Here is a 57671-nt window from a genome sequence, read left to right on the forward strand (position 1 = left end):
TGACCGGGCTGACGACGTCGTTCAACACACTCAATAACGAAGCCGTCAAGTACGATACGACTGGCGGCGTCACGAACTTCAACAGCATTACGCTGAATCCCGGCGGTACGTCGACGCAAATCCATAATGTCGCAGCCGGCACGGCACCCACCGATGCGGTCAACGTTTCACAGCTGACGTCCGCCGTGGCCGCCAGCGCGACGCACTACTACAGCGTCAATGACGGCGGGACCCAGCAAGGCAACTTCTCAAATAACGGCGCGACCGGCACCGATTCGATCGCGGCCGGGCCGAACGCAACGGCTTCCGGGGCAAATGGCGTAGCGTTGGGCTCGGGGGCGACGTCGAGCAGCGCGAACGCCGTCGCACTCGGCAACAACGCGCAAGCGACGGCGGCCAATTCGGTCGCGCTCGGCGCCAACGCGACGACGACCGCTAACCTCGGTCAGGCGGCCTACAACCCGGGCACGGGCGTCTTGGCGGGTACTGCACCGATCGGCGAAGTCTCCGTCGGCTCCGCGGGCAATGAGCGTCGCATCACGAACGTGGCGGCAGGCGCCGCGGCGACCGATGCCGTCAACGTGAGCCAGCTGCAATCGGTCGAGTCGCAACTGACGCAGACGCAAAACAACGCCCTACAGTGGGACCCGACGGCCAACGGCGGCACCGGCGCCTATAACGCCGATCACGGTGGAACCGGGCCGAACGTCATTACCAACGTCGCGCCGGGCGCGTTGAGCCCCACGAGCACCGATGCGGTCAACGGCTCGCAGCTCTACACCACGAATCAGAACCTGTCGACCCTCTCGACAACGGTCAACAATATCCAGAACGGCGCGGGCATCAAGTACTTCCACGCGAATTCGACCGCGGTCGATAGTCAGGCGGTCGGCACCGACAGCGTCGCGATCGGTCCGCTCGCGGTCGCGACCGGAAACGACAGCCTCGCCGCGGGCAACGGGGCCCAGGCACAATTTTCCAATGCGCTCGCGCTAGGCTCTCGGTCGACTGTTTCGGTTGCGGACGGCGTTGCGATCGGTTCTGGCTCTGTGTCGGACCGCACCGGTTCGGTCGGCAGTGGCACGATTGCGGCCGGATCCCATGTGGTCAGCTACAACACCACAGACGAGAATCTGCTGGGCGCCGTTTCATTCGGCGTGAATGGGAGCACCTATCGCCAATTGACCAACGTCGCAGACGGCAGCCAGCCAAACGATGCGGTGACCGTCAGACAGCTTACCGGCGCGCTTGCATCCTTCTCCGTCACGCCGACGAAGTACTTCCATGCCAATTCCACGTTGGCCGACTCACTGGCGGTGGGCGCTCAGTCGATCGCCGTCGGGCCGACGACAGTTGTCAATGGCGATAACGGTATCGGCATCGGCAATGGCGCGATCGTCAGTCAGGTCGCGCCCGGGGGTGTCGCAATCGGTGAAGCCGCGAACTCGGGACAGCCGGACGCCATCGCACTGGGCAGCGGCTCGACCGCGAACGGCGCGCAATCGATCGCCCAAGGCGCAAATTCGAATGCGGGATTCACCGGCGGTATCGCTCTTGGCTCCGGCGCGACCAGCAGTGCCGTCGACGCTGTTGCCCTCGGAGCCGGCGCGCAGGCCACCTTCGCGAACAGCGTCGCATTGGGCGCCGGTTCGTTGACGACGATCGGGGCGCTCTCGAATTACATCGGATACGGCTTGAGCAGCCCCACTTCATCGGTGGGTGAAGTCAACGTCGGATTCCGCCAAATCACCGGTCTCGCACCGGGCAAGGCGGCCACCGATGCGGTCAACGTTTCGCAATTGCAGGCGGTTCAGCAACAGTTGACGACGCTGATCGCCAACGGCGGAAGCTTCTCGTCGACTTCGCCTAGCGGCGGCAGCAGCGGTACGACTTCCGCGACGCCGACGGGCCCGAACTCGTCCGCGGGCGGCTCAGGCGCGGTAGCCTCCGGGTCCAGCAGTACGGCGGTCGGCAACAACTCGCAGGCGTCCGGAAACGGCACGACTGCGGTGGGCATGGGCGCGACCGCCACCGGAAACAGCTCGACCGCGATTGGCGCGGGCAGTAACGACGGAGGCCGCTCGGACGTCGTAGCCGTGGGCTCGACCACCTCGACGCGTCAAGTCATCAACGTCGCGGCCGGTACAGCGCCGAACGACGCGGTCAACGTCCAGCAGTTGAGCAATGCACTGTCGCAAGCCAACAGCTACACGGACAACCAGATCGCGGGATTGCGCAACAGCCTCGACTCGTATCGGCGCGATGCCGATGGAGGCGTGGCTACGGCGATGGCGGTCGCCGGCCTGCCGCAGCCGACGGGCCCGGGCAAGAGCATGGTCGCGATCGCGGGCAGTGTCTACCGCGGCCAATCGGGACAGGCGCTCGGCGTCTCGACAATCTCCGAGAACAACCACTGGATCTACAAGGCGGCCGTCTCGACGAATACGCGCGGTACCTATGGCGCGGTGGTCGGCGCCGGATACCAATGGTGAGCGGGTTGAAATTGTCGCAGGACGCGGGGAGAGCGGCGCTATGAACGATGGCGACCGCTATCACCCCGCATACCGCAACGTCATTTATTTCGGATTCCTATCGGCTATGAACAAGAAAACTCTTTCAACGCTCATTGCGGCGCTCTCGTGCCTGCTCGGCCTTGCCGCATGCGTCGGCCCCACGACCGACACTTCTTTCCCGAAGCCGGATATGGCTACGACGCCCGACGGCACCTTTCCGAACGTCGAGAATCTGCGAATGGTCGACCTCGGCATGACCAAGAATCAGCTTTACGAATTGCTCGGGCCGCCGCACTTTCATGAGAGCGTTTTTCATGTGCGCGTCTGGAACTACCTGTTCCATTTCCGCACGGGAGATAAGACAGTCACATGCGAATATCAGATTCAGTTCGACAAGGACAGCCGAGTGAGCCAGACGCGATGGAAAGATGAGGAGTGCGAACAATTCGCGCCTGCCAAGGTCGCGAGCGGCGCAAACGCGGCAGCCCCCGAGCCTGCTGAGGCTACTCCGGTGCAATAGGCCCGGAAGGCGGCGTCCGACGCTGAGCCGAAATGTTCGTGAAGGCAGATGCCGAAGGATGGAGTCCACGGTTGTGCGGCGCGCTTGCGTTGTGCGACCCTGGTGCCGACGCTCGGCGAGGATTTCACGATAGCGCGCATCGCGGTTCCCCCGGGGTTCCCTCGTACCTCAGCGACGGGACCCTTTTAGCCGGCTCGTCCGGCTTTTTTTGATGTTGCGTCGTCGTGCTGGCAAAATCCTTCGTTGACTATTTGCGGTACGAATCGGAGAAGTTTTAATGAAAGGTATCACCGGGGTATCGAGAGTCGCGGGAGCATGCCTGCTCGCCGCACCGCGGCCGAATCAGGGCAGCGTGCCGCAGGCGAACGTTGGCGGCAAATGAGCACGATGAGCGATTCGCAGCGCGATAGCATGCGCGCGGAACAAACAAGACGACGCTTTTGCGGCAGCGCGGCGGAACGGACGCAATGATCGATGGGACTATGCGGTTGTCGAGAATCCATGACCACTTCGAGGCGGGAGAACTGATCGAGGCATCGGAGCTTATCTCCGACTGGTTGGCGCATGCGCCCGACGATGTCGGCGCGGCGACCGTGCAAGCTCAATTGTTGCGCCTCTGCGGACGCTACCGGGACGCTCAGGCCTGGCTCGATCGTATTTTTGCCGCGGCACCGGAACACGGTCCCGCTTGTGTCGAGGCCGCTCGCCTCTCGGCTCAGATCGGCGACCTGGACGGCGCGCTCGTTTGGTTCGATCGCGCCCACCGCGTAATGCCGGATGCCAAGGACTGGCTTGACGAATGGGCGGTGGCCGCGCAGCAGAGGCAGCGGCCGGATATCGGCGTCCCAGTGGCGAAGTTGTGGTGCGAAACTGAGCCGGAGAGCGCGAATGCATGGTTCACGCTCGGGCTTTTGCACCAGGAAGCCGGCGCGCATGACGCGTCGCTCGAGGCCTATCGACGAGCGACGGCGATCAACCCCGATTTCCCCATGCTGCGCAACAACCTCGCGGCGCTGCACTACAACCGCGATGAGCTCGAGGCTGCATTGAGCGTCGGCAAAGAGGCCATCCAAGCGGAGCCTGGGCATCATTTCGCTTGGACGAATCTCGCCAACACGTGGCTTCGATTGCGCGAGCCGGCTAAAGCATTGCTCGCTGCGCGACGGGCCGCAACGCTGGCGCCCAACTACGGGTTGGCCCAGCTGGCATTGAGCAACGCGGCCCGGGAATCGCAGCTTTGGGACGAAGCGTTCGAAGCCATCGTGCGCGCGGCGACCGTGTCCGGCGCCGATCCGAAAATTCAATTCTCGGTGGCGATGCTGCAGCTGATGCGCGGCGATTTCCAGAACGGCTGGATCAACTTCGAGGCCCGCTGGCACGGCTCGCCGGAGCTGAGCGGTTCGCCGGGGTTTTGTCCGGAGCGGCGCTGGCGTGGCGAGGCGCTCTCGGGCAAAACGCTGCTTGTATGGGGCGAGCAGGGGCACGGGGACGCCATCCAGTTTATTCGCTTCTTGCCGTTGCTCGTGAAGCAAGCGCGCGACGCAGGGGGGAGCGTTATCTGTTGCTGTTTTCCACCGCTCTTCGAGCTCTTCGAGCGGAGCCTGGCCGGCCATGACGTTACGGTCCTGCGGAGCGACGTGCCGCGGCTCCCCGCCTTCGATTATCAAATCCCGCTCGCCAGCTTGCCGCTCGCGCTCGGCATTACGCTCGAGACGCTTCCTGCGCCGGCCTCTTATCTCTCGGCGGATGCGGCGAGCGTCGCGCACTGGCGCGATCGAATGTCGGCGCACAACAAGTTGAAAGTCGGACTCGTCTGGACCGGCAGCCGGACCCATCAGCGCAATCCGCTTCGCGCGGTCGCTCCGGAGGTTTATGCCGAGTCCTTCTCGGGATTGCCTGGGATCCAGTTCTATAGCCTGCAGGTCGGAGAGGCGCAGGATGTGGCGCGGATGGCCGGCGCGGGATTGGATGTCATCGATCGAACAAGCGAGCTGCGGACTTTCGATGACACGGCGGCACTCATTTGCAATCTCGATCTCGTGATAACCGTCTGCACGTCTGTCGCGCATCTGGCAGCGGCGTTGGGCCGTCCGACATGGCTGCTGCTCGACGCCAATCCGCATTGGGTGTGGATGACGGAGCGCCGGGACAGTCCGTGGTATCCGACGGTAAGGCTTTATCGCCAGCGCCGCTATAGAGACTGGACGGCGCCCTTGAATGAAATACGTGCCGATCTCATGCGAGAGTTGGGCGATTGAGGGCTGGCATGCAGGTTGCTCACATCGGGTCGAGCCTTGCACAACCTAGTCCCGTCCGTTTTAACGCATGCCATGAACTCGCGCATTTCCAAAAGCAGCAGCGCCGCGACGACGGCCGAGGAGATGCCGCCCGGCCTGCGCCATAGCGACGACAGGCAGCCCGGCTTCACACGCAAAGCCATAGACGGCGGCTTCGCCTACTTCGATCTTCGGGGAAAACGGATCACCGATCCGGAGGAAATCCGGCGCATCAATGCGTTGGCGATTCCGCCTGCCTACAAGGACGTGTGGATTTGCCCCGATGCCCGGGGACACTTGCAGGCGACAGGCCGCGATGCGCGCGGGCGCAAGCAGTACCGCTATCACCCGCTTTGGCGCGAGGTGCGCGACGCGAACAAGTACCAGCGCATGGCGGCATTCGGCCGGGCGTTGCCACGCATTCGCGCGCGGGTGACGCGTGACCTCAAACGACCTGGTATGCCGCGCGAGAAAGTAGTGGCTGCGATCGTCAAGCTGCTCGACGCCACCCTCATTCGCGTGGGCAGCGAGGAATACGCGCGCGAAAACGGATCGTATGGCCTGACGACGTTGCGCAAGAAGCACGTGAAAGTGTCGTCCGGGCAAGTGCGCTTCCGCTTTCGCGGCAAAAGCGGAATCGAGCATGACGTCTCGATCGAAGATGCACGCGTGAAGCGAATCGTCCGCCGCTGCGCCGAGCTGCCCGGTCACGATCTCTTCAAGTACATCGACGAAACCGGTGAGCGTCGCTCCGTCGGCTCCGCTGACGTCAACGATTATCTACGCGAGGCCAGCGGGGCCGATTTCACGGCGAAGGACTACCGCACCTGGGCCGGGAGCGTCTACGCCCTGGCATCGTTACGCCGGCTCGACTCGGCGAGCGCCACGCAAGCGCGTCGTCACGTCGTCGAGACGATAAAGGAAGTGGCAACGCTTCTGCGCAATACGCCTGCAGTATGCCGCCGGTGCTATGTTCACCCGGCAGTGGTCGCTGCCTTCGAGGCGGGGGAACTGTCGACGCTCGATTGCGGAGCGGCGCGGCGAGGCTTGCGCCTTCACGAGGCCGAGCTTTGCCTGCTACTGGAGCAGGCGCAAAAGCGCGCGGCAAAGTTGGCGCGTCAATCGGCACGCAAGGGTGCTTCGCGAAACGGCGCGGCCGGGCCGGACGCCGATGTGTCATTGACCCAACTTCTCGGCAAATCGAGGGCGCTGCACAAGGCCCGCCGCAACAGGAGCCGCGCGGCTGATCGTTCGGCGCCCTCGGTCGCCGCAGATTCGCCGTCGATTCGTAGCGAGTCTGTCTGATCATACGAATGCGATCGCGTCACCCTGCTTCTCGACGACAGTATTTCGGCAAACTCCTCCCGCCGACGCGCAGCCGGCTTGGCTTACCGCGTTCTCTGTCTTGCAGGCCGCCACATCACCGCAGGTTATCGCTGGTTCAAATTATTTCACTAGGCGGTTATCGGTCCCCCTTCTACCATAGCGTCAATCGGAGGCCGCTTCCGAGGCCACAAGAACGAGTCGGAGACACCCATGACTTCCTCCCCCCAACCCGTTGTCGCACTCACGTTGGGCGATCCCGCCGGGATCGGTCCTGAGCTGATCGCGAAGCTGCTCGCCAGGCCGGCCGCTACGGAGCGCGCCAATATTGTCGTCGTCGGTGACCGCTGGCTATGGGAAGACGGTCAGCGCGTGGCCGGCACAGTCGTCGACACGGTCGACGTCACTTCATTCGGCGAAGTCCGAAGCCGGCCCGATACGTCCCGCCCGGCGTTTCTCGCCATCGATAGCGTAGCCGCGGCCGATGTCCACCGGGGCCGCGCCGAGGCGCCCGGCGGTCGATCGGTCCTGCGGATCCTGAACCTCTGCATGGACGCGACGCTCGAGGGCGTTATCGATGCGATTTGTTTCGCACCCCTGAACAAGCAGGCGATGAAGCTCGGCGGCTTGCGCCATGAGGACGAACTGCATCACTTCGCGGATTACCTCGGCGTAACCGGCTATTTCTGCGAGTTCAACACACTCGGCACGCTGTGGACCTCGCGCATCTCTTCGCACATCCCGCTGAAGGACGCCGCGAGCTACCTGAGCGTGGAGCGCATCGAGCAGGCCGCGGAACTCATCTATCGTTCGCTGCTCGCCAACGGCGTCGCGGCCCCGAAGATCGCCGTGGCAGCGTTTAATCCGCACGGCGGCGATGGTGGAACGTGCGGCCGCGAGGAGATCGACATTATCGAGCCGGCGGTCCGTGCGCTGCAGGCCCGTGACTGGCCGACCGGGTCGCCATTCCACGGGCCATTCCCCGCCGACACGATTTTTCTGAAGGCGCAGGCCGGCGAATATCAGGCGATCGTCACCATGTACCACGATCAAGGTCAAATCGCGATCAAGCTGATGGGTTTCTCTCGCGGCGTGACGGTGCAAGGTGGTTTGCCGATCCCGATCACGACGCCGGCTCACGGTACCGCCTATGACATCGCCGGCCTCGGCAAAGCCAATGTCGAAGCGACCTGGCAGGCCTTCGAGATTGCATGCCGGATGGGCGCGTCCTACCGCGCCGCTACGCGCACGACCGCTTGATCAACGAACGGCCTTGACCGGACCGCCGCGCGCGCTTGGCGCAGTGGGGGGTCATCGCTGACATTTCATTCCGACGTTAGCCCATGACCTCTCACACGAACCGGCGCTTTCAGGGCATCTTCCCTGTCGCCCCCACGACATTCCACCCGTCGGGTGAGCTGGATCTCGAAAGCCAGAAGCGCTGTATCGACTTCATGATCGACTCCGGCGCGGACGGCATTTGCATTCTCGCGAACTTCTCCGAGCAGTTCGCATTGTCGGACGATGAGCGCGATTTGCTCACGCGTACCGTTCTCGAGCACGTGGCTGGGCGCGTTCCCATCATCGTGACGACGACGCACTACAGCTCGGCCGTTTGCGCCGCGCGTAGCCGCCGTGCGCGGGAATTGGGCGCCGCGATGCTCATGGTGATGCCGCCGTATCACGGGGCGACCTTTCGTGTGCCCGAGCCGGGGATCTACGAGTTTTTTGCGGCCCTCTCGGACGCGGTCGACATTCCGATCATGATCCAGGACGCACCGGCCGCCGGCACGCCGATGTCCGCCGCGTTTCTTGCTCGCATGGCCCGGGAGATCGAGCATGTCGCGTACTTCAAGATCGAAACGGCGGGCGCGGCCACGAAGCTGCGCGAACTGATCCGCCTGGGCGGCGCGGCGGTGGAGGGGCCGTGGGACGGCGAGGAGGGCATCACACTGCTCCCCGATCTCGACGCGGGCGCCACTGGCTCGATGACGGGCGGTGCTTACGCGGACGGCATTCGCCCGATCATCGAAGCGCACCGGTCCGGAGATCGCGAAAAAGCATTTGCGCTATACGAGCGCTGGCTGCCGCTCATCAACTACGAAAACCGGCAGAGCGGCATCTTGAGCGCGAAGGTGCTGATGAAAGAGGGCGGCGTGATCGCCTGCGATGCCCCGCGCCATCCGATGCCGCCGTTGCCGCCGGAGGTGCGTGCCGGCCTGCTCGATACCGCTCGCCGCCTCGACCCGCTCGTGCTGCGCTGGGGACATTAGCGTTCGCCCCGTTTCAATCTGGAAAAGCCATGACATCCCGTCTCAAAGCCGTTCTCGTCGAGAAATTCAGCAACAGCTTCAGCGGCTATGACCTCGATACGGGCGAGCTGGCGTTGCGTGCGCAATTGCCCGCCTATCCGCATGAATTCGTCGTCGATTCGCGCGGCGCGTTTGCCTACGTCGGGCATTACGGCGTGCAGACCTTCGCTCACGAGGGCGAGGGTGGACACGAGGTTTTCATCGTCGACCTGGCGAGCGGCGAGCACGTCGCCTCGCTCGATTGCGCGCCCCATGGGCGCATTCACGGCATTCAGATCGATCGGCGCGACCGTGTCTACGCGCTCTCCGAGCAGGACAACGTGCTGCTCGTCTTCGATGAGCCGACGCAACGCCGGACGCCTGCGCGCGTCGTTCCGTCGGGGGGGGTGAAGAGCCACTTGTTCGTCGTGAGCAAAGACGGCGAGAGAGCGTATATCACGCATTTGCGATCGCACACGGTCACGCTCGTCCACCCGCACGCGCCCGATCGAGAGCCACTCGCGGCCCGTATCGGCGGACGTCCGGAAGGCTGCTGTCTGAGCCGCGACGAGACGATCCTTTACGCGGCGAGCCGAGACGATGCGACGCTCTCGATGCTCGACGCTCGAACGATGGAAGTCCTCAAAACCGTGGCGACAGGCGAAGACCCGACGCGCATCTATCTGGCGCGCGACAACCGCTTGTTCGTGACGAACTACGGCGAGCGCAGCATCGGCGTCTACGACGCGCAAACGCTGCAAGAACTGCAGCGAGTCCTGACGGTGCACAAGCCGATCGCGCTGGCTTTTCACCCCGAGGCGCCGCTTGCGTACATCCCGCTCAACGACAACAGCGTGGCCCGGCTCGATCTCGAGACCCTGACGTTGTCTCACGCATTCGCAACCGGCAAGGAGCCCGATGGGCTCGTGGTGCTGGCCGGATGACGCATCGCCGCCAAGCGGCCAGACCGAAAGATATCAATACAACGCGCGAATTCCGCGCGCATGGAGACGAAACATGACGACGTTCGAAGGTGTCGGCGCCGCGAGTGCCGCAGGCGATATCGCCGTACCGCGCAGCCGCTGGCTTCGAGTCATACCGCCGATTCTGCTGACCTGCATCATTTCCTATATGGATCGGGTGAACATCGCATTCGGGATGCCGGGCGGCATGAGTGCCGATCTTGCGCTTGCCGCGAGTACGGTGGGGCTGGCCGGGGGCATCTTCTTCATCGGCTATCTGTTTCTGCAGATCCCGGGCGGGCGGCTCGCGGCGCTGGGGAGCGGCAAGCGCTTCATCGCGTGGTCGCTTGTTGCATGGGCTCTGATTTCGGCGTTGACCGGCCTCGTCACGGAGGCGTGGCAGCTCTTGACGCTGCGCTTTGCACTCGGTGTTGCGGAGGGCGGGATGCTGCCCGTCGTGCTGACGATGGTCAGCCACTGGTTTCCCGATCATGAGCGTGGACGCGCCAATGCCGCCGTCATCATGTTCGTCCCGCTCGCCGGCATGATCACGGCGCCGTTGTCGGGCGCGGTTCTGGCGGCATTCAACTGGCACTACCTCTTCTTTACGACCGCGCTGTTGTCGGTGCTCGCGCTGGTGTTTTGGCTGGCATTCGCGAGCGACGGCCCCGAAACGGCGCAGTGGCTATCGGCGGCCGAGCGCGACTACATTCTGAATTCCAGGCTGGCCGAGCAAGAAGCGGCGCGCGGCAAGCATGGAGTTTCGGCCTCGTTCGCCGCGGTGCTCGGCGATCCGGCCATCTGGCGTCTCATCGCGCTCAACTTCTTCTATCAAATGGGTATCTATGGGTATACGCTCTGGCTGCCCACGATCCTGAAGAACCTGACGCATGGCGGCATGGGGCAGGTGGGCGCGCTCGCGATCCTTCCGTATCTGGGCACGATGGCCGGCATGTGGACGACTTCGCATCTGTCGGATCGGTTGGGTAAGCGCCGGGCCTTCGTGATCGGGCCGCTGCTGGGATTTGCGCTCTGTCTTTTCTTGTCGGTGCGCTTTCAGGCCAGTATCGGCTTGTCCTATGCCTTCCTGGTCGGCTGCGGCTTTTTCCTGCAGGCGGCGGCGGGCGTATTCTGGACGATTCCGCCGAAGCTCTGCAACGCCGAGCAGGCGGGCGGCGCCCGTGGCCTCATCAACGCCCTCGGGAATCTCGGCGGCTTCTGTGGTCCGTATGCCGTCGGCGTGCTCATCCAGCACTACAGCGCCAACGTGGGCGTCTACTGCCTTGCCGTGGCGCTCGTCGCAGCGGCGGCGATCGCGACCACGCTGCCTGCGCGCTGCGAGCATTGAACATTCATGATGCCGTGACAAGCAACCCATCCGATTCCGAAACAGCGCGCATCGACATCGTCGATGCGCATCACCATCTCTGGGATCTGTCGCGCGGCCATTACCCCTGGCTGCTGGAAGACTACGATCCCGATGCGTTCTTTCTAGGCGAGTATCAGTCGATTCGCCGCGATTTCCTTCCCGAAGACTATCGGGCTGCCGCGCGCGGTTGCCGCGTGGTAGCGACCGTCCACGTCGAGGCCGAGCGTTCGCGCGACCAGCAGGTCGCCGAGACTGCCTGGCTGCACGCGATGCATGAAAAGCACGGCTTTCCGAATGCCGTCGTCGCGCATGTTTGGTTCGATCGCCCGGATACCGAGGAGCGCTTACTCGAGCATTTCCGATACCCGCTCGTACGCGGAATACGCAGTAAGCCGGTGACGGCGTCTTCGCCAACGGACATTGACAGCGTACGTGGGCGACCTGGATCGATGCAGGACGATGCCTGGTTGCGCGGCTTCTCGCTGCTGGGCCGCCATGGCCTCAGCTGGGACCTCCGCGTTCCGGCATGGCATCTGCCGGAAGCGGCCGAGGTCGCACGTGTTTTTCCCGAGGTGCCCATCGTCCTCAATCATCATGGATTCGCCTGGGATCGCAGCGAAGAAGGGCTCGCGCGCTGGCGTGGCTGGATGGAAACGCTGGCACGTGAGCCGAACGTCCACGTCAAGCTATCGGAATTCGGACTGCGCGACCAAGCCTGGGACTGGCAGGCGAACGCGCGAATCGTGCGCGATACGCTTGCGATCTTCGGTTGGGAGCGCTGCATGTTCGCCAGCAACTTCCCGGTTGCTGGCTTGCGCATCGGCTATAGAGAGCTCGTCGACGGCATGCTGCGCATGCTTGCCGATTTGACGCCGTCGCAGCGTCGCGCGGTGATGGCCACTAACGCATTGCGCTTCTACAGGATCGATCTCGCGCCCCTCGCGACTCCGATTGTCGGCATCGGCGACGCCTGAAATGCAGGGGCGAAAGACGGGGCAACGCCCCGTCTCGGTCCCGCACGCCCTCATTCAGCGACCGCGCGGCGCGAGCCCCTCGAGCGGCGTCGCGACTGCGTCGGTGATCAAGGATTGTTCGGGGCGGATCCGCAACGCAGCGACGATTCCGATCAGCAGCATCGCGACGGAGCCCGCGAACGGGAGCGTCCAGCTTCCGGTCCGGTCCACGAGGAAGCCGAACAGGATCGGTGAGAGGATGCCTGCGACGGCTGAGCCCGCGTTCATCATGCCGCTCGCGATGCCGGCATGCGTGCGCGTGATGTCGCTCGGTACGGCCCAGATCGGTCCGATCGTCAACTCCAGAAACAGGAACGACCCGGACAAGCACAGCGCCACGCCGAATGTGGAATGGACGAACGCGAGCGGCACGAGAAACAGCAGCGCGCCGATGAAGCTCAGCACGATGACGCCCTGCCGGGCCAGGGCGAGACGCCCCGTCCTGCGATAGATCTGATCGCTCAACCAGCCGCCCAGCGTGTCTCCGACGACGCCGGCGAAAAAGACGCCGGATGCGAACAGCGCCGACGACTTGAGGTCGAGGCCTTTGCCGTGCAGAAAGAAGGTCGGCAGCCAGGTGAAGAAGAGCCACGCCGTCCAGCCATAGCAGAAGTAGACGAAGATGGTCGGCGCCATGCGCTTGACGAGCGGACCCCAAGGCGTCGGGCCTGACGGCGAGGCATCGTCGACGAGGGTCGTCGTCGACGCGTCTTGCGGATGCTCGCGAAACGAGAGACACCACCAGACGAGCCACACGGTCGTCACGGCGCCGAGCACATAGAAGGCCGCGCGCCACGAGAACCATGCCATCAGCGCGGCGACGATCGGCGGCGTGATGGCGTTGCCGAGTCGGGAAAACGAATGCGTGAACCCCTGCACGATGCCGCGCTGTTCGCGCGAAAACCAGCGTGTCACCGCGCGGGCCTGGGCAGGCAGCGTCGCGCCCTCGCCGATGCCGAGCAGCAGGCGCACCGCGAAGAGCAGGCCCAGTGTGTGGACGAGGCCCGTAGCGAATGTCGAGATCACCCAGATCAGGCCGCAGCCGATCAACGTCTTGCGCGCACCGAACCGGTCGGCGATCCATCCGCCCGCGACTTGGCAGATGGCGTACGAGTAGGCGAATGCGGAGAACGCAACGCCGAGCCCGGTATTGCTCAAACCGAGCTCAGCCTTGATGGCCCCCGCGGCAGTCGCGAGATTGACGCGGTCGACGTAGAGGATGAACGAAAGCGTGCAGAGTAGCAGCAGTGTGTGGCGCCGTTGTCGGCGATCGGTAGGCATGTCTCGCTCCATTGTTTTGCGGCGTCCCGGTGACGTCGCTCTTTTTGTCCACATGAGTCTCCAGGGTCTCGGCTCCGCTCGATCGGCGAAAAGCCGGAAATCGAGGAGTCGCATCCCAGGCGCTAGCGTCGCGCGATGACGGAGCGAGTGTCTATTGAATCTTTTGGATAGGGCGATAACTTGTGCTTTTCACGTGACGCTTCAAGCCAGCCCCTCGGCCGCCGCCGCTCGCAACGTATCGAACAGTAACGACATCGATGCCGACAGCGCCCGCCCGCGTCGCGTGACGATGCCGTAGGGACCGAGCTCGCGCGGCAGCCGCACGGGCAGCACCTTGAGGACGTCGAGTTGCGCGTAATACCCGGCGACCGAAGAGGGCAGCACGGCGATGAGGTCGCTCCCGGGCAACAGCGACGTGGTCATGAGGACGGCCGCTGTCTCTATGGTGCTCGGCGGCGGCGCGAGGCCCGCGTCGGCGAACGACAGATCGACGAGCGTGCGCATCGGGCTCGGCCGCGGTTGCAAGATCCACGGAAACGCCACCAACTCCTCGAGCGACAGTTTGCGGCGCTTCAAAAGCGGATGATCGTGGCCCACCACGATGGCAAGCCCTTCGTCGCTGAGATGCTCGAACTCGAGCAGGCCGTTGTCCCACCCCTCCGGCACGCGGCCGAGAACGACGTCGACCTGATCGCGCTCGAGCATCGGCACGAGCACGTCGCTCGTGTCGACCTGAATGCTGACGTCGAGCAGCGGATGATCGCGCTTGAGGCGGCGGATCACTTCGGCGAGCAGGACCGGCGTCGGGGCCATCACCGCACCGACCCTGACCTTGCCGACCTTGCCCGACTCGAGCGCAGCCAACTCGTCACGAAGTCCCGCCATGTCCGAGAAGACCAGCTTGGCGTAGCGCGTGGCGGCGGCGCCGAAGCGCGTCGGACGCAAGCCGCGCACGTGGCGCTCGAACAAGGTCACGCCGAGCAGCGTTTCCATGTCGCGCAGCATCTTCGTGACGGCAGGCTGAGTCAGCGCCAACACGTCGGCAGCCTGGCGCAGCGAGCCGCGTTCTTCGACCGCGATCAGCAGCCGGAGATGCTGCATTCTGAGGCGCCCTTGCAAGGTGCTGAATGGAGGAATCATGACGGTTCGAGCGGGGGACGCGCCAAAATGTAGGTATGAGAAAGAGTTATCGATAGATAGAAAAACGTCAATAGATTTGATCGCCTAGCTCACCCTATATTTCAACCGGCAATCACGAATCCACTCTGACGATTCCGAGGAGACATCGATCATGAAGATCACCAAAGTGCGCGCACGCGTTTTCGAATGGAAGGGCAAGACGGTGCCGCCGCAGGCGCACTTTTGCTCCAATGCGATGGATCAGCTCTACGATCGCGGCGATTCGATGGGCACGTTCCGCTTTCACGGCTGGACCGTCGTGGAAGTCGAGACCGATACGGGGCTCGTCGGCCTCGGTAACGTCGCGCTCGCTCCGCGCATCGCGAAGGCGATCGTCGATCAATACCTCGCTCCGCTCGTCATCGGCCAAGACCCATTCGACTACGAATACCTGTGGCAGCGCATGTATCGGTCGACGTTGGCCTGGGGCCGCAAGGGCATTGGCATGGCGGCCATCTCGGGCGTCGACATCGCGCTATGGGACTTGATGGGCAAGGCGACGGGCAAGCCCGTGTTCAAGCTGCTCGGCGGGCGCACAAAGGAAAAGATTCCTTGCTATGCGTCGAAGCTCTACCGCACCGATCTCGGCGAAATGCAAAAGGAAGCCGCGAGCTATCTCGAGCAGGGCTTCAAGGCGTTCAAGATGCGCTTCGGCTACGGCCCGCGCGACGGCGTTGCCGGCGTGCGTGAGAACTTGAAGTCGGTGGAGGCCATTCGCGAGGTCGTAGGCTACGAGAATGACCTGATGCTCGAATGCTATATGGGCTGGAATCTGGAATACGCGAAGCGGATTCTGCCGAAGCTCGAAAAGTTCGAGCCACGTTGGCTCGAAGAGCCGGTGATCGCCGATGACATCGACGGCTACGCCGAACTCAACCAGCTCACGTCGATCCCGATTTCGGGCGGCGAGCACGAATTCACGCTGCACGGCTTCAAGCAGTTGCTCGACAAGAAAGCCGTCAGCGTCGTTCAATACGACACGAACCGTGTCGGCGGAATCACGGCGGCACACAAGATCAATGCGTTGTGCGAAGCGTACAGCGTGCCTGTCATTCCGCATGCGGGCCAGATGCACAACTATCACCTGACGATGTCGACGCTCGCATCCCCAATGTCGGAATACTTCCCGGTCCATGATGTGGAGGTCGGCAACGAGCTGTTCTACTATATCTTCAAGGGCGATCCGCAACCGCAAAACGGCTTCCTCGATCTCGACGACAACGTCCCGGGATTGGGGCTTTCCATCGACGAGCGCTACCTCGATCAGTTTCAGATCATCGAGTAGGGGGCATCGGACGTCGACTTGCGCCGGGTGGCGCGGAGCTCAAAGCGCACGGGAGTGAAGATGGCGTGACGGTGCCGCGTCACGCCTGATATCTGCCACGCTGCGGTGCTCATATCCCGTCATTGCGGGAATGCTCGTTGGCAGTTCTGCCTGCCACCTTGTCTCTTTCTGCATATATTCAGCGGCACAAATCTGATTACAAGTTACTAACATTTCGCCTAGTTGTATTGATTTAGGGGGCAGTAGGGACGCGAGCTTGGCAAGGGATGCACGGGACGATAGCTACTTGATTACATAATTGATGCTGAATGCCAACGTCTTGCGTTTTGGCCGGGGAAACCGTTGTCCATCCTGGAGATAGCCATGCCAACATTGCAGACGCAAGAATTGAAAAATGCCCCTTCAGCTCCACCCCCAAGTGAACTTGGAGTATCCCCCATAGGAGCATCGCAAACCCTTAAAAGCCCAGTAGCAACAGCTGCGACTATTGCGAATCTTGCTGGAAAGATCGCCCTATCTCCGGCGGTAATCGCCGAGATGGCGATAGAAGCAAAATATTCTCAATTGGGTGGTGCAAAGGGCCTACTTGGTTCGTCAATTGCCAGTATGCAGGCCTCTTCCGACGGACTAGGCTATTTCAATCAATACAGAAATGGAGCAATCTACTGGTCACCGCTGACGGATGCTCATGAAGTCCAGGGTTTGATTCGCGACAAATGGAATTCGCTTGGCGCCGAACGTAGCTTTCTTGGCTACCCACTTACTGATGAGACCAGTACTCCTGACGGTGTCGGACGATACAATCATTTCCAGGGCGGATCCATCTATTGGACCGCGGCCACCGGCGCATTCGAGGTACATGGGCTGATTCGAGATAAGTGGGCGTCCATGGGATGGGAGCGCAGTTTTCTCGGCTACCCGTTGACAGATGAAAGCGGAACGCCGGACGGGGTTGGCCGCTTTAACCACTTCCAAGGTGGGTCGATCTACTGGACACCTGCGACGGGTGCGTGGGAGGTGCACGGCGCGATTCGGGATAAATGGGCGTCGATGGGCTGGGAGCGCAGTTTCCTCGGGTACCCGGTAAGCGATGAAATGGCTACGCCCGACGGACGGGGGCGGGTAAGCAACTTCCAACGCGGCTCCATCACCTGGACGGCCGATTCGGGAGCGCTCCCCACGCCGCTAACTCTGCACTTTCACGACGTATTGACTAGCGGGCTGCCGCTGGGTGGTTGGGTCGATATTCTGCTCAATAGTCAGGGCAACATTACGTTCAGTGGTCATTTGCACGACAGCGGTTTCGATAACATCGATTACACGCTCTCGGCCGTTATTGTGTGCGCGTCGGGTTTGGCCATTGGGTTTCAACGGACTGGCCATACCGAGGGAACTGTCGCAGGACTGCCTTTCGGGACGCCTAATCGAGATGACGATTGGGTAAAACCAGACAGTAATCAGCAGCTTATCGCAAACTGGGATCAGTTCTCTGGGGCTAGCTTGACCTGGCGCCTTGATGCCACAGATACGCTCGCTCAAGGCGCATTGCAGATGCTTGGAGATCTGGCAAATCAAGGGCTGAAAGCGCTGGGGTCGGCAGCTACCGCGGCGTTGATCGCATTGATATTCGCTTAGTAAGTCACTGGAAAGGGGTGCCCCTGTCGGCGACATAACGCGCGCGAGGGGCTCGCCCTATCAATTCAACGAAAGCAGTTCGGCAAACTTTTGGATATCGACGTTGCCGCCGCTGACGAGTACGCCTACCCGCTTTCCTTCGAGTTGGGCTCTCATTCGGCGGGCCGCTGCAAGCCCCAGGCATCCGGTGGGCTCGACCACGATCTTCATGCGCGAGGCCAACAAACGCATGCATTCGACCAGTTCGCTGTCGTTTGCTGTAAGCACATCGTTGACACCGCGCTGAATGATCGGGAACGTGTGTTCGCCTAAATGCTGGGTCTGTGCTCCATCGGCGATGGTCTTCGGCGTATCGATGTGGACGATCTTTCCGGACCGAAAGGATTGTTGTCCGTCATTGCCTGCTTCCGGCTCGACGCCATAAAGCATGCAGTCGGGTGAAAGCGCGCGTGTCGAAAGCGCCGATCCCGACAGCAAGCCTCCACCGCCGAGCGGCACGAAGAATGCATCGAGCCGCCCCACTTCTTCGAACAGTTCCCTCGCAGCCGTGCCTTGCCCTGCGATGACGTCAGGATGGTCATAAGGCGGAATCAGCGTTAGACCGTACTTGCCGGCCAGATCCCGGCCAATCTGCTCTCTGTCGTCCGTGTAGCGATCGTAGATGACGACATTGCCGCCATAGCCCTTTGTCGCCGCCACTTTGACGGCTGGCGCATCATGCGGCATGACAATGGTCGCGGGCATATCGAGCAGCCGCGCGGAGAGGGCGACGGCCTGCGCGTGATTGCCCGAAGAAAACGCGACAACGCCGCGGCGACGCTGATCTTCATTGAATTTCGACAGCGCATTGAATGCGCCGCGGAATTTGAAGGCTCCCATGCGCTGGAAGTTTTCGCACTTGAAGAACACTTGCGCACCGAGCTCCTCGTTGACTGTTCGGGAAGTAAGGACTGGAGTGCGGTGAGCAAAACCGTCGATTCGCTTGGCGGCAGCGACGACGTCCTCGAAGGTTGGCAGGGAAAGCAGGGTCATGGCAAGTATGTCGTTTCTGGACGAGATGCGGGTCTGCGCGCGGAGTAGTCGCGCATCATTCTAGACCTTCGTCACACTCCTTACGCTTTGTCACCAGTTCGAGGTCAACACGTGTCTTCGGACACGCGTTAAACCGGCAGCGCTGAACTTTTTCAGCCGCCCAAAGAAAAGGAGTCACTCATGAAGACGATTTTCGCTGCTCTCGCTTCCGCATTGCTCGTGTCGACCGCTTTCGCGCAGACCGCCGCACCGACACCGTCGAGCGCGGCACCCGCCGCTACGCAAGCCGGTCAGACAGACACGAAGGCCAGCACCGAAGCGCAAGCGGGTACCACGAAGACCGATGCGTCGACCAATGAAGGCGGCACCGTGCCGAAGAAGGCGATTCACGGCGTGCACAGCAAGAAGAAATCGGCCGAGCATGGCGCGAAGACTCAAGGGCACAAGCTGCAAAAGAAAAAGGAGCAAAGCGCTGAGAACGGCGCCGACAAGGCAACGAAGTCCGACGCCGGCAAGGAAACCGGCACGGCGCCCGTGAAGGCCGACGTCAAGACGGATGCTGCTGTAAAAGCGCAATAACATCGTTGGCCTTCGGCACGAACCAGCCCTTTGGCCACAAGAGCTGGGCGTGCCTCGTTCGGGGCGAGTCCGGGACTCGCCCTTTTTTGCCATTGACCGTCGACGGGAGTGAGCAACAACGTAGGAGAAACGGTGTTTGAGCTACTTTACGGCTCGGGCTGGCCGCCTCGGTCCCTTCATTGATATGCGAGGGCGGCGACTCACGCCAGCGAGCTACCGCCGCACACCATGATCTGTTGCCCCGTGATGGCGCCGGCATCGTCCGCAACTAGAAACGCCACGAGCGCAGCGACTTCTTCCGGTCGAACATAGCGGCCGATAGGCGGCATCTTCGGAGCGCTCGACGCCCGTTGCGGGTCGTTGAGCATCGGCGTTTCCGTTGCGGCGGGCGATACCACGTTGACGGTGATTCCGCGCGGCGCAAGTTCGATGGCCCACGAGCGCGCCATTCCCACCAGCCCCGCTTTGGCCGCGGCGTATTCGCTGCGGCCCGCCGCTCCGCCCGAGACACGGCTGCCGATCAACACGATACGTCCGCCATCGCGCATCGAGGGCACGAGAACGTTCGCAAGCGCGGACGCCGCGCCGACGTGGAGACGCCACATCGCTTCGCCGCTATCGAGATCCAGTTCACCGAGCTTTGCCGTTTTCATGAAGCCGGCCGCGTGAACGAGACCGTAGACGTCCCGTAGTCGTCGCAGTTCGGTCGCAATCGCTTCGACATCGTTCAAGTCCGCGCAAATGTGGCTAAACCGGTCGTCCGCGATATCGGGCTTGGTTCGGCTAAGCCCGATGACCTCGTGACCGCCCTTCAAGAGCCGCAGTGCAATTGCGAGCCCGATACCGGAACTCGCGCCGGTTACGACAGTTCGCTTGATCATGGTTATTCCGATAGTCTCGGCTCAGTGCGCATCGGATGCTGTCACTCTATTTCGTCCGCTTCGCCACCGCGCAGCGATACGCTCTCGATCGTCACGCCGGCGATGCCATCGAAGGCCTGCAATCCCGCGTCGGGCGACGAAGCGTCGGTAATGAGCGTCCATGGCTTTTCGATGGGTGCCCAATGCTGCTGGCTGTCGCGATTCAGCTTGTCGGAGGTGGCCAGCACGTAGACAACCGCTGCCTGCCGCATGACGCATTCCTTCAGATAGGCCTGATCCGCCGTCGCTTCACAAAGGCCTCGGCCCGGCACGACACCGTCCGCGCCGAGAAACGCCTTGTCGACGGTGATGCGCGTGAGCGCGAGCTGCGCGATCGCGCCAAACGTGCTCATGCTCGACGCTCGCACGTCGCCACCGAGCAACGTGAGTTGCACCTTGCTTCCCGCGAGTATCTGAACGACGAGCAGGTTGTTCGTCACCACGTGAACGTCTTGCCTGCTCGCCAGCGCGCGCGCCAGCGCCGCAGTCGTCGTACCGCTATCGAGAAAGATCGTATCGCCCTCGGCAACATGCGTCGCGGCCGCTCGGCCTATTGCATCCTTCTCGGCCTGAAAGCTCTGCGTGCGCTGCTCGAGCGGCTCTTCCGGCGCGTGCATGCTGACCGATGCCGCGCCTCCGTAGGTGCGCAGAATCAAGCCCTCGTCCGCCAGTGCGCGCAGATCGCGGCGGACAGTGGCTTCGGACATGCCGAAGTGTTCGCACAACTCGGCGACTTCCGTCATACCGGACAGGACTGCCTTCAGCATGGCCTCGCGGCGGCGGGCTACTTTCATGGAGTAATCGGTAACGGGTTCCGGGCGCGGCCGCGCTACGGCGGGCTGCGGCGCCGAGCGGGCGGCGCGGGCGTAGTTTATCGATTTCCCGCGCGCGATGTCTCAGAGCCCGGGTCGGACGCTCTCCTTCCGGGGCCCATTCACGCTGCCGCTTGCTGCTTTGCCGATGCCCAGTCTTCGGTGACGCTGACGTATTTGATGCGCTGCCGGAAGTACGTGTACGCGATATGCAGCCTGCCGTCCGGCGATTGCGCGATCGACGGATAGGAAAACTCGCGGTTCAGCTTCTCGGCGGAATTGTTCGTCATGCAATAGCCGTCACCCGTTTCGAGGTTGCGCGCGATCGGCCAGGTGCGCCCGCCATCGGTCGAAATGGCCAGCGTCATCGGCGCGCGTGGCGCTCCCCAGAATGCCGTACCGCGCGACGACGCTGCTTGAGCGACGAGCGTGCCGCTATCTTCCGCGTCCTCGATGTCGTCATAGAGCGACGCGCGACGTTCCACGCTTTCTTTCGCGCTGCTGTTGTTGAAAACAAGCCCCAGATGCCCGTTCGCCAGCGCGACGAACTGGATCGACGAATTGTTGTTCGGCAGCTCCAGCGGCTCGGGCGCGCTCCAGCCACGGCCATCGTTCGAGCGGCTGACGTAGATGTGATCAGCCCAGCGGCTGCGGAAAAGCGCGATCAACGATCCGTCGGCGAGCGGCTGAATGTTCATGTGCACACAGCCGACGCTGCCCGGCACTCCGTGCGCCGTCCAACTCGCGCCGTCGTCGGTCGAGCGCATCACGACGCTGATGTCGTCGTTGCCCGACCAACGCTCGCCGGGCGCGACGCGACACATGAAGACAGGACACAACCAGGCTCCATCGGCCGCGATCACGATCGGTTGACGGACGAAGGTGCCCGGCTCGTCGAAGAGCGTGTCGATCGGCCCCCACGTCCGGCCGCGGTCGCTGGAGATCCGGCGACGCACGATCGATGTGTTCTGGTGGCCGGACAATTGCGCCGTGTAGAGCAACCAGAGCTTGCCGTTGGGCGCTTGAAAGAGCACGGGATTCTGTTCGGAGCGGCTAGGATCGTCTGAGAGGCGGACCGGCTCGCTCCAGACCGAACTGCCCTTGGCGAGTCTCGACGTGTAGACCGAAATGTCGGGGACACCCTCCTGGGTGCCGCCGAACCACGCGCAGAGCAGATCGCCGTTGTCGAGCACGGCGAGATTCGCGGCGTGGTTTTGCACGGTTGCCGTTGGCAGATATGCGTCGATGCGAGCCGCATCATCGCTGGCCGCATGCAATCGGCCCGGCATCGTCGTGGCTGGAGAAGGCAAGGTGGACTGACTGGTCATGGTGAAATCGTGAGGCGTCGATGCTCGAGGGCGGGTTTATACGGTTTTCTATACCGTCAGGCTGCAGGCTGCCTAGGAATCACGAATCGGTGTTGTGCGCGATGCCTCGCCGCTCGGCTTGGCGGCCATTGCTGCCGGCCGGACGGAACAGCAGTCTTTCGACCAACATGACGATCGCCGGCGTGATGAGCGCGACGTACATGTTGTCGATGCCGAGCGGATTGCCGAACAGATACCAGACAGTGGTCGCGATGGTCGCAACCACGAGTGCTGAAATCACACCGCGATTGCTGTTGAAGAAAGGCAGGTAGATGCCGATCAACGCGACGACGGTCACCGTGAGCCGCAACGCGCGAGTAAAGAACGACAGCGCGAGGATCTGCGGCACGAACAGGACAAAGATGAGCGGCACGAAGCCGACGACGAACGAGATCGTGCGCGTCGCGCGCAGTTCTTGTTCCGGGGACGGCCGATATCGCGGAACGTAGAAATCCTTGACGATCAGCGACGCGATCGCGAGGGCCACCGTACTGACGCTGACGAAGATCGAAGCGACGAGCGATACGGTCACCACCCCTGACAGCAGGGGATTCATGTGCTGCAGGAAGATCGGCAGCGCGTAGAGACTTTTGATTCCGGGAAACAGGTACTTCGCGGCGACACCGAGAAACCCGAGCGCGAGCGCGATCGGCACACAGAGCACCCCGGCGATCAGCGTCGCGTTGCGTGCCTCGTTCGCGGACTTCGCGCCCGAGATTGCCTGGATGATGAACTGCGTCGAGAAAATCGCGCCCGCCGTCCCGATGATCCATGCACCGATGGTGCTGCCGCTCAAAGCGCCATTCCAGGTGAAGTATTTCGCCGGCATGCTGTGCATCATCGGCGCGATGCCGCCCGTCATCGAAAATGCGATCCAAACCAGGATGCCGATGCCGAGCAGTTTCACGGCGCTATGCAGAATCGTGACATACGCGACGCTCTTCAGGCCACCCCACGCGAAGTAAACCGTACTGACGATGGCGGTGATGAACGCGGCCGTCGGCAGGTTGACACGCAAAACGGTTGAGATCGCCGCCGCGCCGCTGACGTAGTTGCCGACGTTCACGATGAAAAGCGCGTAAATCATGATGGCCGACACGACGAGCTTCGCGGTCTTGCCATACTTCTGCGCAATGAAGCCGGAGATCGTGAACTCGCCGGACTTGTAGAGGCGCTTCGCCATGAAGAGGCCGAACAAGACGAAGCCGATCGACGCCGAGATCACGGACCACGACGCGGCGATACCGGCGTTGAAGGCCTCTTGCGAGGTGCCGATCGTCGACTTCGCGCCGATGTATTCCGACATCAGCAAAATGGCGATCACGACCGCCGGCGCAGAGCGGCCCGCCACCATGAATTGTTCGGTCGTCTTGCTTCGCAGGCGAATGCTGATCCAGGCCGTGACGACGATATAGACGACGACCATCGCGACGATGATGGCGCTGTCCCATACGCTGAAGTGATTCATAGCTGTCTCCGATGTTGTTCGCTGCGGGCGGGCTTTTTGTCTGCCGCCTCGTCATGCAAGCCGGGCGCGAACCCGGGCACGCGAAAAGTGAAACGGCTCAGGCGGCCTCGACGGCGCGCCGCGTCGCCAGGTCCTGTGCCTGCTTGAGCGCTTCGAGCAAGCTGCGCTCATCGGCGATTCCCTTGCCGGCGATGTCGAACGCCGTGCCGTGATCGACCGATGTGCGGATCACCGGCAAGCCGACCGTGACGTTGACGCCTGCTTCGAGGCCCATCACCTTCACGGGGCCGTGGCCCTGGTCGTGATACATCGCCACGACGACATCGAAGTCGCCCCGGCCCGCGCGGAAGAACAGCGTGTCGGCGGGCAGCGGTCCTTCCACGTCCCAACCGCGTTCGCGCAGCACTTCGACGGCCGGCACGATCTTTTCCTCTTCCTCGCCATAGCCGAACAGGCCGTTTTCGCCCGCGTGCGGGTTGATCCCGCACACGCCGATGCGCGGTTGCTCGATGCCGGCGCGAATCAGCGTTTCGTGCGCGCGCTCGATCGTGCGCTGTACGAGGCCCGGTTCGATTCGGCGAATCGCATCGATGAGGCCGATATGCGTGGTGACGTGAATGACGCGCAGCCTCGGCGCGACCAGCATCATCGAGACTTCGGGAATCCCAGTGAGGTGGGCAAGCAATTCCGTATGACCCGGAAAGATATGCCCGCCCGCATGCAACGCTTCTTTGTTGAGCGGTGCGGTGCATATCGCGTCGAGCTCGCCCGCCGACGTCAGCTCCACCGTGCGCGCGATGTACTGATAGGCGGCGTCGCCGGCGATAGCGGACAGCTTGCCGTACGGCAGGTCGGTGGGAATCAGGCCGAGGTCGATGCAATCGACCTCGCCGTAGCGAAAGCGTGCATCGGCGGGCGCGGCAATGGGACGGACCGTCAGCGTGACGCCGGTGCGTCGGCCTGCGTCGGCGAGCCGCTTCGCGTCGCCGATGACGAGCGGACGGCAGCCGTCGTACACCGATTCGTGCGCGAGGCTTTTCATGATGATTTCCGGCCCCACGCCGGCGGCATCGCCCATTGTGATTCCGATTACGGGTCGATATGTCATTGCTTCCCCTTCCGAAGGCTGGCGCGGTGTTGGCGCATCCGCTGGTTGAGCGGCGGCGAGCCGCCGCCACGCGCGATACAGTGTTTCCGATTGCCCGAAGCCACCCGCTTTAGTGACGACGGGCAAGATCCGTCCGTCGAACGGGGCGGTGAGCAACGGAACACCGCGTTCGATTTCCTCGACGACCGTGAGCGCCGTGACGCCCATCGAGGACAACAGCGCGCGCGCCGTTTCTCCCCCCGTCGCGATCAGCGCCGCGGCGTGCCGAGCGGCAGGGGCGAGCTTGTCAGCGAGCAGTCGCGCAAGCAGCGGGCCATCGGCGACTTTCATCCGTTCGGCCTGGCTCAGTGCGACGACTACGTGGCGGCCGCGCATCAGCGCATTCGTCACGCGAGTGGACAACGTGAGCGTGGCCTGGCCAACCGGGTCGAGCAGCGCTCGCGTGTCCAGCTCGAATACGTCGAGCGAGTCCCCCGCCTTGGCCCGCAGCGCGGCGACTTGATTGTGCGAGACGCTCGACATGCTGCCGACCACTACCAGGATCCCGCGCGGATGCGGTGCGCCTGCCGTCGATGGCAGTGGTGCGTGCGAGCGGGCGGGCGTCGATTTCGGGCGAGCGTTCGCGACGAACGCTGCGATCTGCGGCGCGGCCAGTCCCGCGGAGCCGACCCAGAACACGCGCTCCATCGTTGCCGATGCCTGGGCGATGATCGCGAGGTCGTCATCGGTTTCGCTATCGCAGACGACCGCTTCCCATTGCTCGCGCTCGCAGGCGACGAGCCGTGCATGCAGCGCGGCCGCGCCTTCACGAATCTCGTCCAGCTCGATGTGCGCCACGCGCAGCCCTTCGCCGGCAAGCATCGAACGAATATCGGCTCGACCGGAAATGCGTTCGTTACGCCAGAGCTCGGATTGTTCGACCGGTACGCCGAACACGAACTGATGAGCGTCTCGCGTCGTTCTGCCGGCTTGCGGAAATGCCGGTGCGACGACGGCCATGCCCGCGAAGCGCGCGAGCGCCGCGACTTCCGCCGCGAAGTTTCCGCGCAGCGTCGAGTCGATTTTCTTGTAGATGAGACGGCCGGCGGCATGAGCGCGCCATACCTGCTCGTTGATTCGCGCCGCATCGGCGGCGGCGAGTCGACGCGTGTCGGCATCGATGGCGAGCACGTCGACATCGCGCTCCAAGGCTTGCCCTACGTCGAGACTGACGATGCTCGCGAGCCCGTGGTGCGTGCAAGTCACGGCGCAATCAGCAGCGCCCGACAGGTCGTCGCCGATGATCAACACGCGAATGCTGTTTGCCGATGAGGAGTTCATGGGAGGAGCCGTTGGTAGATCGCCTTGATGTCGTCAAGACTCAGCGGCTTCGGATTGTTGCCGAGCAGGCGCTTCACTTTTGATGCCGCGATGGCGAGCGCGTCCAGATGTGCTTCGGAGACACCGAACGCACGGAGGTCCTGCGGGATCGCGAGTGCCCGCGTCCATTCACGAAGACGACCCAGCAGCTTATTCGCTGCCGCGGCGTCGCTATCGTCGTGCCGTGCGATACCGAGCGCGTATGCGACGTTCGCGAGACGGCCGATCGTCGCATCGAGGTTGAACGCCATCACGTGCGGCAGCAGCATCGAATTCGCGACGCCATGGGTGATATTGAACATTCCGCCGAGCGGATAGGCGAGCGCATGAACGGCCGCGGTCCCGGCGGCCGTCAACGCGAGCCCCCCATACATCGAGCCGAGCAGCATCGCCTCGCGTGCTTTCAGCGAGTGGCCGTTTTCGTATGCCTCGAGCAGGTTCGCACCGATGAGCCGCATCGATTCCATCGCGAACATGTCGCTGATCGGATTCGCTTTCGTCGAAATGTACGACTCGAGCGCGTGAATGAACGCATCCATGCCCGTCGCGGCCGTGATCGGCTTGGGCAGATCGAGCGTCAGCGTGGCATCGAGAATCACGAGCTGCGGCAGCAGATGGCGGCTCACGATGCCGACTTTCAGCTGTTCGTCGGGCAGCGTCACGATCGCATTCGGGGTCACTTCAGAACCCGTGCCCGAGGTCGTCGGGACGAGTATCAGCGGTACGCCGGGCGATGCGATCAGATCGATGCCGAGCCATTCGCGCAGCGGCTGTCGATTGGTGAGGCGCGCCGCGAAAAGCTTCGCCGCATCGAGCACGCTGCCGCCACCGATCGAAAGAACGGCGTCGGGCGCAAACGGCTCGATCTGCTCGCGATAGACGGTTTCGACGTTTTCGATGGTCGGCTCCGGCTGTACGTCGCGGACGATCAGCGCCTGAATGTCCCGCTGTTCGAGCGCGGCGACGACACGGCCCGCCACGCCATTGCGTTCCATCACTTCCTGCGTGATGAAGGCGATGCGACGGATCGGGCGATCGAGCAGTGCGAGTTTTTCCGGCAACTGATCGAGGCTGTTCGCGCCATGCACGATGTGCTTGACGGTCTGGAAGTGGTAAACGGAGGTCATATCGGGAGTCGGAATCTGTCGGCCGAAGCGTTGCACCGGTGTCGTGTTGCGATCAGCTCACGCGCGGATAGATGGCGAGCGCTTTCGCGAGTCGTTCGCGCGCGGCGTCATCGAGCGGTTGCGCCGGCGCGCGCGCGGGGCCCGCAGGCATGCCGAGCATCGCGGCCGCGGTCTTCAGGACGACAGGCATCGTGCCGAGGGCGAATGCGTCGCGCAGTGCACGCAGCGATTCTTGCGCGCGCCGGGCCGCATCGATTTCACCGGCTTGGAAGTGATTCCAGATCGACATGACGACACTGGGTACCGCATTGGTCGTTGCCGCGACGGCGCCGTCGCCGCCCGCGATCAACGTCCAGAGGATCATCGAATCGGTGCCCGTAAAGACGGCAAAATCGCCGCGGCGCAAGTTGATCAGTTGCAGCAGTCGATCGAAATCGCCGCCGCTATCCTTGATGCCGCGAATGTTCGGTATCTCCGCGAGCCGGCGCACGGTGTCGATGTTCAGCGTAACCCCCGCTTTGGCGGGGATCGTATAGAGCATGACGGGCAGCGACGTGCCGCGTGCGATGCGTTCATAGTGGACGAACAATTCCTGTTGCGTCGCTCCGTTGAAGTACGGCGTGATCACCGAAACAGCGTCGACGCCGACACCTTTCATCTTTTGATTCAACTCAATGACGTCGCGCGTGGCGTAGGCGCCCGTTCCCGCGATGACGGGGACACGCGAGCGGGCCTGATCGACGGCGATGCGCGCGATGCGCAGCTTTTCGGCCTCCGACAACGCGATGAATTCACCATTCGTGCCAAGCACGAAGAGACCGTGGACGCCCGCATCGATGAGACGGTCGACGAGCAAGCGCAAAGCGCCTTCGTCGACCTCTTCGTCTGCGGTCATCGGGGTGATGAGGGCAGGGATGATTCCCTTGAACGTGATTGACACTCGCAAGTCTCCACAATGCCTGTCGGACGGCTAGGAGCCGGTCGGTTACTTCACAGTTTGATTGAATCGATCATTTCCGGCGGAGGTTTCGCCTGACAGCTTAGTCAGCGCCTCGCGAAATGACCGTTTCAGGCATTGTATGTGATCGATTTGATCGAATCAACCGCGTGTAAACCCGCCGTTTGATCGGAACGAGCATTTTGTGGCGTCCCCTTCCCCACGCGTCCGCGTTATGGCGAAGTCGTAGCTTCCATCGCCTCAAGTTTCGCGGCCGAGTCGCTCAGTCCTTTGAAGATGCGAGCCGCCACGCGCTCCGGGAAGCCGCGCGGCAGCGAGGAAGATACGGAGTGGATGACCCCAGGAGTCTGGTCAAGAATGCTCGTAATGAGCGGTTCAGCGTCCCGTCCGTAATGACATAGCTCCGCAGTAACGTTGAAATGGCTTCGCTTGATGTCTCGCATCCGGTAGTGCCGGCTGCGCCCCCACAAGGCCATGGCCAGTGACGCCTTGTGCCACGACCACTGGTTCCCTCCGTCGCCTTCCACGGGCCAGATCGACATGACATCGTAGAGGGGCGTCATCTGAAACTGACCGCCTGCGAGCAGCCTGATGCTGAAGTTCTTGGCATGACCGTCCGGTGCTGCAAGCAGCCAGAAGATAATTTGAGCGCGCATGAAGTTCGCGATGTCCTCGTTCGCACGCTGCGACTGTCGCAAGATACCGGCGATTTCTTTCACGCCCGGCCCGCCATGCGCCTCATACTTGAGATGCGGGGAGACGCCGAGCGCCTGGCAAAAGTCTTCCTGCGGGAGGCGCAGCAGTGACCCGCTGCGCGAGTAGGCGCGATCGAACCGCTCGACGCAAAGCACTTTCTGGCCGCCGAAGGTGATGATTTCGGCCTTCGGTACAGGCAAGCCATACGCGCGGAGGATGGCCAGGCATAGCCATTCGTTTTCGACGGATGTGTGGAAGTCGACCTTCTTCTGCCCGATTAGTCCAAGCGGCAATTTCAGAATGTGCGAAGTAGGCGTGGCGCCGTGCGGAAGCAGCCACTGATCGCCGACGCGCAACAACGCGGTTTTCTCCTGGGCACCGGCAAGCGAAATGCGGAACGTGTCTCCGTCGTCGTCTGGCCAGACAGGCTCGGCGCCCAGCATCCGTTGCAGCATGAGCTCGATGTCTCCGTCCGAGAGCGCCGTGCCTTCGATCCTGTCGGCGCTTGCGGGCGTCTCATCTTCACCGAGCAACTGGACGGCGCCGATACAATCGCGTCCGATGGCTTGCAGCAGGTCGAAGGCGTCGGTGGTCCTGGTCTTGAAGCGTGTTGCGAGCCGCTTGCGAATCTGGGCGCTGTCCGGAAGCAAATTGTCGAAGAAGTTTTCGACACGTTCGCCCCTCAGAGGCAGATTGCCTATGCCAAATGGCAACGACAATGAGAGCGGACGGCCCGCGGGCGATTGTTTCCAGCTCTCGGCGTAGCGCAACTCTGCCTCACCGGTCGACGGGATGATCCAGGTGCCGATGCGTTCGCCATTGCCCCAGATAGATAACGCGCGCGAGTGCGATCTGCGGCCCATGCTGACTACCACTCCGGCTCTTCGGACGAGGCACCCGACGGCTTGCCATCCCGCGATTGCACACATAGATCGAGGTCGTACAGCGCGAGGAGCGCTAGGATCTGATCGAGGGAGATGCTCCCTGTGGCCACCGTTTCGAGTGCAGACAGCCGGGGCTGCCCGGTGCCGAGCCGCGCCGCCGCTTCGGCCTGTGTCAGGCCTTTTATCTTCCTGGCCGACAGCAGGATCTCGGCCATCTGCGCCGGGGTCTTCACGATGATCTTCATCAATATTCCTTACGCGAATAAACGCAGTTTATGCCTATGAGGCATAAACTGCAAATATCGCTGTTAGGAATAAACGTCAGATATTCGTATGGGAGATAACGCAGCGGCGGCGCCTAAACCGCCTCGCCGCTGGGGCCCATGACGCGTTCACGTTCCAGTTGTGCCAGATGCCGCAGCAGCTTCGTCACCATCGCGACGACGGTGAGGGCGAGAATCACGAAGAACACCGCGAGCGGAGTGAGGATATGCACGGACACGAATCCCGCGAGCCCCATCATGGCCGACGACACCAGGAGCAGCGCGCACCCGAGGATCGCGCTCGTCAGGCCGGCGATGTGCGGAAACAGTGAATTGCCCTTGGCCATCAGCGTCGGATACATCGCGCCGGCACAGAAGCCCATGACGAGAACCGGCGCCGAGAGCGTCCAGACGCGCAGGCCGACGGTCAGCGCAAGCACCAGCATCGCAATCGCCGCGGCCGTCATCACGCGAACACCGATATGCAGCCGCTGCTCCGCGCTCGGCAGGCGTGGCCCGTGCACGCGGTTCGACAGCCCGCCCAGGAAGTACATCATCCCGATGCCGAGCGCGAGGTAGCCGAAAAAGGTCGGCGGCTTTCTCAGCGTGTTCTGCACCATGAACGGTCCGACGATGTTGAACACGAGCAGAATGCTGTAGCAAAGCCCCTGCGCGAGGAAGCAGCTTTGGAACACGGGGCTCGAGAGCACTTTGCGCGTATTCCTCGCCAGCGTGCGTAGCTCCAGGTGCACCGGTCGAGGCAGCGTCTCGCGATAGCGCCACACGATTGCCCACATGACGAGCGAATAGACGAGCAGAAACACGAGGCAGGCCTTCCAGCCAAACCACGTTTGCAGGTGCGCGCCGATCACGGGCGCGATGATCGGTGCGAGCCCCCATGCGATCCCCATGTAGGTGAACGCATGCATCAGTGCCTGTCCGGAAAACGAATCGGTGATGATCGCCTTCGCGAGCAGATTCGTCGCGGCGATGCCGAACCCTTGCAGGCAGCGCGCAAGGACGAAGGTTTCCAGATTGGGGGCGGCCAGCGACAACAGGCAGCCCATCGTGAAGACGACGAGCCCGAATGCGAGCACGCGCTTGCGTCCGTAGGCATCGGCGACTGGCCCGAAGACCAGCTGGCCGAACGCGTAAGCCGCCATGTAGCCCGAAACGCTCGACTGGATCGCCTGGGGCGAGGTCGCGAAAAAACGCGCCATTGCGGGTAGCGCCGGCACATAGATGTCGATTGCGAGCTGCCCGGCGGAGGCGAACAGGCAGATCATGAAGAGAAGAAAGCCCGGCGAGTTCGGCGTGCGCAAGGCAGTGACGGAGCAATCGGCGTTGTTTTGGCTCATGACGGCGTCTAAGGCTGCGATCCCGACCGGTCAGATTCCGCCGAGAAAGTCGAGCTTGCCGAGCTCGACGCCGTTATGCCGGAGGATGGCGTACGCGGTCGTCACATGGAAAAAGAAATTCGGCAGCGCGAAGTGGAGCAGGTAGGACTGCCCGTCGAACTCGATCGAGCGGCTTGGCGTTTTGAGCGTAACGGTGCGTGCTTCGCTGCCGTCGATTTTCGTCGCGTCGGCTTCTTTCAGGTAAGCGATCGTTTTATCGATGCGCGCCACCAGCTCTTCGAACGTCGTTTCGGTGTCCTCGAACTTCGGCGGCTCTACGCCGGCAAGGCGCGCCGTGCAGAACTTGGCGGCGTCCGACGCAGATTGCACCTGGCGCGTCAAAGGAAACATGTCCGGGTAAAGCCTGCTCGACAGCAGGACGGCCAGATCGATTTTGCGGGCTTCGGCGTGATCGCGGCTCTTGTGCAGAATCGCTCGAAGGTTCGTCAACCCGCGCACGAACACGGGTACTGATGCCTGATACATGGAGAGAGACATGTTCGGTTCCTTTGTCGTCCCGAAGGGCAGTTCCGCCCGGGGAGGGTTATTTTCTCGGTAGCGGCAACGGCGTCGCACCGGAGCGCGCGCCGAGACGTGAATGATATGCCGCTTGCTTGCCGCTTGCCGGCGGGTGCTCCTGGCGCGGGATTGCCACCCATGTCGGGTCGGCGGGGCATGGACTACACTTTGTCAGTCATCCGACGATTGCCTCGTCCGCCAACGGTCCTATGCGCCATGCAGATCGGCCAAAAGGCCGGGAGCCAAGGAACTGCGCGAAGGCGGTTGTGTCGGAGCTTCGACGTAATCCTCATACGGGAGCGTCAAATGACCAAAGCAAGAGAGCGGCTGGCAGGCAGCGATCGCGAGCCGGTAAAGGATGCCAGGCGCGTCGGGCCGACCGACCCGGGCGAGACGCTGCGCGTCGTCGTGACGCTGCGCCGGCCTTCCCAACAAGCAATCGACGAAGCCGCGCAAAAGATCGCTCGCGGCGAGCCGGCCGAGCCCCTCACGCGCGAGGCTTTCGCCGCCCGTTTTTCGGCCGCCCCCGAGGACCTCGCCAAGGTCGAGGCGTTCGCGAAGGAATACGACCTCAGCGTGCAGCGTACCGACGCGGCGGCGTGCACGGTGATGCTCGAGGGCACGGTCGAGCGTTTTCAGCGGGCGTTCGGCGTCGAGCTTTCGCATTACGAGCATCCGAAGCTCGGCCGATTCAGAGGCCGCACCGGTTGCATTCTGATTCCTCAGGAACTCGTCGGCATCGTGACATCCGTGCTCGGGCTCGACGATCGCCCGCAGGCTCGGCCACATTTCCGCATTCGCTCCGGCTATGAGCCGCGCCGCGCGGCGGCTCGGACGGAAACGTTTACGCCGCTGCAGATGGCGTCTCTTTACGATTTCCCCCCTGGCGACGGTAGCGGTCAATGCATCGGCATCGTCGAGCTCGGCGGTGGGTACACGGAATCGGATCTTCGCCAATATTTCAGCGAACTCGGCATGGCCGAGCCGCGGGTCGTCGCCGTCGGCGTCGACGGCGGCTCGAACGCCCCGAGCGGCAACCCGAGCGGGGCGGACGGGGAAGTCACGCTCGATATCGAGATCGCCGGCGCCGTCGCTCCCGGCGCGACGATCGCGGTCTACTTCGCGCCCAACAGCGACGCGGGCTTCGTCGACGCGGTCAAGCAAGCCGTGCACGACAGCACGAACAAGCCATCCGTCATTTCGATCAGTTGGGGGGCGCCCGAATCGTCATGGACGGCTCAGGCACTGACGGCATTCAATCAAGCGCTGCAGGAGGCCGCGACGCTCGGCGTCACCGTATGTGCGGCGGCCGGGGACAGCGGCTCGAACGACAGCTCGGCCGGTGGGGACTCGGTCGACTTCCCGGCGTCGAGCCCGTATGTGCTCGCATGCGGCGGCACGCGCGTCACGGCATCGGGGTCGGCGTCTTCGCTCTCGATCCAAAGCGAAGTGGTCTGGAACGACGGCGCTTCCGGCGGCGCGACGGGCGGCGGCATCAGCGCCGAGTTCGGCTTGCCTCCGTGGCAGGAGGGGCTGAAGGCGACTTACGCCGACGGTACGACCGCCGCGTTGACGAAGCGCGGCGTGCCCGACGTGGCCGCCGACGCGTCGCCCGCCTCGGGCTATGAAGTGCTCGTCGGCGGCCAACTGACGGCGGTCGGCGGCACGAGCGCGGTCGCGCCGTTGTTCGCGGGGCTGATCGCGCGCATCAATGCCACGCAGGGTAAGCCGGTGGGCTTCGTCAACGCGAAACTCTATGCGGCGGCGGGGGCGTTTCACGATATCACGCAGGGCAACAATGGCAGCTTCGCCGCGGCGCCCGGCTGGGACGCCTGTACCGGGCTCGGGAGTCCCGACGGGCGCAAGATCGCCGCGGCCCTCGGCGGATCGGCTACGCAGGGTCCGTCCGCTTCGCACGGTGTCGCGGGCGGCACGTAGTGGCGGCAATGTGTTTCTCGCTTCGGTCGACGCGAAACGCGCGGCGAAGACCGAGCAGGTGCTTGTCAGCAGCAGTTCGTCAAAGTTCGTCAACATAGTCGGCGCATGGCGCGGGTGCGCCGCGCCGACCCAACGACATGGAGCGATCACGATGAGCCACGATATCGGTTCCGGCAATCCGCAACCGGCGCACCACAATTCGCAGGCCCATACGCCGGGGAGGGCGTCGATGCCGCGATCTGTCGCCGCGGCAGGCGAGAACGGCGACGAGTCGTACTTCGATCCCGTCGCCTACGGCAACGGCCCGGGCGATTCCGTCACGGACGCGACCGAGGCAGCCGCCGTCACCCACCATTCGATCACGATCGGCGGGCGCGAGATCGCCTACACGGCGACGGCCGGGCATCTCGTCACGGTCGACGAGAGCACATCGCAGCCGAACGCGAAGATGTTCTACGTCGCTTTCACCGAGGACGGACAATCGGAAGAGTCGCGACCCGTGACGTTCTTTTATAACGGCGGTCCCGGATCGTCGTCGGTCTTCGTGCTGCTCGGCTCGTTCGCGCCGAAGCGAATCAAGACATCGATGCCGAACTTCACGCCGCCGGCTCCCTATCAGATCGAGGACAACCCGGACAGCCTGCTCGACAAGAGCGACCTCGTCTTCATCAATCCGGTCGGCACCGGCTACTCGGCCGCCGTGGCACCGCATACGAACAAGGAGTTCTGGGGCGTCGACCAGGATGCGCGCTCGATCAAGCAGTTCATCAAGCGCTTTCTGACCAAGAATCAGCGCTGGAACTCGCCGAAGTATCTGTTCGGCGAATCGTATGGAACGGCGCGCAGCTGCGTGCTGGCTTATCTGCTCCATGAGGACGGCATCGATCTGAACGGGATCACGCTCCAATCGTCGATTCTCGACTACGGCCAGGCCGGCAATCCGGTCGGCGCGTTGCCGACGGCGGCGGCCGATGCCTGGTACCACAAGCGCCTCGGCGTGACGCCGACGCCGACGAACCTCATCGATTTCCTCGACGAAGTCGCAAGCTTCGCCCGTACCGACTATCTCGCCTCCTTGCGCAAGTTTCCCCAGACCGACGACGCGACCGTCGAAAAGCTCTCGCAGTACACCGGCATCGACAAGACGACGCTGCTTGCCTGGGGGCTCGATGTGGCCGGCTACGACAGCCGCGGCAATTCGCTGTTCCTGACGACGCTGCTCAAGTCGAAAGGCTTGGCGCTCGGCGCCTATGACGGACGCGTGACGGCGATCGACACGGGCATTGCCGGGCAGATCGACCCGAACTCGGGAGGCAACGATCCGACGATGACGGCGGTCTCCGGCGTCTATACGACGATGTGGAACACCTATCTCAACGAGCAGTTGAAGTACACGTCGAACTCGTCGTTCACCGATCTCAACGATCAGACGTTCAAGAACTGGGATTTCCATCACACCGATCCGACGGGGGCGCAAAAGGGCATCGACGACAAAGGCAACGTCATCCTCTATACGGCCGGCGACCTCGCGGCGGTGATGGCGCTCAATATCGACCTGAAGGTGCTGTCGGCGAACGGCCTTTACGATTTCGTGACGCCGTTCTATCAGACCGTCATCGACTTGCAGAGGATGCCGCTCGTCGAGCACAAGGTGCGCGAGAATCTGTCGGCGAAGTTTTATCCGTCCGGGCACATGGTTTATCTCGACGGGGGATCGCGTACCGCGCTGAAGGCCGACCTTGCAACGATGTATGACGCGACGACCGCTGACAAGCCGGCTCTCGCGCGCATCCGCAGCTTGCAGGAGCTGCATCGGGTCTGATTGCGTCGGCGGGCGTCAATGCGCAAGCAGCGTCATCGCGGCGCCTAGCAGCGTGCCGACGATGGCGCAGGCCCAGAGAAGCTGCCTCGTGCGCCGCTGCTCGTGCTGCAGCGCCCGAAGCAGGACGGCCGAATCGAAGCCCTCGCGCTGCTGCTGTATCCGTTGGAGCCGCTGGACGAAGAGCAGCGGCAAGCGTGGGGCAATGGGCGCCAGGTGCGGCAGCTCCCGCGCAAGACGCTTGATGAAGCCGCGATGGTCGAGGTCCTTGCGCGCGAGCGCCGCGAACGATGCTTCGACGATTCGCCACGTGTCGAGGCGCGGCGCGAGTGCACGGGCGAGCGATTCGGCGCGCGCTAGCGACTCGCGCGCCAGCACGAGGGCTGTAGGGACGGCGCCGCCGAACGGCTGCACGGCCTCGGTCAGATGGCTGAGCAGGGCGCCCGCTCTTCGCTCGCTGCTCGGTGACGCAAAATGGGCTTCACTGCGTCGGCGCAGCTCCGCCTCGAGCATTTCGGGACGCGTGCCGGGCGCGACATGGCCGACCTCATGGTGCATGTCCGCCAGCCTGCCGTAATCCTGCCCGAATAGCGCCGTCGCGCCGTGGACGAAGAATTCGCGTTCGGGCTCGGTCAGGCTCGACATCACGGCGCAGTCGGCAAGCACGAGGCACCCGAGCGTGTCCGCGTCGATGCTGACGCGCACGCGCCGCGCGTCGAGCGCCGCATGAAAGAATCCATGCTCGAAGGCCTGTTCGACGAACACCTCCACGACGTGCACCGCGAGGCGCTCGACGTCGACGCCGTGCCGGCGCAGCCCCTCGATGTCCGTGAGCGATAGCGTCTCGATGCGCTCGGCGACGAGCGCGTGGTCGGTCGAGAAATCCCAGATGACGGCGGGTACGACGACCCGAGCGTTACCCGAGAAGTGGCGGCCCGTTTGCGAAAGATTGGCCGCTTCGGTGCGCAGATCGAAGCGGTGCCGAAGCTCGGCGCCGAACGATTCGGCCAGGCCGCGCAGCCCGAGCTCGCGCGCGGCGGGGAAAGCGCGCTCGAGCAGCTTCGCGAGCCAGAGCAGCACGGCGATGTCGTCCTCGATTCGCTGGACCTGTCGCACGCGCAAAAGCTTGACCGTGACATCGACGCGCCCGCGGTCTTCGATTCGCAGCCGCGCCGCGTGGACCTGCTCGGCGATGCCGTTTTCGAGCGGCGTCGGATCGACCCAGGCGAATGCCTCCTCCGGTGGGCGGCCGAGCGCGGCGCGCAGCGCGGGGGCGAGTTCCGGCGCGTCGAGCGGCTTCGTGAGCGCGGTTTCGGCGCGGCCGAGCGCGTCGAGAACGTCGTGCAGCGTACGCCCCGCATGGTCCGGGTCGGTCGCCAGCGCCTCCCCGAACGCGCTGGCCAGCGGGCCGAGCTGGGGCAGTGCGCGATGCAATGCCGTGCGCGTGTTGGGCGCCGAATGCAGGCGTGCAATCAATGTCGCGATCCAGCGGGCTCGGTCATGCCGAGGCGCGGCTTGCCAAAGCAGCCGGGCACCATAGCGAAGCACGCAGAAGAGGAGCAATAGTCGGCGAATCGTGGTGCGCATGAGCGATGCGGCGAAGGGGGCTTTTGGAATCCCGACAAGGATGCCATGCCACGCGCCGCATGGGGACTGTCGAGAGCGCTTTGCTATCGGGAAGGCAACTTTGGCCGGTTCGTGCAGCGCACAACGAAAAAACTGCCGATCCGCTCTAAAGTTCCGCGAACGTCCTGCCGTCAATCGGTTATCGGGCCGACCGACCTTTCCCCACGCGCTGCCACCGGGCGCGAATCGTTGTCGCCGTCCATGAGAGAGCCCATGATGTCGCATCAACTCTTGAGCCGCCTGTTGTCGCGCAGCGTCGCCGTCGATCTCGGCACGGCGAACACCCTCATCTACATGCGCGAGAAGGGGATCGTGCTCAATCAGCCCTCGGTCGTCTGCTTTCAGAAAAACGGTGACACCGGCGCGGCGCGCGTCGCCGCCGTCGGCGAGGAAGCCAGGCAACTGCTCGGCCGCTCGCCGGCGAATCTGCGCGCCGTTCGTCCGATGCGGCACGGCGTCATCGCCGATTTCTCGGCAGCCGAGCGCATGTTTCGCGAATTCGTCGATATGGCTCGCCTGAGGTCGCTGTTCGGCCGCCGCGCGGAGTTCACGATCTGTGTCCCTTGCGCGGCAACCGAGGTCGAGCGGCGCGCGATCCGCGAGGCCGCGCTCGCGGCGGGCGCCGCGAAGGTCAACCTCATCGGCGAATCGCTCGCCGCGGCCATTGGCGCCGGCTTGCCGGTCGGCGAAGCGCGTGGGTCGATGGTCGTCGACATCGGTGGCGGAACGACCGAAGTCGGCGTCGTTTCGCTCGGCGGTATTGCTTACCAGGGCCTCGTGCGGGTCGGCGGCGACCAGTTCGATGCCGCGATCGTCAGCCACGTTCGCACCCTTTACGGCGTGGTGCTCGGCGATCAGACGGCCGAGCATGTGAAAAAGACGATCGGCACCGCCACGCCGAATGTGCCGGCCGAGCGGATCTGCGCCGTCGGGCGCAGCCTGGGCGACGGCCTGCCGCGCACGATCGAGCTCACCAATCATGACGTCGCCGATGCGCTTTCCGTCCCGCTTCGGACCGTCATCGACGCGATCAAGGCCGCGCTCGAGTCGGCGCCGCCGGAGCTCGTCACTGACATTGCCGATAGCGGCATCGTACTCACGGGCGGCGGCGCGTTGCTCGCCAACCTCGACAAACGCATTGCCGAGGAAACGGGTCTCGCGGTGCGGATTGCCGACGAGCCGCTGACCTGCGCCGTGCGCGGCGCCGGGGCAGCGGCGGGGTGCGTCGACGCGGCCGCGTTCAGTTAAGACCAATACGGGGCGGCCGGCCGGCGCGCGACGCGTGCGGCATCGCCACCTTCGGCCCCCTTGTGATGATCGTGTGATCGTCGCGGGCGAATTCGGGATGTGAGTCCGTCAACTCGGTGCGGTCGGGGTGATCGGCCGGATCCGTGCGACGCACCCATCATGCGGCGGTGTTACCATCGCCGGTTTCGAACCGGCCCCCACCCACCGCTCTCACGTCATGGCCACGATCAGCCAGCTCAACGTCTATCCGATCAAGTCGTGCGCGGGCATCGCGCTCGACTCGGCGCGTCTTTTCTCTCACGGGCTGGCGTATGACCGGCACTGGATGCTTGTCGACGGCGACGGCGGCTTCGTCACGCAGCGGCAATTGCCGCGGCTCGCCCTCGTGACGACGGAGCTCTCCGGCGACGCCCTGATCGTGCGTGCGCCCGGCCGTGCCGCGCTTCAGACGCCGCTCGATGCGGCCGCCCTGGACGGCGCGCGGCGCGTGCAGGCGACCGTTTGGAGGGACACGGTGACAGCGCTCGATACGGGTCACGAAGCCGCGCAGTGGTTCTCCGATTTCGTCGGAGTGCCGCTTCGGCTCGTCCGTTTCGATCCCGCGGCCGAGCGCATCTCGAGCCGCCAGTGGACCGGCGAAACGATTGCGCCGATGCGTTTCGCGGACGGCTACCCCGTGCTCGTCATCGGCCAAGCGTCGCTCGACGACCTCAATGGACGGCTCGCGAGCAAGGGTGTCGAGGCGATTGCGATGAATCGCTTTCGCCCGAACCTCGTGCTTGCGGGGCTCGAGCCCTATGAAGAAGACTACGTCGACACCGTGCGTATCGAGGCCGACGGCGGCGAAGTCCTGCTGCGTGTGGTGAAACCGTGCGCGCGCTGCCCCATTCCGACGATCGATCAGGCGACGGGCGCTCCCGATCCTCGCTGGCCGAACGAGCCGACCGATACGCTCGCCGCCTATCGGGCCGACCGTCGCCTCGACGGCGCCGTGACGTTCGGGCAGAACGCCGTCGTCATGGCGGGGGCGGACAGCCTGCTGACTGTCGGTCGCGAAGTGGAAGTCGAGCTGCGCTTCGAAGATTGAGTCGAGCGACCATGCCAAGCTCCCCCCGACCCTTCCCGGGCGAAGCGGGCGGTGCGCCCGACCTGCGTTTCATCGAGCTCGCGAGCGGCTTGCGGATGCCTTACGTCGAACGCGGCAGCGGGCCGCTGCTCGTGTTCGTGCACGGGTCGCTTTGCGATTATCGGTATTGGCAGCCGCAGGTCGACGGCTTGTCGGCTCATTACCGCTGCGTCGCCTTGAGCCTGACCCATTACTGGCCGATCGCCGGATTGGCGCGTACGGTGCCGTTCAGCTGGAGCCGCCACGCGGACGAGCTCGCCGAATTCATCGACAGGCTCGGGCACGGCGCAGCGCATGTGATCGGCCATTCGCGCGGGGGATCTGTCGCCTATCACTTCGCGCTACGGCACCGCGAACGCGTGCGCACGTTGACGCTCGCCGACCCGGGCGGCCCAGTCGAAACGCCGGGGCAAACCCTGCACGTACTGCCCGAGACGGTCAATGCATTGCGCGCCCGGGCCGCGGGGCTCATCGAAGCGGGCGAAGTGGACGCGGGTCTCGAGCTCTTCGTCGATTCGGTGAGCCGCGTCGGCTCCTGGGCGAAGAGCACGGCGGCGTTCCGCACGATGGCGATCGACAATGCCGACACGTTGCCGCGCCAGTTCGCCGATCCGTTGCCGGCGTACAAGCACGACGATGCGCGACGGATTGCATGCCCCGTCCTCTTGATCGACGGCGAGAAGAGTCCCGACATCTTTCGCCGCTGCGTCGCGGCGCTCGCGGATTGGGTTCCCGATGCCCGGCGTCACACGATCCGCGGTGCATCGCATGGAATGAACCTCGCACACCCTACCGCGTTCAATCGACATATCGATGAATTCGTTCGAGCGACGAACGGCGAAAGCTGATCGATACTGAAAGCGCCCAGTTCGTCGGCGAGCCGCGTCGGTGCCCATGCGGGCACCGGTCTTGCGGTCTCGGTGCCCGATGCCGCGGGCCTCATCGCCTTTTTTCGCGGATTTACTTTTCCTTCTCGGATCGATATCTACAATCGAGGGAAGCCAACGCCAGGAGCAGGAGCGACACGATGCTGGATACCGACACACTCGGTGCACGAACGCGGGCCGACGAACCGGAAGATCGCGAACCCGGCGAGGTCTTCATCGCGCCCGAGAATCCCTACATCGCCCGTTCGAGTCAATATGTGCTGAAGTCGGGCGATACGTTCGTCGTCAACGATCCGCTCGGCGACATCGTCGGGCATGACGACGGACTGTTCGTCAACGATACGCGCACACTCTCGCAGCTGCGCCTGACATTCGGCGGCCGCGCGCCATCGCTGCTTTCGGGCAACGTCAGCAACGACAACGCCGCGTTCACGGCCCACCTGACGAATCACCCGCTGCCGCCCGTCGGCGGCGAAGGAACGCCGCAAGGGGTTATCCACGTCGAGCGCATGCGCGTGCTGTCGGGTACGGTCCTTTACGAAGCGATCACGCTGACGAACTACGGCTCGAACGATGCCGTCGTACCCCTATCGATTTCGTTCGCTTGCGATTTCAAGGACATGTTCGAGGTGCGCGGTCTGAGCCGGCCGAAGCGCGGCATGCTCGAGCCGCCCAACGTCGGCAAATGCGACGTGCAACTGCGCTATACGGGCCTCGATCGGATCCAGCGCGACGTGCGAATCGCCTTTGCTCCCGAGCCGGACAACCTGGACTCCGGTCGCGCCGATTACTCGATCGAGCTCTCGGCGCAGGCGTGCGTGTCGATCTACCTGTCGGTGGCCGTCGAGGCGCGCGCGCTCGCGCTTGCCCCGGGGGACGTCGAAGCGCCCGGCGCGCAGGTCGCGCAGCCGCCGCACAGCACGCACCCGGCTCATATCACGCAAGTGGACACCGTGCGCCCGCGCGTGGGCCGCGCGGCGGTCCGCACGGCGCTCGCGAGTGCACACCTCGCGATGCGCGAGCGCCGCCGCGTGACGGCGCGTATACGCACGAGCAATCCGCTTTTCAATGCGTGGCTCGAGCGTTCGTTCGCCGATCTCGGCCTGCTGACGACCGATCTGTCGACGGGGCCGTATCCTTATGCCGGCATCCCATGGTTCTCGACGCCGTTCGGCCGCGATGCCGTCATCACTTCGCTGCAGACCTTGTGGCTGCAGCCGTGGCTCGCGCGCGGCGTGCTGTGCTTTCTCGCCGATCATCAGGCGCGCGAGGATTCGGCTTTCCGCGATGCATCGGCGGGCAAGATCATGCACGAGATGCGCAAGAGCGAGATGGCGGGGACCGGTGAAGTGCCGTTCGCGCTCTACTACGGCGGGGTCGACACGACGCCGCTCTTCATCGTGCTGGCGGGCGCTTATTTCACACGGACAGGCGACGAGGCGCTGATTTCCGAGCTTTGGCCCGCGTTGGAGCGAGCCGCGCAGTGGGTGGCGGGCGTCTGCGACAAGAATCCGCACGGGTTCGTCGACTACCAGTGCGCGTCAGAGCGGGGTCTTGCCAATCAGGGCTGGAAGGACAGCCACGATTCGGTGTTTCATGCGGATGGCCGCATGCCGGATGGGCCGATTGCGCTCGTCGAAGTGCAGGCTTATGCGAGCGCCGCATTCGACGCGATGGCGCATTTCGCGGCGCGCCGAGGCCTCGCCGACGACGCCGCGGGCTATGCGGCGCGCTCGCAGTCGTTGCGCGAACGCGTCGAGGAATTGTTCTGGATGCCGGATCTCGACTTTTATGGAATTGCGCTCGACGGGCACGGCGAACTATGCCGCGTGCTCGCCTCGAATGCGGGGCACTTGCTCGCGTTCGGACTGCCGTCGCGCGAGCGTGGCGAAGCCGTGGCGCGCAAGCTCGAGTCGACGCTCTTTCATACGGGCTGGGGCGTGCGCACGCTCGGCGCCAATCAGCCGCGCTTCAATCCGATGTCGTACCACAACGGATCAGTGTGGCCGCACGATACGGCGCTTTGCGCACGAGGCCTCGCTCGCTACGGCGAGAAAGAGGCAGCCGTCGCGTTGTTGCAGGCACTCTTCGAAGCAGCCGTCAACTTCGACATGCGATTACCCGAGCTGTTTTGCGGCTTCATGCGCCAGCGCGGCGAACCGCCGACGGCCTATCCGGTCGCCTGCCTGCCGCAGGCCTGGGCGGCAGGCTCCCCGTTCATGATCCTCGAGGCTTGCCTGGGCATCAAGATCGATGCGGCTCGCGAGGAGGTCCTGATCGAGCAGCCCGCGCTGCCCGAAGGCATCGACTGGCTCGAGGTCCGCAACCTGAAAATCGGCGCGAAGACCGTATCGATCGTGTTCAGTCGCGTCGGCGGCAAGGTCGTGGCATCGGCCGACAATCGGGACGTGCGCGTGGCGACCGTGCTCTAGTGCCCGCGGCCATCGCCGGATTTCACCGGTTTTCACGGCCGCCAGGCAGCCCGTGCAGCCGTGCAGCAGGTGCGGAACTGGCGGCCTTCGCGATCGACATCAGCGTTGCCAAGGCGCCGCATCGCCCGACAGGTGTCTCCCGTACTTGTCGAGCGCGGCGCGAACGATGCCGCGCTCGATGGCGCCATCGTCCGCGAGCGCCTTCAACGCGGCGATGACGATGGACGCGCGATCGACCTCGAAAAACTCGCGCAACGCGCGGCGCGTGTCGCTGCGGCCAAACCCATCCGTCCCGAGCGTGACATAGCGGCGGGGCACGAATGCGCGAATCAGCTCGGGCACCGCGCGCACGTAATCCGTCGCGGCAACGACGGGCCCTTGCGATTCGCGCAGCATCGTCTCGACATAGGACCGAGCGGACCCCTCATCCAGATCCAAGCGGGCCTTGCGCTCGGCCGCCGTTCCATCACGATGGAGTTCCGAGAAACTCGTCACGCTCCAGACGGCCGCCTCGATGTCCCAGTCGCCCTCGAGCATGTGCGCCGCGGCGATGACTTCGCCGAGGATGGCGCCGCAGCCGAGCAGCTGAACCTGCGCAGACGGCAGGACCCGCGGCGTCAGCAAATACATTCCCTTCACGATGCCTTCTCGCAATGCGGCGACAGCGGCCACGTCCGTTGGCTCCGACACCGGCATCGATGGCTGAGGATAATTCTCGTTCGTGACCGTGAGGTAATGGAACGTATCGTTTTGCCGCTCGAGCATCTCGCGCATCCCCTCATCGAGAATCACGGCGATCTCGTAGGCGAATGCGGGATCCCATGCGCGGCAGTTCGGAATCGTCGAGGCGACGAGGTGACTCGTGCCGTCCTGGTGCTGAAGGCCCTCGCCGCCGAGCGTCGTCTTGCCCGACGTCGCACCGATGAGAAAGCCGCGTGCGCGCTGATCGGCCGCGGCCCAGATGAGATCGCCGATCCGTTGAAAGCCGAACATCGAGTAATAGATGTAGAACGGCAGCATCGGCAGATCGTGCGTGCTGTATGACGTCGCCGCGGCGATCCACGACGAGATGGCGCCGGCTTCCGAAATGCCTTCCTCGAGTATCTGCCCACCCGTCTCTTCGCGGTAGTACAGCATCGAGCCGAGGTCTTCCGGCTCGTATTGCTGACCGAGCGGCGAATAGATGCCGACCTGCCGGAACAGGTTCGCCATCCCGAACGTGCGCGCCTCGTCGGCCACGACGGGCACCACGCGCGGGCCGAGCGTGGGGTCCTTCATCAGGTTGCCGAACATGCGGACGATGGCCGTCGTCGTCGACATTTCGCGGCCCTCCGTCTGCAGCGCAAATTGCCCCCAGGACGACAACGCGGGCACGGTAGGCGCCTTCGTCGCCGCTCTCCGCCTTCTGGGCAGATAGCCTCCCAGGGCAGCCCGGCGCGCGTGCAGGTATCGCATTTCCGGGCTGTCTTGCGCAGGTTTGTAGAACTCGAGACGTTCCACCGCTTCGTCCGACAACGGCAGGCGAAAGCGATCGCGAAACGCCTTCAGGTGTTCGAGGTCGAGCTTCTTTTGCTGATGCGTCGTCATGCGCCCTTGGCCGGCGGCGCCCATGCCGAAGCCTTTCATCGTCTTGGCGAGAATCACCGTGGGCTGGCCTTTGTGCTGCAGCGCGCGGGCGTAGGCCGCATGCAATTTGCGCACGTCGTGACCGCCGCGGCGCAAGCGGTCGATGTCGTCGTTCGCGAGATGCGCGACAAGCGCCGCGAGCTCCGCGTTCTGGCCGAAGAACCGGTCGCGGTTATAGGCGCCGTCATTGGCCGAGAACGTCTGGAATTGGCCGTCGACTGTCTGTGCGAATGCGCGCGGCAGGGCGCCCGCCCGGTCCCGTGCGAAGAGTTCGTCCCAGCTCGAGCCCCAGAGCACTTTGATGACGTTCCAGCCCGCACCGGTGAATTGCGCTTCGAGCTCGTCGATGATGCGGCCGTTGCCGCGCACGGGCCCGTCGAGCCGTTGCAGATTGCAGTTGATGACGAACACGAGATTGTCGAGCTTCTCGCGCGCCGCGAGCGAGAGCGCGCCGATCGATTCGGGCTCGTCCATTTCGCCGTCGCCGAAAAAGCCCCATACCTTGCGGCCTTCCGTCGGAAGCAGCCCTCGGTGGTGCAGATAGCGCATGAAGCGGGCTTGATAGATCGCGTTGATGGGTCCGATGCCCATGGAGCCCGTCGGAAACTGCCAGAAGTCCGGCATCAACCAAGGGTGAGGATAGGAGCAGAGGCCGGGCCCGGCGATCTCGCGCCGGTAATGCTCGAGCTGCGTCTCGTCGAGGAAGCCTTCGACAAACGCGCGGGCGTAAACGCCGGGAGACGAATGCGGCTGGAAATAGACGAGGTCGCCGCCATGCTCCCCATTGGCCGCGCGGAAGAAGTGGTTGAAGCCGACTTCGAACAGATCGGCTGCCGATGCATAGCTCGCGATATGGCCGCCGAGCTCGCCGTAGGCCTGGTTGGCGCGCACGACCATCGCGAGGGCGTTCCAGCGCAAGGCGGCCGCGAGCCTCTCCTCGATCTCGATATCGCCGGCATACGGCGGTTGCGCCTCGACGGGAATGGTATTGAGGTAAGGCGTGACGCGCGCGCGTGCCGAGCCGATGCCGTGTTTCGCGGCATGCTCCGCGAGACGCTCGAACAGGTACTGCGCGCGCTCATTGCCCACGTGCTCGACGACAGCATCGAGCGCCTCGAGCCATTCGGCCGTTTCCGCCGGGTCGCTGTCCTCGCGCCGATCCGCGAGGGCCCGCATCCATTGAGTACCGTTCGATAAATCGGTCATGGCGCGTCCAGGAAAGAGGGAGAGTAAAGCTGCGATTGCCCTCAAGATTACCCAGCGGAGTCCGGAATGTGCGTCTGTTTTTCTTCAGCTTTGCGCTCAATACAGTAGCTTCTATACTGCCAACATCTGAAACGGCAGAATATTTGCACTATGGACCGTCTACCTCGCAAACTGGACCGAATCGACGTCGCGATTCTCAACCAGTTGCAGCAGAACGCGCGGATCACGAACGCCGAGCTCGCACGCGCCGTCAATCTCTCGACGACGCCGTGCTTCAACCGCGTGCGGGCACTGGAGAAGCTTGGCTTGATCAAGCAACAGGTCACGCTGCTCAATCCCGAACCGTTGGGCCTTCGAATCAACGTGTTCATCCAAGTGAGCCTCGAGAAACAGGTGACCGACGCGCTGCGGCGGTTCGAAGAGGCGATCGACAAGCGGCCCGAAGTCATGGAGTGCTATTTGATGTCGGGCGATGCGGACTACTTGCTGCGCGTCGTGGTACCCAACATGCACAGTCTCGAGCGCTTCATCCTCGAGCAGTTGACGACGATTCCGGGCGTCTCGAACATTCGCTCGAGCTTCGCGCTGAAGCAAGTTCGCTATCGGACTGCGCTGCCGTTACCGGCCGGAGGTCTGACGCTCAGCGAGGAAGACGATGAGGCGCGCCAGTGAGCAAGGGGAACGCGCATTGCTACGTCTCCTGAGTCGTTGAACTTAGGAGAGGCAATCATGAAACCCATGTATCGCCCCGGTCAGCGAGTGGAGCAGTCGGGTATTTATCGCGTCGTCTACGACGACGGGTCGGGCGAATATTTCGAGGTGACGAGCGTCCAAGGAGAGCGCTTTCCGCCCACCCGCAACGGGATAGGCGCGCGCTACGAACTCGTGCGTGCCGCGGCGCATGCGACGGAGCACGAGAAGCTGCAACCGTGCCAGTGACGCGGCTACCCGAATCGCTCCGCGCGGTACGGCCGCGCATCGGCAAACGTGGGAGCGCCCGTCATCATTTCAGCGAGTAGCCGGCCCGTGACCGGGCCGAGCGTGAGCCCATGATGCGCATGCCCGAATGCGAACCACATCCCGCGATGACGCGGCGCCGGCCCGATGACGGGCCGCATGTCGGGCGTGCACGGGCGCATGCCGAGCCACGGCGCCGGATCGAGCCGCTCGCCGAGGCCGAACAACGGTTTGGCGAAACGCTCGGCGCGTTCGAGTTGCACTCCGGTGGGCGGTGTGTCGCGCGTGGCGATTTCCACGCCGGTGGTGAGCCTGAGGCCCGCCTGCATCGGGGCCACCACATAGCCCTTTTCGATATCGACGACGGGCACCGATAGCGGCGTGCGCTGCTCGCGATAGTGCATGTGATAGCCGCGCTTCGCCCGCAGCGGGATCCGATAGCCGAGCGGTGCGAAGACTGTGTCGGACCAGGGACCCAGCGCAACGACCACCTCCATCGCGCTGATCGAACCTTGCGCCGTCTCGACGGCCCACGCGTCGTGCAGCATGCGCACGGTGGCGGCGTCGCCCCTGAGCAGCGTGCCGCCTTCCGATTCGAAGAGCCGCGCGTAACCCTTCGTCAATGCGCCGGGATTCACGACGCTTTTCGGATCGAGCCAGTGCAGCGCGCCGCTAAAGCCGTCGCCGATGCCCGGTTCCCGCGCACGCAGCGCAGCAGCGTCGAGCGGTACGAGCCGCAGCCCATGCTCGCGCGCGATGACCCGGGCCGTGGCCGCTTCGCGCTCGAACGCGTCGGGCGTGCGATAGCCTTCGATCCAACCGCCTTCTTTGACGAGATCGCCCACGCCCGCGCGCGCGATCAATGCATCGTGCTCGCTCACGCAGCGCTCGACGAGCGGCAGCATATCGCGCGATGCGGCCGCAAGCCGCGCCGGCGCGGATTCCCACCAGAACCGCGCGAGCCACCCGGCATAGGACGGCAATGCCTTGTATTGCCAGTACAAGTCGGTCGAGCGATTGCACGCGTAGCGCATGAGCGTACCGAACTCGCGCGGGAACGCGTAGGGCATGACCGCCGAGCGCTCGATCAGCCCCGCGTTCCCGAAGCTGGTTTCCTCGCCGGGACCGCGACGGTCGACCAGTGCCACGCGCCGTCCGCGATCCTGCAGATGAAGTGCCGAGCAAACGCCAACGATGCCGGCTCCGAGAACGATGACGTCGAAATCCATAGGCGCGGGGCGAACAAGTTGCGAAGCAGGTTACTTCGCGATGATGTCGCGTTTGAAGTATTTGAGCGAAAGTGCGCTCAGCGTACCATCCTTCTTCAGCTCGGAGAGTGCGGCATCCACCTTCTCCGCGAGGGCTTTGTCGCCCTTGCGCATGCCGAAGCCCGTGCCTTCGCCGAGTGTGGCCGTATCCTTGAGCGGCTCGCCGACGAAGGTGAAGCCGTGCCCTGCAGGCTTGTCGAGGAAGCCGTCCTGCGCCGTCTGCGCTTCCTGGACGGCGGCATCGAGCCGCGCCGCCACCAGATCGGCCCATACCTGGTCCTGATCCTGGTACGAGACGACCTCGACGCCCGCGTTTGCCCAGTGCGCTTTCAGGAAGTCTTCCTGCGACGATCCCTGCAGCACGCCCACGCGCTTGCCGTGCAGGCTCTTGACGTCGGGCAGGAGCCCCGAGTCGCGCTTGGCCACCATCACGATCGGCACGATATAGATCGGCGGCGTGAAGTCGATGCTTTGCTTGCGCTTCGCCGTGATGTTCATGGCCGAGTTGATCACGTCGAACTTGCGGGCCTGCAGCGCTGGAATCAGTCCGTCGAAGGCGTTTTCGACCCACACGCATTTCACTTTCATCTTTGCGCAGACGGCATTGCCGACGTCGATGTCGAAGCCTTGCAATTGACCGGCGGGAGTCTTGCTTTCGAACGGAGGGTAGGACGCTTCGATGCCGAAACGAAGCGTGCCCGACGACTGGGCATGCGCCGCGCCGGCCAGGGCCGTCATGGCAGCGGCAATACAGAGGGAGAGCTTGAGATTCATGTGGCGATCCTGTGCAGGTGGAAATGGCCCGGGTGAGGCGGGTTCGTTGCGCAGGTGGAATATAGACGAGATGTCTATCTCGTAATATGGGGTTAATACTGATCCGTCGGCGGCGTATAGACCTGACGAATCAAATCGAAAACGCTCTCACCGGTTGAGCTGTATCAGGAAACGCCCCATACAGCAAGGGTTTCATGGCCTATGAGCATCGCGCTGATTGTGAGCGCGTGATGTCGTCGCGGAGATTTTCTGCAAGTTCCCGTCGCATTGGGTGAAGTTCAAAGTAGACTAGAAATCTACGATGGACTCCATCCTCGCACCTCTTCCGCTGGCGCTTGGTTTTCCATGACAACGTCCCTGGAGACACCCCTGATGACTTCGCTCACTACGACCCCGCCGCTGATCGTCGACGAAGAAGGCGTGCGCGCCGCGCTTGCTTCGCTGGACGTGAAGGGCGCGCTTGCCCGAATGTTTGGCTTTCTCGCGGACGGTCGGGCGGTGCAACCGCCCCAGACGGTCACGCTTTTCCCCGATAACGCCGGCGATTTCATCACGTACCTCGGGGCCATGGCCGATGCCGGAGTCTTCGGCGCCAAACTGTCGCCGTACATCGTCACGGATGGACGACCGATCGTGACCGCCTGGACGGCTCTGATGTCGATGGAAACCGGCAAGCCGCTCATGTGGTGTGACGCCGGGCTGCTCACCGTGGAGCGGACCGCCGGCACGACGGCGCTCGCGGTCGAGCACCTCGCGCGCGCCGACGCGCGCCGTCTTGCGCTGATCGGCGCAGGGCCCGTGGCGCTCGCGCACTTGCGGCACGTGCTGCCGTTGCGCGACTGGGGTTCGGTGCGCGTGTTTTCGCCGGGGCTCGCCGACACTCCGGCGAGGCAGGCCGCGATCGCCGAGATCGATGCACGCGCAACGATCTGCGAGACCGTCGACGATTGCGCGCGCGATGCCGATGTCGTCATGTTGTGCACATCATCCGGCGCACCGGTGTTGCCCGAAGGCGTGCTCACGCAACCGGCGCTCGTTACTTCGATCAGCACGAACGCGCCCAATGCGCACGAGATCGATCCAGCATGGCTGCCGCGGATGGACGTCTATTGCGACTACCGGCGCACCACGCCGTCAAGCGCGGGCGAAATGAAGCTCGCCGCGCAGCATCACGGCTGGTCGCCTGACGCGGTGGTCGGCGATCTCGCCGAGCTCGTCGCGGGCCGGTGCCGCGAGCCTGCTTACGATCGGCACGTGTTCTTTCGTTCCATCGGACTCGGGCTCGAAGACGTGGCGATTGCCTCGGAGCTCCATTCGTATCTGCGTTCAATGCCATGCGAAAGAAAAACGTCTCGCTCGTGAAGGACTTGCTGCTCACGCGCTACGCGCCCATTGCGGACGGTATCGCGACACTGTTCTTTCCGTACGCCGAAGTCGTGATTCACGATCTGCACGATCAGAAGGTGCTGTATCTCGCGAACAATCTGTCGAAGCGCGAGATCGGCGACGACTCGGCGCTCGAGGAGATCGACCACTCCGCGCGCGAACGCGTGATCGGCCCGTACGAGAAGCTCAACTGGGACGGGCGCAAGATGCGCTGCGTCAGCAATGTTCTGTTCGACGACCGCGGGCAGCCGGCGGGCATGATGTGCATCAATTTCAACATCGCCGCGTTCGAGGACGTGCGCTCCGCGCTGGACCTCTTCATCAAGGGCGCAGGGGTGGTGGCCCAGCCCGACGAGCTCTTTCGCGACGACTGGCAAGAGCGCATCAATACCTTTCTGCATGGCTGGTTGCGCGAGCGGCAGGTCGCGCTCAATGCGCTCACGCGCGATCACCGTCGCGAACTTGTCGAGGCGCTGTACGCGGAAGGCGCGTTTCGCGGCAAGAGCTCGGCCAACTACGTCGCCAAAGTGCTCGGCATGGGCCGTGCCACGGTCTACAAGCACCTCAAGCAGTTGAAGGAGGGGGCGAGCTGAGGTGCCGCCGCTGCAGGTTCGGCGAGGCGATGCCCAAAAAAACGCGCAGCGTCTGCCCGAATTCGCAAACGTCGCCGATCGCCCGCGCTCAGGTTCAGGTCGCTTCCCCGTTTTCGTCCGCGCCGATCACGAGTTGCGTGGGCGAGGACTCGAACATGAATGGCGGCACGTCCAGATTTTGCGGCGCGGGCTTGTCCTTGAACACGCGGCCCGCGAGATCGTAGGTCGAGCCGTGACATGGGCAGAGAAAGCCGCCGGGCCAGTCGCTCGGCAGATTCGGCTGCGGCCCCGGTTGAAAACGCTGCGTCGGCGTGCAGCCGAGATGCGTGCAGACGGCGACCACCACGAGCAGGCCCGGGTTCTCTTTTCGGGAGCGATAGGCGTTCTCGCAATACTTCGGCAGCGGCATCGAGAACGGATGCTTGGTGTCGGGGTCCGCGACCATCGGCGTCGCTTTGTCGACCTCCTTCAGCATTTGCGGCGTGCGATTGACGAGGAACACGGGCTTGCCTCGCCAGGCGACCGTCATCATCGTGCCGGGGTCGAGCTTCGATACGTCCGCGCGCACGGGCGCGCCGGCCGCTCTTGCGCTTGCGGGCGGATTGAGCGAATCGACGAAAGGCACGAGCGTTGCTATGGCGCCGAGCCCCCCGATCGCCGAAGTGGCGATCAGCCACGTCCGGCGTTCCGGATCCATGGGCTTTGGCAGCGATTCCGGAGCGGGGCCCGGTATGTCGGTTGCGTTGTCCACGCTTCCCTTCCTTTCGGAGTCATTCCGCTCCGATATCAAGCAGTCCTCACCATCCACCGTTCGATTCAGCGGAACCGAAAGCGTTCGCCTTCGAGCCGCGGCGTCGAGAAATCGTTAGAGAGGTCTTTCGCTTTCCAACTGGGTATGGCGTTCGGCCCGAATAGAGTGGGTGGCATCTTTGAGCCGCCGTCACGCGCGATGAGGCCCGATTTCACCCGCAACATCGAATAGCCGTCGTGCCCGGACTGCGACGAGGCGGCAAGCGGATCGGGCATGGCGAGCGATCCGTCGTCCGCCGCCCGAGCAGCGAGCGGAAGCGCGCACGCGACGCACGCGACGGTCATGACGCCGATCAAGGTATGAGTCATAGCAGCACCTCACTGTCCTGAAGCGCCGGTGCCTTCCCGCGTTCACAACAACCGAACGAGCAGGCCGAAAATACCGAGCGTTATCACCAGCACGGCCACCGTAACGGGCAGCACCAGCGCGATTGTGATGACGGGGCGCAACCATGTGGGCGCCCGGTTCTTTGTTCCTTCACATCGTCCAGAGGAACATTTCATGAGCGTGCGTACCGCTGCCGATATCGACGGTCCGGCGCTCGGTCTTGCCGTCGTGGCTGGCTGTTACAACATAGCGGCCCTTCGGTAGCGAAAGCAGCATGAAAGGTCCTTGCGCGTCGGTGCTCAACATCGTCTCGCCGTGCGTGCCGATTACCTTGACTGGGACGTCGGCCAGGTACTCGTTGCCATTGCTCTTCGTCTTGCCGACGAATTCGAGCGCGAGCGGGTAGTCGTGCATCGCCTGCTTGATCGCTGCCGCCTGGTCGCTGCCTACACCGCCGGACAAGTAAGTGATGTCGCCCTGGTGGCGGGCCGGTGGGAGCGCGGTCGTGGCCGCCGTCGCGGATTGCCAGATGCCGGCGGCAAAGAGTGCCGCCATTGCCGATAACGCAAGTCGTTTCATTGCAGTCTCTCCGTCGAATGAAAGAAACCCAGATGGGAGACCAACGCGCCTGCCGCCGGATGTTACGTCCTCTCGGCCGGCAGCGCATTGAGTGCAAATCAACAGTACGAACGCCAGCTTAAAAATCGCTTAAAAGCGGGCATGATCGGCGTTCCGCCAGCCCGCGGCGATACACACTCTACGCCTCGAGCGCGAGCAGAGCAAAACTCGCGAGCCAGTGCTCGCCCATGTAGTCGCCGGCCACGTGCGCAAGCGCCGTCCGCAGGTGCAGCTCGGCTGAATCGGCGAGCGGCGCGTGGCGCGCGTCGTGCGCGGGCAGCGCTCGCGCAAGCGAACGCTGGCACCAGGTCCGGCTCAAGTTGAGGCCGTCAAGATGAGCGATTTTGCCGTCGGTGCGATCGGTGACCGTCGCGGGGACGAACAGCGTCGCGGGTTCTCGCTGCGCAAGCCGCGGGAGAAATCGGTCGAGCCAGGCGGCGAACTCGGCCGCCGAAAGCACGCGCCGCATCAACTCCGCTTCCATCAGCGACGGCGACAGGAACTCGTCGCCCGACGGTTCCCATGCTTGGCAGTCGTGATCGTCGAGATACCAGCGGCGGGCGGTGACGGCAATCAGGTCGGCGAGGCCGGTGCGCGCCGTCGCGCGCGCGAATTCGAGCGCGAGCGAGAGCGCGAACGCCGTGTTGAAATGGGTGCCGACGCGCAACGGGTAGGTCGCCTTGGGCAGGAATTCCTCGAATCGCTCGACGAAGAGCTCGGTCAAAGGCGCGATTGCGCGCGCCCAGCGCGCTGCATTTGCCGCATCGGCGGCCGCCATCGCATGTAGCTGACGAGAGAGCGCAAGCAGCCATGCCCAACCGTACGGACGCTCGAAATTCCGGTTGTGGGGCAGGTTCAGATACGCGAGCTCGCCTTCGACGTTCGATTCCGTGAAATGCTCGTCGACGACCGCTACGATCCGCGCCGCTTCGGGCAGCTCGGGATAACGCTCGAGAAGGCGCAGCACGAGCCAGTAGCCGTGGACACATGAATGCCAGTCGTAGCTGCCGTAGAAGATCGGGTGCAGTTGTCGCGGAGAACGAACGTCGCCGGGGCCGGCGAGCGCATGGGTCAGCTTGTTCGGATACTCTCGCGTCAGATGCGAAAGGGCGAGCGCGGCGAACTTCGACGCGAGCGCGGGCGTGAGTCGGGTCGTCATTGTCAAACTAGCCTCGGTTTGAAACCGCGCCCTTCAGGGCGGCGAGCCGGCCCCCGCCTGAGGGCCGGTTCTGGGCGGTTGCTCAGATTGGTATAGCACTTTTCTTTGCTCGCGCCGCCGCCTCGTAGCGCCGCATCGCCTCGCTCATGTCGTCCTTCAACCGTGCCAGCGCCGCGACGTCAGGGGCCGGCGGTTGCAACGCCGCCCACAGCAACTCGACCAGCCGCTCCGCCGTGACCTCGATATCGGTGCTGCGATGGGCGAGCGTCGCTTCCCAGAGCACGTGCTCCATCGGCCCGAATACCATCGAGCGCATGAGCCGCAGCGGCACGTCGGTACGAACTTGCCCCGTCTGCTGGCCGTGCGCGAGAACGCGCATCAGCGGTGCCGTGTAGCGCCGCTGCAAGGCCGTCAGTTCATCGCCGAGCGCGTGCTGCTTCGTGCGGCCCTCCGATAGCACGAGCGAGCAAAGCCCGGTGCCGTGGATGAGCATCAACCGCAAATGCATTCGAACGATGAAAGCGAATTGTTGGCGAACGCTGCCGTCGCGCGGCAGGCCGTCTTCGATCGCGGCGATGATTTCGTCGTACCAATCGCTGATGACGCGCGCGCATAGCTCGCGCTTGCCGCGAAAGTAGCTGAAGACGGTGGCTTCCGAGACGCCGACGCGCTGCGAGATTTCCGCCGTGGTGGCGCGTTCGTAGCCTTTCTCGGCGAACACGTCGCGGCCGGCCTGAAGGATGTCCTTCACGCGCTGCTGCGACTTGGGGCCCGCGGGATGGCGACGCGTTCCGTTCGCTTCCGCCTTGAGTTCGTCCATTTCCTGAGTGACGTTCAAGTTCTGCCTGGATGTCGGGTATCACTGCCGATATTAGCACCGTGCGGCGGGAATTGTGCGCGAGACAAAAGTTGAGCGATACTCAAAACAACCTATTGACGCTTACGTAAATGTGGCGTGAAATGCGCGGTGACCGAACATGCGGCGTCGCGCGCCTGACCGAGGCGCGACGGCGGGCCGCCTTCCGAATTCGAGGACATGGAGACATTCATGAGCAACGTGCCCGGACTGCAGTTTGCGCTCGGCGAAGATATCGACATGCTGCGCGATACGCTGGCCAACTTTGCGTCGAAGGAGATCGCGCCGCGCGCAGCCGAAATCGACCGCACCGATCAGTTTCCGATGGACCTCTGGCGCAAGTTCGGCGAGCTCGGCGTGCTCGGCATGACCGTCGCCGAGGAGTACGGCGGCGCGGACATGGGTTACACGGCACATATGGTCGCGATGGAGGAGATTTCGCGCGCGTCGGCTTCCGTCGGTCTCTCGTACGGCGCGCATTCGAATCTCTGCGTCAACCAGATTCATCGCAACGGCACCGAGGCGCAGAAGCGCAAATATCTTCCGAAGCTCGTCTCCGGCGAGCACGTCGGCGCCTTGGCGATGAGCGAGCCCAACGCCGGCTCGGACGTCGTCAGCATGAGGCTGCGCGCCGACAGGCGCGGCGACCGTTATGTGCTGAACGGCACCAAGATGTGGATCACGAACGGGCCCGATTGCGACACGCTCGTCGTCTACGCGAAGACCGACCCGGAGGCCGGCCCGCGCGGCATGACGGCATTCATCGTCGAAAAGGGGATGAAGGGCTTTTCCGTCGCGCAAAAGCTCGACAAGCTCGGCATGCGCGGCTCGCATACGGGCGAGCTCGTCTTCGAGGATGTCGAAGTGCCGGAAGAAAATATCCTCGGCAAGCTGAACGGCGGAGTGAACGTGTTGATGAGCGGGCTCGATTACGAGCGCGCCGTGCTCGCGGGCGGCCCGACAGGCATCATGCTCGCTTGCATGGACGCCGTCGTTCCGTATATCCACGATCGCAAGCAGTTCGGCCAGTCGATCGGCGAATTTCAGCTTATCCAGGGCAAGGTGGCGGACATGTACACGACGCTGCAGGCTTGCCGCGCCTATCTCTATGCGGTGGGCCGCCAGCTCGATACGCTCGGCAGGGAGCATGTGCGCCAGGTGCGCAAGGACTGCGCGGGCGTCATTCTCTATACCGCCGAAAAGGCGACCTGGATGGCCGGCGAGGCAATCCAGATTCTCGGCGGCAATGGCTATATCAACGAATTCCCTGTCGGCCGTCTGTGGCGCGACGCGAAGCTCTACGAAATCGGCGCCGGCACGAGCGAAATCCGCCGCATGCTGATCGGCCGGGAGCTGTTCTCGGAAACGGCGTGAGCCGGCGCGTCGTCCCGCACCGATTTACTCAGTACAACGAACGTTCGGCCGTGGCTTCTGTGACGGCCTCAAGCGGAAGCAGTCGATCTTATGCCGATCATCGAAAGCAAGCTCAATCCGCGCTCGGATGAATTCCGGGCCAATGCGGGCGCGCTCGAGGCGCTCGTCGCCGACCTGCGCACGAAAGTCGCGCATCTCGCGTTGGGCGGCGGGCAAGCGTCGCGCGACAAGCACGTCTCGCGCGGCAAGCTGCTGCCGCGCGATCGCATCGCGCAACTGCTCGACCCGGGCACGCCGTTTCTCGAGCTTTCGCAATTGGCGGCCTTCGGCATGTACCACGACGCCGCGCCCGGGGCCGGCATCATCACCGGCATCGGCCGTATCGCCGGCCAGGAGTGCGTGATCGTATGCAACGACGCGACGGTCAAGGGCGGCACCTACTATCCCGTGACGGTGAAAAAGCACGTGCGCGCGCAGGAGATCGCCGCGGAGAACCGCCTGCCGTGCGTCTATCTCGTCGATTCGGGCGGAGCCAATCTGCCCAATCAGGACGACGTGTTCCCCGATCGGGACCACTTCGGGCGGATCTTCTATAACCAGGCGAACTTGTCCGCGGCCGGCATCGCGCAGATCGCCGTCGTCATGGGCTCGTGCACGGCCGGCGGCGCCTACGTGCCCGCGATGAGCGACGAATCGATCATCGTCAAGAACCAGGGCACGATTTTTCTTGGCGGTCCGCCGCTCGTCAAGGCGGCGACAGGCGAAGAGGTCAGTGCCGAGGATCTCGGCGGAGGGGATGTGCATACCCGGCTCTCCGGCGTCGCCGACCATCTCGCGCAAAACGACGCGCATGCGCTCGCGATCGCGCGCAGCATCGTCTCGAAGCTCAATCGCGTCAAGCAACTGCCGGTGGCGGTCCGGGAGCCGAAACCGCCGCGTTACGATGCGCAAAGCCTCTACGGCGTGATTCCCGTCGATACGCGCAAGCCGTTCGACGTCCGCGAAGTCATTGCTCGCCTCGTCGACGACTCGGAATTCGACGAGTTCAAGGCACGCTACGGCACCACGCTCGTGACGGGCTTCGCTCACATCTGGGGCTATCCCGTCGGCATCGTCGCGAACAACGGCATTCTGTTCTCGGAATCGGCCGTCAAGGGCGCGCATTTCATCGAGCTCTGCTGTCAGCGCAAGATTCCGCTCGTCTTTTTGCAGAACATCACCGGCTTCATGGTGGGCCGCAAGTACGAGAACGAAGGCATCGCGCGCCACGGGGCGAAGATGGTCACGGCGGTCGCGACGGCGAAGGTGCCGAAGTTCACGGTCATCATCGGCGGCTCGTTCGGCGCCGGTAATTACGGCATGTGCGGCCGCGCCTACTCGCCGCGGTTTCTCTGGATGTGGCCGAACGCGCGCATTTCGGTGATGGGCGGAGAGCAGGCCGCATCGGTGCTCGCAACCGTCAAGCGCGACGGCATCGAGGCGAAAGGCGGCACGTGGAGCGCCG

General features: G+C 63.7%; 46 protein-coding genes and 1 pseudogene (1 of these 47 running past the window's edge). 24 read left to right on the plus strand and 23 right to left on the minus strand.

Annotation, left to right across the window (positions count from 1 at the left end; all coding sequences use genetic code 11):
- Positions 1-8 precede the first annotated feature (8 nt).
- The 9 genes from AB4Y31_RS28645 (at position 9) to AB4Y31_RS28685 (ending at position 12228) form a co-directional block, all read left to right on the plus strand.
- Entirely contained in the window at positions 9-2492 is a 2484-nt protein-coding gene (locus AB4Y31_RS28645; protein WP_368677053.1) for a YadA family autotransporter adhesin, read from the plus strand.
- 40 nt (positions 2493-2532) lie between these two features.
- On the plus strand, positions 2533-3033 hold the full coding sequence (locus AB4Y31_RS28650) for an outer membrane protein assembly factor BamE (protein ID WP_368676946.1): 501 nt from the start codon (positions 2533-2535) through the stop codon (positions 3031-3033).
- Between the two features lie 467 nt (positions 3034-3500).
- Positions 3501-5291, plus strand: coding sequence for a hypothetical protein (locus AB4Y31_RS28655; protein WP_368676947.1), 1791 nt, complete (start codon positions 3501-3503; stop codon positions 5289-5291).
- A gap of 72 nt (positions 5292-5363) precedes the next feature.
- Entirely contained in the window at positions 5364-6614 is a 1251-nt protein-coding gene (locus tag AB4Y31_RS28660) for a DNA topoisomerase IB (protein WP_368676948.1), read from the plus strand.
- Positions 6615-6845: 231 nt separating this feature from the next.
- A complete protein-coding gene (locus AB4Y31_RS28665; protein WP_368676949.1) occupies positions 6846-7892 on the plus strand; it encodes a 4-hydroxythreonine-4-phosphate dehydrogenase PdxA in 1047 nt (348 codons plus the stop codon).
- 83 nt (positions 7893-7975) lie between these two features.
- Entirely contained in the window at positions 7976-8905 is a 930-nt protein-coding gene (locus AB4Y31_RS28670; protein WP_368676950.1) for a dihydrodipicolinate synthase family protein, read from the plus strand.
- Between the two features lie 29 nt (positions 8906-8934).
- Positions 8935-9867, plus strand: a complete 933-nt coding sequence (locus tag AB4Y31_RS28675) for a YncE family protein (protein WP_368676951.1) — start codon at positions 8935-8937, stop codon at positions 9865-9867.
- A gap of 73 nt (positions 9868-9940) precedes the next feature.
- The gene (locus AB4Y31_RS28680; protein WP_368676952.1) at positions 9941-11233 is read left to right on the plus strand and encodes an MFS transporter; all 1293 of its coding nucleotides are present in this window, start codon (positions 9941-9943) and stop codon (positions 11231-11233) included.
- A gap of 14 nt (positions 11234-11247) precedes the next feature.
- Complete coding sequence (locus AB4Y31_RS28685; RefSeq protein ID WP_368676953.1) at positions 11248-12228, plus strand: amidohydrolase; 981 nt, start codon at positions 11248-11250, stop codon at positions 12226-12228.
- 54 nt (positions 12229-12282) lie between these two features.
- On the opposite strand, the gene AB4Y31_RS28690 is transcribed toward AB4Y31_RS28685, so the two are convergent.
- Together AB4Y31_RS28690 and AB4Y31_RS28695 are read right to left on the minus strand one after the other, a co-directional pair.
- Positions 12283-13548: an MFS transporter gene (locus AB4Y31_RS28690; protein ID WP_368676954.1), complete on the minus strand. Its 1266-nt coding sequence runs from the start codon at positions 13546-13548 to the stop codon at positions 12283-12285.
- A gap of 201 nt (positions 13549-13749) precedes the next feature.
- Positions 13750-14688, minus strand: coding sequence for a LysR family transcriptional regulator (locus AB4Y31_RS28695; protein WP_368676955.1), 939 nt, complete (start codon positions 14686-14688; stop codon positions 13750-13752).
- Positions 14689-14839: 151 nt separating this feature from the next.
- Between AB4Y31_RS28695 and AB4Y31_RS28700 the strand changes: the two genes are divergently transcribed.
- Positions 14840-16012, plus strand: a complete 1173-nt coding sequence (locus AB4Y31_RS28700; RefSeq protein ID WP_018442885.1) for an L-rhamnonate dehydratase — start codon at positions 14840-14842, stop codon at positions 16010-16012.
- Between the two features lie 363 nt (positions 16013-16375).
- A complete protein-coding gene (locus AB4Y31_RS28705; RefSeq protein ID WP_368676956.1) occupies positions 16376-17647 on the plus strand; it encodes an LGFP repeat-containing protein in 1272 nt (423 codons plus the stop codon).
- A gap of 60 nt (positions 17648-17707) precedes the next feature.
- On the opposite strand, the gene AB4Y31_RS28710 is transcribed toward AB4Y31_RS28705, so the two are convergent.
- Positions 17708-18679: a threo-3-hydroxy-L-aspartate ammonia-lyase gene (locus tag AB4Y31_RS28710; RefSeq protein ID WP_368676957.1), complete on the minus strand. Its 972-nt coding sequence runs from the start codon at positions 18677-18679 to the stop codon at positions 17708-17710.
- Positions 18680-18859: 180 nt separating this feature from the next.
- On the opposite strand from AB4Y31_RS28710, the gene AB4Y31_RS28715 reads away from it, so the two are divergent.
- A complete protein-coding gene (locus tag AB4Y31_RS28715) occupies positions 18860-19258 on the plus strand; it encodes a hypothetical protein (protein WP_368676958.1) in 399 nt (132 codons plus the stop codon).
- 200 nt (positions 19259-19458) lie between these two features.
- On the opposite strand, the gene AB4Y31_RS28720 is transcribed toward AB4Y31_RS28715, so the two are convergent.
- From AB4Y31_RS28720 to AB4Y31_RS28770, 11 genes are all read right to left on the minus strand, one after another.
- Positions 19459-20139 carry an SDR family NAD(P)-dependent oxidoreductase gene (locus AB4Y31_RS28720; protein ID WP_368676959.1) on the minus strand — a complete coding sequence of 227 codons (681 nt, stop codon included), beginning with the start codon at positions 20137-20139 and terminating at the stop codon, positions 19459-19461.
- A gap of 41 nt (positions 20140-20180) precedes the next feature.
- Complete coding sequence (locus AB4Y31_RS28725; protein WP_368676960.1) at positions 20181-20972, minus strand: DeoR/GlpR family DNA-binding transcription regulator; 792 nt, start codon at positions 20970-20972, stop codon at positions 20181-20183.
- A 140-nt stretch (positions 20973-21112) separates the two neighbouring features.
- Positions 21113-22279, minus strand: coding sequence for an exo-alpha-sialidase (locus AB4Y31_RS28730; RefSeq protein WP_368677054.1), 1167 nt, complete (start codon positions 22277-22279; stop codon positions 21113-21115).
- Positions 22280-22397: 118 nt separating this feature from the next.
- Positions 22398-23825 (minus strand): sodium:solute symporter family protein, encoded by a 1428-nt coding sequence (locus AB4Y31_RS28735; RefSeq protein WP_368676961.1) that lies wholly within the window; start codon positions 23823-23825, stop codon positions 22398-22400.
- A gap of 97 nt (positions 23826-23922) precedes the next feature.
- On the minus strand, positions 23923-26253 hold the full coding sequence (pdxA, locus tag AB4Y31_RS28740; protein ID WP_368676962.1) for a 4-hydroxythreonine-4-phosphate dehydrogenase PdxA: 2331 nt from the start codon (positions 26251-26253) through the stop codon (positions 23923-23925).
- Positions 26250-27419, minus strand: coding sequence for an iron-containing alcohol dehydrogenase (locus tag AB4Y31_RS28745; RefSeq protein ID WP_368676963.1), 1170 nt, complete (start codon positions 27417-27419; stop codon positions 26250-26252). Before AB4Y31_RS28745 ends, pdxA begins: the two co-directional genes overlap by 4 nt.
- A gap of 52 nt (positions 27420-27471) precedes the next feature.
- Positions 27472-28359 (minus strand): 4-hydroxy-tetrahydrodipicolinate synthase, encoded by an 888-nt coding sequence (gene dapA, locus AB4Y31_RS28750; RefSeq protein ID WP_368676964.1) that lies wholly within the window; start codon positions 28357-28359, stop codon positions 27472-27474.
- A 230-nt stretch (positions 28360-28589) separates the two neighbouring features.
- Positions 28590-29936, minus strand: coding sequence for a type II toxin-antitoxin system HipA family toxin (locus tag AB4Y31_RS28755; RefSeq protein WP_368676965.1), 1347 nt, complete (start codon positions 29934-29936; stop codon positions 28590-28592).
- Between the two features lie 5 nt (positions 29937-29941).
- Positions 29942-30202: a helix-turn-helix domain-containing protein gene (locus AB4Y31_RS28760; RefSeq protein ID WP_368676966.1), complete on the minus strand. Its 261-nt coding sequence runs from the start codon at positions 30200-30202 to the stop codon at positions 29942-29944.
- A 113-nt stretch (positions 30203-30315) separates the two neighbouring features.
- Positions 30316-31578, minus strand: coding sequence for a multidrug effflux MFS transporter (locus AB4Y31_RS28765; RefSeq protein ID WP_368676967.1), 1263 nt, complete (start codon positions 31576-31578; stop codon positions 30316-30318).
- 30 nt (positions 31579-31608) lie between these two features.
- Positions 31609-32115, minus strand: coding sequence for a DUF1993 family protein (locus tag AB4Y31_RS28770; RefSeq protein WP_368676968.1), 507 nt, complete (start codon positions 32113-32115; stop codon positions 31609-31611).
- A 327-nt stretch (positions 32116-32442) separates the two neighbouring features.
- Here AB4Y31_RS28770 and AB4Y31_RS28775 point away from each other — a divergent pair, with 327 nt between their 5' ends.
- Complete coding sequence (locus AB4Y31_RS28775) at positions 32443-34074, plus strand: protease pro-enzyme activation domain-containing protein (RefSeq protein ID WP_368676969.1); 1632 nt, start codon at positions 32443-32445, stop codon at positions 34072-34074.
- 151 nt (positions 34075-34225) lie between these two features.
- Positions 34226-35896 carry a S10 family peptidase gene (locus tag AB4Y31_RS28780; protein WP_368676970.1) on the plus strand — a complete coding sequence of 557 codons (1671 nt, stop codon included), beginning with the start codon at positions 34226-34228 and terminating at the stop codon, positions 35894-35896.
- A gap of 15 nt (positions 35897-35911) precedes the next feature.
- Here AB4Y31_RS28780 and AB4Y31_RS28785 read toward each other — a convergent pair whose 3' ends face one another.
- On the minus strand, positions 35912-37480 hold the full coding sequence (locus tag AB4Y31_RS28785) for an ABC1 kinase family protein (protein WP_368676971.1): 1569 nt from the start codon (positions 37478-37480) through the stop codon (positions 35912-35914).
- A 255-nt stretch (positions 37481-37735) separates the two neighbouring features.
- On the opposite strand from AB4Y31_RS28785, the gene AB4Y31_RS28790 reads away from it, so the two are divergent.
- The 4 genes and pseudogenes from AB4Y31_RS28790 to AB4Y31_RS28805 all read left to right on the plus strand — a co-directional run bounded on the left by AB4Y31_RS28790 (position 37736) and on the right by AB4Y31_RS28805 (position 43430).
- The gene (locus AB4Y31_RS28790) at positions 37736-38767 is read left to right on the plus strand and encodes a rod shape-determining protein (RefSeq protein ID WP_368677055.1); all 1032 of its coding nucleotides are present in this window, start codon (positions 37736-37738) and stop codon (positions 38765-38767) included.
- A 217-nt stretch (positions 38768-38984) separates the two neighbouring features.
- On the plus strand, positions 38985-39854 hold the full coding sequence (locus tag AB4Y31_RS28795) for an MOSC domain-containing protein (protein WP_368676972.1): 870 nt from the start codon (positions 38985-38987) through the stop codon (positions 39852-39854).
- A 95-nt stretch (positions 39855-39949) separates the two neighbouring features.
- Positions 39950-40741: an alpha/beta fold hydrolase gene (locus tag AB4Y31_RS28800; RefSeq protein ID WP_368677056.1), complete on the plus strand. Its 792-nt coding sequence runs from the start codon at positions 39950-39952 to the stop codon at positions 40739-40741.
- Between the two features lie 179 nt (positions 40742-40920).
- Positions 40921-43430 (plus strand): annotated as a pseudogene (locus AB4Y31_RS28805) (glycogen debranching N-terminal domain-containing protein).
- On the opposite strand, the gene mdeB reads toward AB4Y31_RS28805, so the two are convergent.
- Complete coding sequence (gene mdeB, locus AB4Y31_RS28810) at positions 43312-46044, minus strand: alpha-ketoglutarate dehydrogenase (RefSeq protein ID WP_368676973.1); 2733 nt, start codon at positions 46042-46044, stop codon at positions 43312-43314. The pseudogene AB4Y31_RS28805 and the gene mdeB sit on opposite strands and share 119 nt — an antisense overlap.
- Before the next feature lie 150 nt (positions 46045-46194).
- Between mdeB and AB4Y31_RS28815 the strand changes: the two genes are divergently transcribed.
- Both AB4Y31_RS28815 and AB4Y31_RS28820 read left to right on the plus strand, forming a co-directional pair.
- Positions 46195-46716 carry an Lrp/AsnC family transcriptional regulator gene (locus AB4Y31_RS28815; protein ID WP_368676974.1) on the plus strand — a complete coding sequence of 174 codons (522 nt, stop codon included), beginning with the start codon at positions 46195-46197 and terminating at the stop codon, positions 46714-46716.
- A gap of 57 nt (positions 46717-46773) precedes the next feature.
- A complete protein-coding gene (locus AB4Y31_RS28820; RefSeq protein ID WP_026229913.1) occupies positions 46774-46983 on the plus strand; it encodes a hypothetical protein in 210 nt (69 codons plus the stop codon).
- A 5-nt stretch (positions 46984-46988) separates the two neighbouring features.
- On the opposite strand, the gene AB4Y31_RS28825 is transcribed toward AB4Y31_RS28820, so the two are convergent.
- Both AB4Y31_RS28825 and AB4Y31_RS28830 read right to left on the minus strand, forming a co-directional pair.
- On the minus strand, positions 46989-48230 hold the full coding sequence (locus tag AB4Y31_RS28825; RefSeq protein WP_368676975.1) for an NAD(P)/FAD-dependent oxidoreductase: 1242 nt from the start codon (positions 48228-48230) through the stop codon (positions 46989-46991).
- Positions 48231-48260: 30 nt separating this feature from the next.
- Complete coding sequence (locus tag AB4Y31_RS28830) at positions 48261-49043, minus strand: ABC transporter substrate-binding protein (RefSeq protein ID WP_018442013.1); 783 nt, start codon at positions 49041-49043, stop codon at positions 48261-48263.
- Between the two features lie 372 nt (positions 49044-49415).
- On the opposite strand from AB4Y31_RS28830, the gene AB4Y31_RS28835 reads away from it, so the two are divergent.
- Both AB4Y31_RS28835 and AB4Y31_RS28840 read left to right on the plus strand, forming a co-directional pair.
- Positions 49416-50405: an ornithine cyclodeaminase family protein gene (locus AB4Y31_RS28835; protein WP_368676976.1), complete on the plus strand. Its 990-nt coding sequence runs from the start codon at positions 49416-49418 to the stop codon at positions 50403-50405.
- Positions 50378-51022, plus strand: a complete 645-nt coding sequence (locus AB4Y31_RS28840) for a transcriptional regulator (RefSeq protein ID WP_368676977.1) — start codon at positions 50378-50380, stop codon at positions 51020-51022. The genes AB4Y31_RS28835 and AB4Y31_RS28840 overlap by 28 nt, the downstream gene beginning before the upstream one ends.
- Positions 51023-51116: 94 nt before the next feature.
- On the opposite strand, the gene petA is transcribed toward AB4Y31_RS28840, so the two are convergent.
- The 5 genes from petA to AB4Y31_RS28865 form a co-directional block, all read right to left on the minus strand.
- Positions 51117-51719, minus strand: coding sequence for a ubiquinol-cytochrome c reductase iron-sulfur subunit (gene petA, locus AB4Y31_RS28845; RefSeq protein ID WP_368677057.1), 603 nt, complete (start codon positions 51717-51719; stop codon positions 51117-51119).
- 119 nt (positions 51720-51838) lie between these two features.
- Positions 51839-52048 (minus strand): hypothetical protein, encoded by a 210-nt coding sequence (locus AB4Y31_RS28850; RefSeq protein WP_368676978.1) that lies wholly within the window; start codon positions 52046-52048, stop codon positions 51839-51841.
- Between the two features lie 262 nt (positions 52049-52310).
- Positions 52311-52739 (minus strand): carboxypeptidase regulatory-like domain-containing protein, encoded by a 429-nt coding sequence (locus AB4Y31_RS28855; RefSeq protein WP_018442007.1) that lies wholly within the window; start codon positions 52737-52739, stop codon positions 52311-52313.
- 178 nt (positions 52740-52917) lie between these two features.
- The gene (locus tag AB4Y31_RS28860) at positions 52918-53937 is read right to left on the minus strand and encodes a DUF2891 domain-containing protein (protein ID WP_368676979.1); all 1020 of its coding nucleotides are present in this window, start codon (positions 53935-53937) and stop codon (positions 52918-52920) included.
- Positions 53938-54019: 82 nt separating this feature from the next.
- Complete coding sequence (locus tag AB4Y31_RS28865; protein ID WP_368676980.1) at positions 54020-54757, minus strand: TetR/AcrR family transcriptional regulator; 738 nt, start codon at positions 54755-54757, stop codon at positions 54020-54022.
- Positions 54758-54985: 228 nt separating this feature from the next.
- Here AB4Y31_RS28865 and AB4Y31_RS28870 point away from each other — a divergent pair, with 228 nt between their 5' ends.
- On the plus strand, positions 54986-56167 hold the full coding sequence (locus AB4Y31_RS28870) for an isovaleryl-CoA dehydrogenase (protein ID WP_368676981.1): 1182 nt from the start codon (positions 54986-54988) through the stop codon (positions 56165-56167).
- 90 nt (positions 56168-56257) lie between these two features.
- Positions 56258-57671: the 5' portion of a carboxyl transferase domain-containing protein gene (locus AB4Y31_RS28875; RefSeq protein ID WP_368676982.1), read on the plus strand. The gene runs 194 nt beyond the window's last position; the window shows 1414 of its 1608 coding nt (coding positions 1-1414); its start codon is at positions 56258-56260; its stop codon lies beyond the right edge, outside the window.

The sequence above is a fragment of the Trinickia sp. EG282A genome (assembly GCF_040965455.1).
Classification (GTDB): Bacteria; Pseudomonadota; Gammaproteobacteria; order Burkholderiales; family Burkholderiaceae; genus Trinickia; species Trinickia symbiotica.

Coding starts and splice junctions, on each gene's coding strand:
- AB4Y31_RS28775 (WP_368676969.1), top strand. CDS start 32,443: ATGACCAAAGCAAGAGAGCGGCTGGCAGGCAGCGATCGCGAGCCGGTA.
- AB4Y31_RS28760 (WP_368676966.1), bottom strand. CDS start 30,202: ATGAAGATCATCGTGAAGACCCCGGCGCAGATGGCCGAGATCCTGCTG.
- AB4Y31_RS28785 (WP_368676971.1), bottom strand. CDS start 37,480: ATGCGCACCACGATTCGCCGACTATTGCTCCTCTTCTGCGTGCTTCGC.
- AB4Y31_RS28870 (WP_368676981.1), top strand. CDS start 54,986: ATGAGCAACGTGCCCGGACTGCAGTTTGCGCTCGGCGAAGATATCGAC.
- AB4Y31_RS28690 (WP_368676954.1), bottom strand. CDS start 13,548: ATGCCTACCGATCGCCGACAACGGCGCCACACACTGCTGCTACTCTGC.
- AB4Y31_RS28835 (WP_368676976.1), top strand. CDS start 49,416: ATGACTTCGCTCACTACGACCCCGCCGCTGATCGTCGACGAAGAAGGC.
- AB4Y31_RS28660 (WP_368676948.1), top strand. CDS start 5,364: ATGAACTCGCGCATTTCCAAAAGCAGCAGCGCCGCGACGACGGCCGAG.
- AB4Y31_RS28735 (WP_368676961.1), bottom strand. CDS start 23,825: ATGAATCACTTCAGCGTATGGGACAGCGCCATCATCGTCGCGATGGTC.
- mdeB (WP_368676973.1), bottom strand. CDS start 46,044: ATGACCGATTTATCGAACGGTACTCAATGGATGCGGGCCCTCGCGGAT.
- AB4Y31_RS28840 (WP_368676977.1), top strand. CDS start 50,378: ATGCGAAAGAAAAACGTCTCGCTCGTGAAGGACTTGCTGCTCACGCGC.
- AB4Y31_RS28650 (WP_368676946.1), top strand. CDS start 2,533: ATGAACGATGGCGACCGCTATCACCCCGCATACCGCAACGTCATTTAT.
- AB4Y31_RS28715 (WP_368676958.1), top strand. CDS start 18,860: ATGAAGACGATTTTCGCTGCTCTCGCTTCCGCATTGCTCGTGTCGACC.
- AB4Y31_RS28720 (WP_368676959.1), bottom strand. CDS start 20,139: ATGATCAAGCGAACTGTCGTAACCGGCGCGAGTTCCGGTATCGGGCTC.
- AB4Y31_RS28865 (WP_368676980.1), bottom strand. CDS start 54,757: ATGGACGAACTCAAGGCGGAAGCGAACGGAACGCGTCGCCATCCCGCG.
- AB4Y31_RS28820 (WP_026229913.1), top strand. CDS start 46,774: ATGAAACCCATGTATCGCCCCGGTCAGCGAGTGGAGCAGTCGGGTATT.
- AB4Y31_RS28670 (WP_368676950.1), top strand. CDS start 7,976: ATGACCTCTCACACGAACCGGCGCTTTCAGGGCATCTTCCCTGTCGCC.
- AB4Y31_RS28815 (WP_368676974.1), top strand. CDS start 46,195: ATGGACCGTCTACCTCGCAAACTGGACCGAATCGACGTCGCGATTCTC.
- petA (WP_368677057.1), bottom strand. CDS start 51,719: ATGGATCCGGAACGCCGGACGTGGCTGATCGCCACTTCGGCGATCGGG.
- AB4Y31_RS28825 (WP_368676975.1), bottom strand. CDS start 48,230: ATGGATTTCGACGTCATCGTTCTCGGAGCCGGCATCGTTGGCGTTTGC.
- AB4Y31_RS28860 (WP_368676979.1), bottom strand. CDS start 53,937: ATGACGACCCGACTCACGCCCGCGCTCGCGTCGAAGTTCGCCGCGCTC.
- AB4Y31_RS28770 (WP_368676968.1), bottom strand. CDS start 32,115: ATGTCTCTCTCCATGTATCAGGCATCAGTACCCGTGTTCGTGCGCGGG.
- AB4Y31_RS28665 (WP_368676949.1), top strand. CDS start 6,846: ATGACTTCCTCCCCCCAACCCGTTGTCGCACTCACGTTGGGCGATCCC.
- AB4Y31_RS28680 (WP_368676952.1), top strand. CDS start 9,941: ATGACGACGTTCGAAGGTGTCGGCGCCGCGAGTGCCGCAGGCGATATC.
- AB4Y31_RS28725 (WP_368676960.1), bottom strand. CDS start 20,972: ATGAAAGTAGCCCGCCGCCGCGAGGCCATGCTGAAGGCAGTCCTGTCC.
- AB4Y31_RS28695 (WP_368676955.1), bottom strand. CDS start 14,688: ATGATTCCTCCATTCAGCACCTTGCAAGGGCGCCTCAGAATGCAGCAT.
- AB4Y31_RS28790 (WP_368677055.1), top strand. CDS start 37,736: ATGTCGCATCAACTCTTGAGCCGCCTGTTGTCGCGCAGCGTCGCCGTC.
- AB4Y31_RS28780 (WP_368676970.1), top strand. CDS start 34,226: ATGAGCCACGATATCGGTTCCGGCAATCCGCAACCGGCGCACCACAAT.
- AB4Y31_RS28655 (WP_368676947.1), top strand. CDS start 3,501: ATGATCGATGGGACTATGCGGTTGTCGAGAATCCATGACCACTTCGAG.
- AB4Y31_RS28850 (WP_368676978.1), bottom strand. CDS start 52,048: ATGCCCGATCCGCTTGCCGCCTCGTCGCAGTCCGGGCACGACGGCTAT.
- AB4Y31_RS28800 (WP_368677056.1), top strand. CDS start 39,950: ATGCCTTACGTCGAACGCGGCAGCGGGCCGCTGCTCGTGTTCGTGCAC.
- AB4Y31_RS28730 (WP_368677054.1), bottom strand. CDS start 22,279: ATGCCGGGCCGATTGCATGCGGCCAGCGATGATGCGGCTCGCATCGAC.
- AB4Y31_RS28765 (WP_368676967.1), bottom strand. CDS start 31,578: ATGAGCCAAAACAACGCCGATTGCTCCGTCACTGCCTTGCGCACGCCG.
- AB4Y31_RS28755 (WP_368676965.1), bottom strand. CDS start 29,936: ATGGGCCGCAGATCGCACTCGCGCGCGTTATCTATCTGGGGCAATGGC.
- AB4Y31_RS28700 (WP_018442885.1), top strand. CDS start 14,840: ATGAAGATCACCAAAGTGCGCGCACGCGTTTTCGAATGGAAGGGCAAG.
- AB4Y31_RS28705 (WP_368676956.1), top strand. CDS start 16,376: ATGCCAACATTGCAGACGCAAGAATTGAAAAATGCCCCTTCAGCTCCA.
- AB4Y31_RS28710 (WP_368676957.1), bottom strand. CDS start 18,679: ATGACCCTGCTTTCCCTGCCAACCTTCGAGGACGTCGTCGCTGCCGCC.
- AB4Y31_RS28745 (WP_368676963.1), bottom strand. CDS start 27,419: ATGACCTCCGTTTACCACTTCCAGACCGTCAAGCACATCGTGCATGGC.
- pdxA (WP_368676962.1), bottom strand. CDS start 26,253: ATGAACTCCTCATCGGCAAACAGCATTCGCGTGTTGATCATCGGCGAC.
- AB4Y31_RS28855 (WP_018442007.1), bottom strand. CDS start 52,739: ATGAAACGACTTGCGTTATCGGCAATGGCGGCACTCTTTGCCGCCGGC.
- AB4Y31_RS28795 (WP_368676972.1), top strand. CDS start 38,985: ATGGCCACGATCAGCCAGCTCAACGTCTATCCGATCAAGTCGTGCGCG.
- AB4Y31_RS28675 (WP_368676951.1), top strand. CDS start 8,935: ATGACATCCCGTCTCAAAGCCGTTCTCGTCGAGAAATTCAGCAACAGC.
- AB4Y31_RS28830 (WP_018442013.1), bottom strand. CDS start 49,043: ATGAATCTCAAGCTCTCCCTCTGTATTGCCGCTGCCATGACGGCCCTG.